At 41.2% G+C, this 57671-nt stretch carries 52 protein-coding genes, 2 tRNA genes and 1 riboswitch (2 of these 55 running past the window's edge); of the genes, 28 read left to right on the top strand and 26 right to left on the bottom strand.

The genetic code is table 11. From position 1 onward, the window contains the following. The 3 genes from tsaE to N6A79_RS01870 all read left to right on the top strand — a co-directional run. Positions 1–1266 carry the 3' portion of a tRNA (adenosine(37)-N6)-threonylcarbamoyltransferase complex ATPase subunit type 1 TsaE gene (gene tsaE / locus N6A79_RS01880; protein ID WP_268546747.1) on the top strand. 222 nt of this gene lie to the left of the window's left edge, so the window shows 1266 of its 1488 coding nt (coding positions 223–1488); the start codon falls outside the window, past its left edge; the stop codon is at positions 1264–1266. A 40-nt stretch (positions 1267–1306) separates the two neighbouring features. Continuing rightward, on the top strand, positions 1307–2197 hold the full coding sequence (locus N6A79_RS01875; protein ID WP_268546746.1) for a dihydrodipicolinate synthase family protein: 891 nt from the start codon (positions 1307–1309) through the stop codon (positions 2195–2197). Positions 2198–2345: 148 nt separating this feature from the next. Further along, positions 2346–2747: a hypothetical protein gene (locus N6A79_RS01870; RefSeq protein ID WP_268546745.1), complete on the top strand. Its 402-nt coding sequence runs from the start codon at positions 2346–2348 to the stop codon at positions 2745–2747. A gap of 98 nt (positions 2748–2845) precedes the next feature. On the opposite strand, the gene N6A79_RS01865 is transcribed toward N6A79_RS01870, so the two are convergent. Beyond that, positions 2846–3787 (bottom strand): hypothetical protein, encoded by a 942-nt coding sequence (locus tag N6A79_RS01865; RefSeq protein WP_268546744.1) that lies wholly within the window; start codon positions 3785–3787, stop codon positions 2846–2848. Positions 3788–4371: 584 nt separating this feature from the next. Between N6A79_RS01865 and N6A79_RS01860 the strand changes: the two genes are divergently transcribed. Further along, entirely contained in the window at positions 4372–5310 is a 939-nt protein-coding gene (locus N6A79_RS01860) for a peptidylprolyl isomerase (RefSeq protein ID WP_262079663.1), read from the top strand. A 545-nt stretch (positions 5311–5855) separates the two neighbouring features. On the opposite strand, the gene N6A79_RS01855 is transcribed toward N6A79_RS01860, so the two are convergent. The 6 genes from N6A79_RS01855 to miaB all read right to left on the bottom strand — a co-directional run bounded on the left by N6A79_RS01855 (position 5856) and on the right by miaB (position 12826). Then, on the bottom strand, positions 5856–6269 hold the full coding sequence (locus tag N6A79_RS01855; protein ID WP_182418641.1) for a helix-turn-helix domain-containing protein: 414 nt from the start codon (positions 6267–6269) through the stop codon (positions 5856–5858). Between the two features lie 137 nt (positions 6270–6406). Continuing rightward, complete coding sequence (lnt, locus tag N6A79_RS01850; RefSeq protein WP_268546743.1) at positions 6407–7984, bottom strand: apolipoprotein N-acyltransferase; 1578 nt, start codon at positions 7982–7984, stop codon at positions 6407–6409. 548 nt (positions 7985–8532) lie between these two features. After that, positions 8533–9489 (bottom strand): transporter associated domain-containing protein, encoded by a 957-nt coding sequence (locus N6A79_RS01845; RefSeq protein WP_268546742.1) that lies wholly within the window; start codon positions 9487–9489, stop codon positions 8533–8535. A gap of 151 nt (positions 9490–9640) precedes the next feature. Next, positions 9641–10141, bottom strand: coding sequence for an rRNA maturation RNase YbeY (gene ybeY / locus N6A79_RS01840; protein ID WP_268546741.1), 501 nt, complete (start codon positions 10139–10141; stop codon positions 9641–9643). A 30-nt stretch (positions 10142–10171) separates the two neighbouring features. Next, positions 10172–11251, bottom strand: coding sequence for a PhoH family protein (locus tag N6A79_RS01835; RefSeq protein ID WP_268546740.1), 1080 nt, complete (start codon positions 11249–11251; stop codon positions 10172–10174). Positions 11252–11422: 171 nt separating this feature from the next. After that, the gene (gene miaB, locus N6A79_RS01830; protein WP_182418638.1) at positions 11423–12826 is read right to left on the bottom strand and encodes a tRNA (N6-isopentenyl adenosine(37)-C2)-methylthiotransferase MiaB; all 1404 of its coding nucleotides are present in this window, start codon (positions 12824–12826) and stop codon (positions 11423–11425) included. Between the two features lie 250 nt (positions 12827–13076). On the opposite strand from miaB, the gene N6A79_RS01825 reads away from it, so the two are divergent. From N6A79_RS01825 to hsdR, 8 genes are all read left to right on the top strand, one after another. Next, positions 13077–13628 (top strand): DUF1190 domain-containing protein, encoded by a 552-nt coding sequence (locus N6A79_RS01825; RefSeq protein ID WP_268546739.1) that lies wholly within the window; start codon positions 13077–13079, stop codon positions 13626–13628. A 26-nt stretch (positions 13629–13654) separates the two neighbouring features. Beyond that, positions 13655–14824: a glutathionylspermidine synthase family protein gene (locus N6A79_RS01820; protein WP_182418636.1), complete on the top strand. Its 1170-nt coding sequence runs from the start codon at positions 13655–13657 to the stop codon at positions 14822–14824. A gap of 131 nt (positions 14825–14955) precedes the next feature. Beyond that, positions 14956–15051, top strand: a tRNA-Sec gene (locus N6A79_RS01815). 136 nt (positions 15052–15187) lie between these two features. Further along, positions 15188–15610, top strand: coding sequence for a large conductance mechanosensitive channel protein MscL (gene mscL, locus N6A79_RS01810; RefSeq protein ID WP_182418635.1), 423 nt, complete (start codon positions 15188–15190; stop codon positions 15608–15610). A gap of 511 nt (positions 15611–16121) precedes the next feature. Further along, a complete protein-coding gene (locus tag N6A79_RS01805; RefSeq protein WP_182418634.1) occupies positions 16122–16793 on the top strand; it encodes a YdcF family protein in 672 nt (223 codons plus the stop codon). A gap of 277 nt (positions 16794–17070) precedes the next feature. Further along, positions 17071–18528 (top strand): class I SAM-dependent DNA methyltransferase, encoded by a 1458-nt coding sequence (locus N6A79_RS01800; protein ID WP_268546738.1) that lies wholly within the window; start codon positions 17071–17073, stop codon positions 18526–18528. Continuing rightward, positions 18525–19712, top strand: coding sequence for a restriction endonuclease subunit S (locus N6A79_RS01795; protein WP_268546737.1), 1188 nt, complete (start codon positions 18525–18527; stop codon positions 19710–19712). The genes N6A79_RS01800 and N6A79_RS01795 overlap by 4 nt, the downstream gene beginning before the upstream one ends. Before the next feature lie 65 nt (positions 19713–19777). Continuing rightward, the gene (gene hsdR / locus N6A79_RS01790; protein WP_268546736.1) at positions 19778–22093 is read left to right on the top strand and encodes an EcoAI/FtnUII family type I restriction enzme subunit R; all 2316 of its coding nucleotides are present in this window, start codon (positions 19778–19780) and stop codon (positions 22091–22093) included. A gap of 388 nt (positions 22094–22481) precedes the next feature. Here hsdR and N6A79_RS01785 read toward each other — a convergent pair whose 3' ends face one another. From N6A79_RS01785 to N6A79_RS01775, 3 genes are all read right to left on the bottom strand, one after another. Then, positions 22482–23366 (bottom strand): LysR family transcriptional regulator, encoded by an 885-nt coding sequence (locus N6A79_RS01785; protein WP_182418633.1) that lies wholly within the window; start codon positions 23364–23366, stop codon positions 22482–22484. Positions 23367–23551: 185 nt separating this feature from the next. Next, positions 23552–24634, bottom strand: coding sequence for an Ldh family oxidoreductase (locus tag N6A79_RS01780; protein ID WP_262079656.1), 1083 nt, complete (start codon positions 24632–24634; stop codon positions 23552–23554). Positions 24635–24636: 2 nt separating this feature from the next. Further along, the gene (locus N6A79_RS01775) at positions 24637–26172 is read right to left on the bottom strand and encodes a DASS family sodium-coupled anion symporter (protein WP_268546735.1); all 1536 of its coding nucleotides are present in this window, start codon (positions 26170–26172) and stop codon (positions 24637–24639) included. A 472-nt stretch (positions 26173–26644) separates the two neighbouring features. Here N6A79_RS01775 and N6A79_RS01770 point away from each other — a divergent pair. Next, positions 26645–26719: transfer RNA gene (locus N6A79_RS01770), tRNA-Glu, on the top strand. Positions 26720–26970: 251 nt separating this feature from the next. Continuing rightward, positions 26971–28305, top strand: coding sequence for a L,D-transpeptidase (locus N6A79_RS01765; protein ID WP_268546734.1), 1335 nt, complete (start codon positions 26971–26973; stop codon positions 28303–28305). A 125-nt stretch (positions 28306–28430) separates the two neighbouring features. Here the strand turns inward: N6A79_RS01765 and mnhG are convergent, their stop codons facing one another. Genes mnhG through N6A79_RS01735 form a run of 6 tightly spaced genes read right to left on the bottom strand, consistent with a single transcriptional unit; the run spans position 28431 to position 34553 of the window. Further along, positions 28431–28883 carry a monovalent cation/H(+) antiporter subunit G gene (mnhG, locus tag N6A79_RS01760; RefSeq protein ID WP_268546733.1) on the bottom strand — a complete coding sequence of 151 codons (453 nt, stop codon included), beginning with the start codon at positions 28881–28883 and terminating at the stop codon, positions 28431–28433. Next, positions 28880–29161: a K+/H+ antiporter subunit F gene (locus tag N6A79_RS01755; protein ID WP_182418628.1), complete on the bottom strand. Its 282-nt coding sequence runs from the start codon at positions 29159–29161 to the stop codon at positions 28880–28882. Before N6A79_RS01755 ends, mnhG begins: the two co-directional genes overlap by 4 nt. Next, on the bottom strand, positions 29158–29661 hold the full coding sequence (locus tag N6A79_RS01750; protein ID WP_246708108.1) for a Na+/H+ antiporter subunit E: 504 nt from the start codon (positions 29659–29661) through the stop codon (positions 29158–29160). Before N6A79_RS01750 ends, N6A79_RS01755 begins: the two co-directional genes overlap by 4 nt. Further along, a complete protein-coding gene (locus tag N6A79_RS01745; RefSeq protein WP_262079651.1) occupies positions 29658–31280 on the bottom strand; it encodes a monovalent cation/H+ antiporter subunit D in 1623 nt (540 codons plus the stop codon). The genes N6A79_RS01750 and N6A79_RS01745 overlap by 4 nt, the downstream gene beginning before the upstream one ends. Further along, positions 31280–31621, bottom strand: a complete 342-nt coding sequence (locus N6A79_RS01740; protein WP_182418626.1) for a Na+/H+ antiporter subunit C — start codon at positions 31619–31621, stop codon at positions 31280–31282. The genes N6A79_RS01745 and N6A79_RS01740 overlap by 1 nt, the downstream gene beginning before the upstream one ends. Position 31622: 1 nt before the next feature. Further along, positions 31623–34553 carry a monovalent cation/H+ antiporter subunit A gene (locus N6A79_RS01735; RefSeq protein WP_268547525.1) on the bottom strand — a complete coding sequence of 977 codons (2931 nt, stop codon included), beginning with the start codon at positions 34551–34553 and terminating at the stop codon, positions 31623–31625. A 497-nt stretch (positions 34554–35050) separates the two neighbouring features. Here N6A79_RS01735 and N6A79_RS01730 point away from each other — a divergent pair, with 497 nt between their 5' ends. The 12 genes from N6A79_RS01730 to N6A79_RS01675 all read left to right on the top strand — a co-directional run bounded on the left by N6A79_RS01730 (position 35051) and on the right by N6A79_RS01675 (position 47075). Continuing rightward, the gene (locus N6A79_RS01730) at positions 35051–35677 is read left to right on the top strand and encodes a TetR/AcrR family transcriptional regulator (protein ID WP_182418625.1); all 627 of its coding nucleotides are present in this window, start codon (positions 35051–35053) and stop codon (positions 35675–35677) included. A 247-nt stretch (positions 35678–35924) separates the two neighbouring features. Further along, a riboswitch (cobalamin riboswitch) is annotated at positions 35925–36182 on the top strand. Positions 36183–36232: 50 nt separating this feature from the next. Further along, positions 36233–36952 carry an energy-coupling factor ABC transporter permease gene (locus N6A79_RS01725; protein WP_268546732.1) on the top strand — a complete coding sequence of 240 codons (720 nt, stop codon included), beginning with the start codon at positions 36233–36235 and terminating at the stop codon, positions 36950–36952. 127 nt (positions 36953–37079) lie between these two features. Next, entirely contained in the window at positions 37080–38162 is a 1083-nt protein-coding gene (locus tag N6A79_RS01720) for an ABC transporter substrate-binding protein (protein WP_268546731.1), read from the top strand. 49 nt (positions 38163–38211) lie between these two features. Then, a complete protein-coding gene (locus N6A79_RS01715) occupies positions 38212–39267 on the top strand; it encodes an ABC transporter substrate-binding protein (protein ID WP_268546730.1) in 1056 nt (351 codons plus the stop codon). A gap of 138 nt (positions 39268–39405) precedes the next feature. Continuing rightward, positions 39406–40443 (top strand): ABC transporter substrate-binding protein, encoded by a 1038-nt coding sequence (locus tag N6A79_RS01710; protein WP_182418621.1) that lies wholly within the window; start codon positions 39406–39408, stop codon positions 40441–40443. A gap of 151 nt (positions 40444–40594) precedes the next feature. Then, positions 40595–41587 (top strand): FecCD family ABC transporter permease, encoded by a 993-nt coding sequence (locus N6A79_RS01705; RefSeq protein WP_262079644.1) that lies wholly within the window; start codon positions 40595–40597, stop codon positions 41585–41587. Beyond that, positions 41587–42408 (top strand): ABC transporter ATP-binding protein, encoded by an 822-nt coding sequence (locus tag N6A79_RS01700; RefSeq protein WP_182419594.1) that lies wholly within the window; start codon positions 41587–41589, stop codon positions 42406–42408. Before N6A79_RS01705 ends, N6A79_RS01700 begins: the two co-directional genes overlap by 1 nt. Further along, positions 42409–42846, top strand: a complete 438-nt coding sequence (locus N6A79_RS01695) for a pseudoazurin (RefSeq protein WP_182418620.1) — start codon at positions 42409–42411, stop codon at positions 42844–42846. Positions 42847–43041: 195 nt separating this feature from the next. Continuing rightward, a complete protein-coding gene (locus N6A79_RS01690; protein ID WP_268546729.1) occupies positions 43042–44160 on the top strand; it encodes a vWA domain-containing protein in 1119 nt (372 codons plus the stop codon). Positions 44161–44446: 286 nt separating this feature from the next. Then, the gene (locus tag N6A79_RS01685; RefSeq protein WP_262079641.1) at positions 44447–45652 is read left to right on the top strand and encodes a pyridoxal phosphate-dependent aminotransferase; all 1206 of its coding nucleotides are present in this window, start codon (positions 44447–44449) and stop codon (positions 45650–45652) included. A 159-nt stretch (positions 45653–45811) separates the two neighbouring features. Then, positions 45812–46717, top strand: a complete 906-nt coding sequence (gene rsmI / locus N6A79_RS01680; protein WP_268546728.1) for a 16S rRNA (cytidine(1402)-2'-O)-methyltransferase — start codon at positions 45812–45814, stop codon at positions 46715–46717. Next, positions 46707–47075 (top strand): YraN family protein, encoded by a 369-nt coding sequence (locus N6A79_RS01675; protein ID WP_268546727.1) that lies wholly within the window; start codon positions 46707–46709, stop codon positions 47073–47075. Before rsmI ends, N6A79_RS01675 begins: the two co-directional genes overlap by 11 nt. Here N6A79_RS01675 and N6A79_RS01670 read toward each other — a convergent pair. Then, a complete protein-coding gene (locus N6A79_RS01670; RefSeq protein ID WP_268546726.1) occupies positions 47072–47839 on the bottom strand; it encodes a ComF family protein in 768 nt (255 codons plus the stop codon). The two genes, N6A79_RS01675 and N6A79_RS01670, sit on opposite strands and share 4 nt — an antisense overlap. A 123-nt stretch (positions 47840–47962) precedes the next feature. Here N6A79_RS01670 and N6A79_RS01665 point away from each other — a divergent pair, with 123 nt between their 5' ends. After that, a complete protein-coding gene (locus N6A79_RS01665; protein WP_268546725.1) occupies positions 47963–48874 on the top strand; it encodes a methyltransferase domain-containing protein in 912 nt (303 codons plus the stop codon). On the opposite strand, the gene cysQ is transcribed toward N6A79_RS01665, so the two are convergent. From cysQ to rpmB, 3 genes are all read right to left on the bottom strand, one after another. Further along, entirely contained in the window at positions 48871–49704 is an 834-nt protein-coding gene (gene cysQ / locus N6A79_RS01660; protein WP_268546724.1) for a 3'(2'),5'-bisphosphate nucleotidase CysQ, read from the bottom strand. The genes N6A79_RS01665 and cysQ overlap by 4 nt on opposite strands. A gap of 92 nt (positions 49705–49796) precedes the next feature. Further along, a complete protein-coding gene (locus N6A79_RS01655) occupies positions 49797–50432 on the bottom strand; it encodes a VUT family protein (protein WP_182418612.1) in 636 nt (211 codons plus the stop codon). 77 nt (positions 50433–50509) lie between these two features. Continuing rightward, on the bottom strand, positions 50510–50803 hold the full coding sequence (gene rpmB, locus N6A79_RS01650; RefSeq protein WP_182418611.1) for a 50S ribosomal protein L28: 294 nt from the start codon (positions 50801–50803) through the stop codon (positions 50510–50512). A gap of 220 nt (positions 50804–51023) precedes the next feature. Here rpmB and N6A79_RS01645 point away from each other — a divergent pair, with 220 nt between their 5' ends. After that, complete coding sequence (locus N6A79_RS01645; protein WP_442784266.1) at positions 51024–51779, top strand: SURF1 family protein; 756 nt, start codon at positions 51024–51026, stop codon at positions 51777–51779. Positions 51780–51930: 151 nt separating this feature from the next. Here N6A79_RS01645 and lldD read toward each other — a convergent pair whose 3' ends face one another. From lldD to cyoB, 6 genes are all read right to left on the bottom strand, one after another. Further along, a complete protein-coding gene (gene lldD / locus N6A79_RS01640; RefSeq protein WP_262079628.1) occupies positions 51931–53070 on the bottom strand; it encodes an FMN-dependent L-lactate dehydrogenase LldD in 1140 nt (379 codons plus the stop codon). Positions 53071–53079: 9 nt separating this feature from the next. Then, positions 53080–53868 (bottom strand): FCD domain-containing protein, encoded by a 789-nt coding sequence (locus N6A79_RS01635; protein WP_268546721.1) that lies wholly within the window; start codon positions 53866–53868, stop codon positions 53080–53082. Beyond that, the gene (gene lldP, locus N6A79_RS01630; protein WP_268546720.1) at positions 53865–55505 is read right to left on the bottom strand and encodes an L-lactate permease; all 1641 of its coding nucleotides are present in this window, start codon (positions 55503–55505) and stop codon (positions 53865–53867) included. The genes N6A79_RS01635 and lldP overlap by 4 nt, the downstream gene beginning before the upstream one ends. Before the next feature lie 372 nt (positions 55506–55877). After that, positions 55878–56330, bottom strand: a complete 453-nt coding sequence (cyoD, locus tag N6A79_RS01625) for a cytochrome o ubiquinol oxidase subunit IV (protein WP_262079625.1) — start codon at positions 56328–56330, stop codon at positions 55878–55880. Next, positions 56330–56944, bottom strand: coding sequence for a cytochrome o ubiquinol oxidase subunit III (cyoC, locus tag N6A79_RS01620; protein WP_182418605.1), 615 nt, complete (start codon positions 56942–56944; stop codon positions 56330–56332). Before cyoC ends, cyoD begins: the two co-directional genes overlap by 1 nt. Continuing rightward, a protein-coding gene (gene cyoB / locus N6A79_RS01615) for a cytochrome o ubiquinol oxidase subunit I (RefSeq protein WP_268546719.1) crosses the window boundary here: on the bottom strand, positions 56941–57671 show its 3' end. The gene runs 1300 nt beyond the window's last position; the window shows 731 of its 2031 coding nt (coding positions 1301–2031); the start codon falls outside the window, past its right edge; it ends in the stop codon at positions 56941–56943. The genes cyoC and cyoB overlap by 4 nt, the downstream gene beginning before the upstream one ends.

Genomic DNA, 57671 nt, shown 5'->3' with positions numbered 1-57671 from the left:
CTACCTGTTGCCCATGCCGATCTTTACCGTATTGGCAGCCCCGAAGAAATCTATGAGCTTGGTCTTGAGCAAGCACTTGATAATGGTGTGCTGATTGTTGAGTGGCCAGATAAGGCAGAAGGACTTTTACCAAGACCTACATTTTCATTACGGATTTTTGAAGAAAATGATGGGCGCGGCGTTATCATTGCCGTTGATGAAGAAGCATCTTTGCGTTTACGGCGCACTGCAATTATCCGAGACTTTTTAATTCGCTATAATCGGGGCGAAGCCAAAAGGCATTTTTTGGCCGGCGATGCTTCAGCGCGCGCTTATGAGCTTATCACCTATGGCGAGGATAAATGCGAAGTGTTGATGGATGCTCCACAACTCGAAATGCCTGAAACAACTGGGGCAAGCTATGCAAAGACAGCGAACCTTGCACAAAGCATCGACCAATTTGTTGGTATTGACCGTATTATCCGCGAAAATAATTTTAACGCCCCAGAAATTTATGCTGGCGACCTTGATAGTGGTCTATTGCTGCTTGAATATTTAGGGCAAGATGGCATTATCGATGAACGCCGCTTACCGATCACCGAACGCTATCTTGCAGCAACGGCATTTTTAGCAGATTTTCATGAGGTTGATTGGCCAAAACATGCGGTTTGGGAAGATTTAAGTATTGAAATTCCCAATTATGACCGTGATGCACTTCATATTGAAACCAATTTGCTCTTGGACTGGTATTTGCCATTTATTTCACAAGTCGAGCCAATCGACCAAATGCGCGAATATTATTATCAAATCTGGGATGTTTTGTTCGATGAACTAGAAACAGCGCCTAAAAGCTTGGTCATGCGCGATTATCATTCCCCCAATATACTTTGGTGCAGCGAACGTGAAGGCAATGACCGCATTGGTCTTATCGACTTTCAAGATGCGCAAATGGGACCTACCGCTTATGATGTGGTGTCTCTTGCCCAAGATGCGCGCATTACCATTGCAGCACCAACTGAAGAAGCACTTATTCGCCATTATTGCTCAAAACGTGCTTTGCTTGATAAGCAGTTTAATGAAAAACAGTTTCGCCAATCCTATGCAATTTTAGGGGCACAGCGCGCTTGTAAATTACTCGGCCTATTTATTCGTCTTGATAAGCGTGATGGCAAACCACAATATTTAAAACATTTACCACGCATGACTGATTATCTCTTGCGCAATCTCAAGCACCCAGCTTTATCACCGCTTAAAGATTTTCTACGCATGGTGAATATTATTCGCTAAAAATTAAAAGCTCAAAATATTTAGGCTGTATGGGGAAATTATGTTTTCTGGTCTTAGTGCATTTCCACTTACTCCCATGAATGAAAATGGTGTTCAAGAACACCATTTCATCAAACTCATCGATAATTTGTCAAAGCACGACATAGCATCAATTGGGCTTTTAGGTTCCACTGGTTGCTATGCATATTTAAACAGAGCCGAGCGATTACATCTCACCCAAATAGGACTAGAACATGCAGGCGATAAGCCTGTTATGGTTTCCATCGGCGCGTTACGCAGCCGTGATGTTTGCCATTTAGCCGATGACGCACAAAAGGCCGGCGTAAAAGCACTTTTGCTTGCGCCACTATCTTATCAACCATTGAGTGATGCAGAAGTATTTGGGCTTTATCAAAATGTTTGCCATAATATTTCCCTGCCACTTTGCGTTTATGATAATCCACAAACCACCAAATTTGTTTTCAATAACGAATTATACGGCAGAATTTGCAATCTACCCAATATTGCAGCAATTAAAATTGGCCCAATACCAAAGGATTTAAACCAAGCAAAAACCTTTATAAAGCAATTGCGCCAAGACATACCAAGCCATGTTAAAATTGGCATTAGCGGAGATGCACAAGCTGCCCGTGGGCTTAGTGCTGGTTGTGATTGCTGGTTTTCAGTATTGGGCGGACTATTCCCCAAGCTTGCATTAGATTTACAGATCGAAGCTGAAAACAAGCTAAATGGTGCTGAAAATCTTGTTTCAACTGCACTATTACCACTTTGGCGCCTTTTTGAAAAATATGGTTCCTTGCGTGTTATTGCAACAGCTGCTGAAATCTTAAAGAAAACCGACCATCCCTCATTGCCTTTGCCACTGCAAAGCTTAAGCGATGAGGAACATTATAACCTTAGCCAATTATTAAATTTTCATAATTTTGCTTAAAACTTCGCTTCTCAGCAGATATTAATCGTTTAATACTTTAATTGTTTGACGATTGGGCAACCAAAACATCAGCCATTGACCACCAAAGTGAAATAATTATCATTGGAGTAACAACCAATAAAACGGTTAAAAAATTTGGAGTTAATAAGTGATTACACGTGATTACATTGATAAAATAAATAGGTTTTATTATGACAACAAGATAGAGACACGTGATATTGATATTATAAGTTACTATGGTGATATTTTAAAAATTGGATTGTGTTGGGATATAACAGATCCTTATGATGAAACAATTATTTTAGAAAATGTTGATCTAATCAGCTGTCCAACTCATTGGATTTCTGATGTTAATAGAAATTTTATATCTCTTGTAGAAGAAGATAGTGATGAATTTTCTTTAATAACTAAGCGGTATAGTACTAAATATGAAGCAGGTTATGACCTTTTGAGAATTGAAGAAAGCTGGGGAGAAGTTTTTTATTTTTCTGCAAAAAACATAAGATTTATAAATAGAAAATTATCAATTCAAGAAATTCTTAATTACTAAAAACCTTATTAGTCAAACTTTTATTTTTCATAGTACCAAGCTTATGCGATGATGATACCGACTATCTATTACAGTTAAAAAAATTGTGCTTTAGCATATCACCCTTGGTGCTCTTTCAATTGATTAACGATTGAGGTGACAGTAAATGTCAACCATTGATCGCCACAAATATAGTGTAACTGGTCATCTCGCCCACCAATTGCTTCCAAAGGCTGTGCACTATCCATATGGGCTAAATAATGCTTGGCAGCATCATTCTTTGCTATAATTTCTATAAGGTTAGGATCATCATAACTGCAAGCCACTACCAAATGATCTTGGTTGAAAGCTAACATTTTACCGCCCTTTATATCTGCTTGCCAATGTGCAGTAATACCTTGCGGGCTTAATGCTATAATTATATAATCGCTATCATAATAAGCATAGGCTTCGTTGCTACCAATATTTAATGCGTAACAATCAACAATATAAAGGCTGTCCATATCCTCATCAACCGACCATAAAGGCTTGCCATTGCCATCACAGCAGATAATCGGTGCAAGAGCAAAATTTTCGCGCGCACCACTTGCATCCCAGCCACGATTAGACATTGTACCTTCATCAAAAAAGCCAATATATATTTCATCATCCTTAGTGATTTGAACATGCTCAATTGCATCGCCTAAATTAAATTGGCTCATAATTGCGCCTGTTGGCGCAATGCGCATAGCATTTTTATCCCCCCTATTATAACAGCGTGGATTTACCACCAACCAGTCACCATTGGAAAATTGATCTATTAAAGGATATATTGGATCACGCATCGCAAATGATGCTTTGGCTTTAAATGTTTCGCCATCAAATACCGCAATGAGATAGTTTATTTTTTCGGGTAATTTTGCACTTTTTTGATCATTGCGCCACCAAGCAATTAAATCAAAATCAGTTGAGAGAATGGCAAGATCACCATTAATAAGTACTTTATAGCTAAGATGATAATAACCATCAGCTAACATTGGCAAATCAACTGACCGATCAGCTTTTATCAAACGCGTTTTCATATTCAGCTTCCCCTTATCTTTGCCGATGTTTTATAACAGCAAATATGCAAAATATTTTATATTCACTAAATTATAGATCAACCAACGAATAATCGCCTAAGCGGTAAATACTTACCCTTTGCGCTAAGACTAGATATAATCGATATAAAAAATATATATCTTCACATTAAAAATATATAATTAAACGTGATCGCCAAGGAAAAGCAATTAAATAGCAGCAACGAAATGGCTAACCCATTCACTTTAAATAATTATATCTTTTATTAATCATATTTAATATTTACGTGAAATTATAAAATTTGCACCATAATGCTTTTCAAATCAAAATTTTGCCGTTATCCTGACTAGAGTCGCTAAAAGGTATTTATGAAGAATTGCTATTAAGCTTAAACTTTCTAAACTTGTTAAATTTACGGACAAGATTAAAGCTATTGCTAAAAAAATGGAAAAATAAAATTAAAGATTATTAATGAAATTATCTTTATCAACTATTTTACTTATCCATTTAAAATTGCAACTTTTCCATGATAAGCCATATTTATTCAAAGGGGGCAAGACGCCCTCTTCCTGCTAAGGAGTTTTACATGAAGTCGAAATTGAAAGCCATTCTGGTGGCTTCTACCTTTATTTTAGGAAGCAGTTTGGTTGCTCAAGCGCAGGAAACAGAAAGCCCTGCAATGCCGCAGCCAGAAGCGGCTGAGGTTAGCAAGGCAGAAACAAAAACTTTTGGCCCTGATCAAGTTATTGCCGTAATTGATGGCAAGAACATGACAACCAAGGATCTTGATGCTTGGGCTAATATTATTGCTCCTGGCACACCTGAAACCTTAGCGCAACGCCGTTTGCGCGCGTTAGAAGTTTATGTTTCGTTAAAAGCATTTTCGACTGCAGCACTTAAAGAAAAACTCGACCAAGATCCGACTTTCAAAATGCGCGCTGAATTGGTTCGCGAAAGTAACTTGCAGCAGGCTTACCTTGCCGAAAAGCTAAAGCAATCGGTAAAAGAAGAAGACGTTAAGGCTTTTTATGACAAAGAAATAGCTAGCATGCCGAAAGAAGTTGAAGTGCATGCCCGCCATATCCTTGTTGACAGTGAAGCTGACGCTAAAAAGGTTATTGAGCGTTTAGAAGCAGGCGAAGATTTTGAAAAAATTGCTAAAGAATCTTCAACCGATGGATCTAGCGCTAATGGCGGAGATCTTGGCTATTTCATCAAAGGACAAATGGTAAAGCCTTTTGAAGATGCGGCCTTTGCCCTTAAAGCTGGCGAATACACCAAAACACCGGTTAAATCACAATTTGGTTGGCATGTTATTAAGGTTGAAGATATCCGCGATAAGCAACCACCAGAATATGCTGATGTAAAGCCACAGATTGAAAATATGTTGATGCAACAAAATTACAATGAATTGGTGAAGAAAACCATTAGCGATTTTGCTGTTACCTATCCTGATAAGGATGTTGCAGAGTACATGAAAGAGGCAGTTGATAAAATTGCCGTTGAAGGCGGCGAAGAAGAATAGGCCGGTTTTAACCTATTGAAATAAAATGGCGTATTTGGCTTTTAAAAAGCTAAATACGCTTTTTTTTATCATGATGGGACTTAAAAACATACAATCAATGATAGAGGCTTTGCTCTTAGGATTTCACCTATAAAAAGCTGCATATGATGACAGCATGAGCGCACTTAAACTTGTTAATTCAAATTTTTTTGAAAGATGGGGCTCTAAACCATTATGCATAACTTGAGGCAATAATCCTTGATCAAAATTATGCCGTCAACAATGATAAGGCAATGAAATATAATAATATTTTTTTTGAAAAAAGCATTAAGCGAAGCTTGTAAAGCCAATATTAACTGACATAACATCAGTCTTTTTAAATCATATTAAAACTTCAAAATTCAATTTTTCACCTAATACATATTACTATGAATTTTATTAATTATAAAATAATACAATAATATAAAAGCTACTATTCGGGCACTGTATTAACGAAGTAAATATAAAATTAAGCATAAAGTTAAAAGCAATAAAACGTCTTGTTTCCCGCTATATCATTGTCAAAACTATCTATCCTCAAGGTGATCGTCTTGCGATAAAGCCTTGGCAAGATCAATAATTTTGCGTCTGACTTTAGGGTCTTTGATATTGGTGAAAGCACGAATTAACTGTAATCCTTCGCCACTTGAAACCATTTCCAAAGGATTGGCTTCGGCTTCGGCAAATCCCTCATCAAGTTCACTATTGGACACATCTTCAAAAAAGAAGGATACCGGCACTTCCAAGGTTTCTGCAATTGCTTGCAGACGACTTGCACCTACCCTATTTGTACCCTTCTCGTATTTTTGCACTTGCTGAAAAGTAATTCCAAGTTGTTCGCCTAGTTTTTCTTGACTAAGCCCTATAGAATTACGACGCAAACGAATGCGGCTTCCCACATATACATCAATTGGATCTGGTTGTTTTTTCTTTACTGTCATTATGTTTTTCGCTTATCAGCGCTTTTCCCGGCCATTTTACAATAATAAGATTAGATATCCCTATCAGATGATAATTTTACAAAAACATCTGTCGCAATGCTTGCATAACATAATAATAATGCCCCAATGTCAATTGATCAGCGGCGGCTGTAGCGCCTTAAAAACCCACTAAAGATTGATAAAATTAGAATTATAGATAAAATTTCTTTACCATTTGAAATCTTATGCCAATTTGGTGCGTTATAGCTTGGAATTGGCGCATCAAGATAAGCAACACGATTCTGTTCAATTTGCCCGATGATTCTTCCATAAGGATCAACCACGGCGGTAATACCATTATTGGTCGCCCTAATCAGCGGCATATTTTGCTCAACCGCCCGCAAGCGTGCCTGCTGAAAATGCTGCCACGGTCCGGGGGTTTGGCCAAACCATGCATCATTAGTAAGATTAACCAAAACATTAGGTCTATCGCCGCTATAATCCATTTCATTTGGAAAAATAGCTTCATAACAGATAAGTGGTAAAATCGTCAGTCGTTCAGAAAGCGTCAGCGTTTTATGATCGCTCGCAGCACTATAACCACCAACGGTTTCTGCTATAGCCGAAAGGCCAAACTGCTTAAAAAATTCACTGAAGGGCATATATTCACCAAATGGCACAAGGTGCACCTTATCGGCATAAGCAATAACATCCCCGTTTTTATCGACAATTTGCATGGAGTTATAAAAGCTTTGTTTACCATCCTCATCATAAGAAAGTCTAACACTGCCTGTCATGAGCAGTTGTTTATCTTGCAATAGGCTTGCTATGTTTTCCTTTAATTCTGGGGTATAATCAAGATAATAGGGCAAAGCCGTTTCCGGCCAAATAATAATATCGGGCCTTCTTGAACTTTCTGGATTTTCTTCAATCGATAATGATACCAATTCATCATAATTTTGCCGTGCCAAAACTGCATCTTGCTTTTGGCTTTGATCAATAGATGGTTGCACCAAACGCACCATAATCTCATCCCCATTGGCGTAATTATTAGGCGCAAAGGAAAGTCGATAGGCACCAAAACCGACATCGAAGACGATAAGTAACCCTGCAAGCGAAAATGCGATTTTGCGCTCTTTTCCATCAGCAAGAATAGCAGGTGTTGCATAAACCAAAACCGCAAGAAAATTTACCCCTAAAACGCCAATCAACGAGGCTATCTGCATTGATGCTACATTGGGCATAGCTGTGTAGCCAATGCTATTCCACGGAAAGCCGGTAAAGGCTACACCGCGCAACCATTCTGCAAGGCCAAATGTCAAGCTTAAAGTAACAATCCGCCCATAGGAATTCCAATTTAAGATGGCGGCAACCACAGCAGCTAAACCATAGTAAAGCGCAAGAAATGCCGGTAAGCCAAAAATTGCAAACGGAATTGCCCAATAATAGCTAGCAAAATCTACAAACATTGCGCTCGACAGCCACCAAAGCCCAAAAACAAAATAGCCAAAACCAAAACTCCATCCAGTTAAAGCTATTAAGCTATATTTTTTTAACCCATTTACGCGCTCATTTATGCCATCAATCAACCAGACAAGGACAGGAAAGCTAATGAAACAAAGAAAAAACAGATGAAAAGGTGCAAGTGCAAACGCCATAAGCGCGCCAAATATGAAACTTATCAATTGCCGTTTGATGCCTGTTAAATGCTTAAATCCGTCAATCAATCGCAGCATTTTAGGATCCTTTCGCATAAATGCGTTTTAGATAATTTGAAATCTATCAAAATGAGTTTATCGCTGGTTCTATTAATGCTTTATCTTTTAATAAAAACCTTAAAGCAAATGCGGTATCAGAGCGCAGATAAAAACGAATATATTGAATGGCTATATTAAGAATATAAATAGCTTAACATGAGAAGACCCCAATAATAAGTTTTCTATTTTAAATTTGAACAATGCATATTGACCTTTGGAAGCCAAGCGCAAAGAACTAAAATAAAAATTAAGCAAAATTTAACAATGCAGTAACGAAAAATCTAACTGCCTATTAATTTATGTGGTTCAAATAATAATTATACATCAATTGTGCGCCAAATATCAACGTATTTCAACTTTAATATTAACCCCTTATAAGCGACAATAATATTTTAGCAAATATTTTATATAATTGAGCGTTTTAAGGCTTAAAAATATCCGATTTTAAGGATAAAGGTAACTTACATAAATAAAAAACCGCTTGATGTTTCATCAAACGGTTTTTTTAAAATTATATTTTAGATCGATTAATTATCTGGCGATAAACGCTTAATCTTAATACGCCGTATGCGGCGGCGATCAGCCTCTAATATTTGGAAGCTGAAACCTATAACTGCTTCAATCGTTTCACCGCGCAGTGGTATGCGATCAAGCACGGTAACAATAAACCCGCCAATCGTATCAACCTCATCAACCAAATCACCAAAATGCATATCTTCACCGATAATTTCGGTAAGTTCTTCAAGATCAGCGCGGGCATCAACAATCCAGCTATCGCCCTCTTCCTTGACAATCATGACATCATCATCGTCATGCTCGTCTTCAATGTCACCAACCACCATTTCAAAGACATCTTCCATAGAGGCAAGACCATCGGTTCCGCCATGCTCGTCAATAACCAAAGCCATTTGCGTGCGGGTTGTTTGCATGCGGCTTAAAAGCTGGCTTGCAAGCATTGAATCGGGCACAAATAAAACTTCCCGAATGACCCCAATTTCACCAATCGTCTTAGTTAAATCAACTTGCCCAAGATCCAGCGGTCCATCTTCAACGGTTGACTGAGCGTTGCGGGTAATAAAATTTAAAATATCGCGAATATGAATCATACCGCGTGGATCATCAAGAGTTTCAGCATAGACCGGCATACGTGAATGGCCAGATTTATCAAAACACTTCAATGTATCAGCAAGGCTAGTATCAATATCAATAGCTTCAATTTCAGAACGTGGAATCATAACATCAGCAACGCGTGCTTCATGCAATTCCATTAGATTTTCAAGCATTAATCGTTGCTGCGGCGTTAACAAGCTTTCATCAATGATTTTTTCACTGTCACTGCTTTCAGCATTTCGCGAACGCAAAAAATTGAAAAACTTACCCATAAGGGATGGCTTTACAAGCTTTTGCACTTGCCCAGAACTGGGCTCTTCACTTTCACTACCAGTGTCATGATGTGAGCTAGATGTTGTCGATTTTTCGGCCATTGCGTTGTTCTTGGTTGCCTTTTTTGGTTATTCTTTTATTAATTGACCATCAATGAATAAAAGAAATATTTAAATAAAATAGAATAACTATTTTTACATTGCTAAATATAATAAAGCGATTTTACACTATTTGTAAAGTGCAATAGCAGTACTATTCTTGCCTATAGGGGTCAGGGATTTGAAGTTTTGCTAAAATTGCTCGTTCCAAAGCTTCCATTATTTCTGCATCATCGTCATTTTCATGGTCATAACCGAGTAGATGCAACAGGCCATGAACAAAAAGATGGGTAAGATGATGATCAAAAGGCTTATTTTCTTCCCTCGCCTCACCTTCCACCGTTTCACGCGCGATAATAATATCACCAAGCATGACATCTGGTTCTTCATTTGGTGCAATATCAAAGGCAGGAAAAGATAAGACATTGGTAGCCTTATCCTTGTTACGCCACTGCGCATTTATCGCCCGTATGGCTTCATCATTGGTGAAGACAAGGCTTAACTCGCTTTCAACGTCATCAAATCCCAAATGCAACATAGTTTCATAGGTTGCCTTTTGTGCTAACGCCAATAATTGCGGCTCACTTTCCCAAGCATCATCTTCAATAACAAGGTCAATGTCTATTTTTAACATATCGCCATCAACTGCTGACATGTGCACTCCAGCATCCATAATTGACACCATTTAAGAGTTACCGCTCATTTTATCGCCAAATTTTTGATCTTGTCTTGCTTTATTTTCACGAAAATCACGATCATAGGCTGATACAATTGCAGCAACGAGCGGATGGCGCACAACATCTTTTTCGGTAAATGTTACAGTTACAATATTATCGACATTATTTAAGATGCGCAATGCCTCCACAAGGCCAGATTTTTGCCCCATGGGCAAATCCACCTGACTTGGATCACCAGTAATAATCATCCGCCCACCCTCGCCAAGGCGGGTCAAAAACATTTTCATTTGCATTGCGGTGGTATTTTGCGCCTCATCAAGAATAATGGCAGAATGCGCCAAAGTGCGCCCACGCATAAAGGCAAGTGGCGCAATTTCAATAACACCAGCAGTTATGGCCCGCTCTACTTTATCAACAGGCATCATATCATAAAGCGCATCATAAAGCGGCCGCAAATAGGGATCGACCTTTTCTTTCATATCGCCGGGTAAAAAACCTAGTCTTTCGCCTGCTTCAACGGCCGGGCGTGATAAAATGATGCGGTCAACCACACCGCGCTCTAATAATTGCGCCGCATGGGCAACTGCAAGATAGGTTTTACCCGTACCTGCAGGACCTACCCCAAAAACAAGCTCAGCACGATCCATTGCACGCATATAGGCATCTTGCGTTGGTGTACGCGCATAAATGGTTTTTCTGCGGGTCGAAATATGAGCAATTCTTTGCTTGGCACTATGTTCCATAGTTGGCAATTCAAGCTGCGGCTCAGGAGCCATTGCAATAGCAATTGCACCATCCGTATCAGATAAATTCGGATTATTGCCTTGTTTTACCAATTGATAAAGATGATCCAAAGCGCGGCGTGCTTGTGCGGTTGCCATTGGCTCACCGCGTAAAGTCACCTCATTGCCATGCGCTCTAATATCAATACCAAGCTTTTGCTCAATGCGGGCAAGATTTTCATCAAAATGCCCAAAAACCGCAAGAGATTCGCGATTACTGTCAAAGGTTAAAACAATATGGGCCAAATCTGATGCACCACCTGTTACGGATACTTCACTTGTCTCTATCTCACTTTTTTCGCTCAAGCGTATTTTCCCCTAAAATGTGAGCTGATATCAATATAAGCAGTATAAATTAGATTCAAAAACCTGCATAAAATTTTACGACGGCAAAGTTTCATAAATATTTTATCATCATAGCTTTTGTTGATAAATAAGAAAAATATCTCATTTATCAACAATTAAAATCAATAATCATTAAGCTGATAATAAGGTTGCAGGCTCATCAAGCGGATAGCCAACCAAACTATTTGGCCCAGCCTCACCAATTTTCACAGTAATCATTTCACCAGTCGGTGCGTCTGTCGTTACCGCAATAGGTAACAGCCAAGGCGATCGTCCAATCATCTGCCCATCATGGCGACCTTTACGCTCCACCAAAACATCTGTGGTAACGCCAATTTTAGAGCGTAGAAATTCGCGCTGCTGTTTGCCTAGCAAGGCTTGTAACTCCTGCAAGCGCTCGTCCTTAATTGCTTCATCAACTTGGTTTTTCATATCTGCACCGGGCGTACCGATACGCGGTGAATATTTAAATGAATAGGCAGAAGCATAAAAGACTTCTTCAACCAAACGCATAGTTGCCTTAAAATCTTCATCGGTTTCGCCAGGGAAGCCAACGATAAAATCACCCGACATAGCAATATCTGGGCGCGCTTCACGCATCCGCTCAATCAAGCGCAAATAATCATCGACAGTGTGATGACGATTCATAGCTTTTAAAATAGAATTAGAGCCTGCCTGTACGGGCAAATGTAAATAAGGCATCAATACATCAAGATCACGATGCGCAGCAATTAGCCCATCATCCATATCATTGGGATGACTTGTCATATAACGCAAACGCTTGACACCATCTATCTCAGCAAGCTTATAAAGCAACTCACCTAAACGCCAAGATTTGCCATCTTCACCCACGCCATGCCAACCATTAACATTTTGGCCAAGCAAAGTTATTTCACGCACGCCCGAATCAACAAGACGTTGCGCTTCACGAATAATTTGCGCAACGGGACGCGAACTTTCAGCCCCGCGCGTATAAGGAACAACGCAAAAAGTACAAAATTTATCGCACCCTTCTTGCACAGTTAAAAACGCACTCACGCCGCGGCTTGCTACCGCTTCACGCTTTGGCAAAGGCAAATGCTTAAATTTATCTTCAACCGCATATTCGGTTTCAACAACCTTTTTGCCACTTTCCACATCGCGCAATATTTGCGGCAAACGATGATAGGTTTGCGGGCCAACAACAAGATCAACCCCTGGGGCGCGGCGAATAATTTCCTCGCCCTCAGCCTGGGCAACACAGCCGGTCACACCAATCGTGATCGGGCGATCCTGTTCAGAACGCAACACACGCAAGCGACCAAGATCAGAATAAAGCTTCTCAGCTGCTTTTTCACGAATATGACAAGTATTTACCAAAATCAAATCGGCATCTTCAGCCGTTTCGGTCGCAACATAGCCTTCAGCACTTAAGCTATCGCTCATGCGCTGGCTATCATAAACATTCATCTGGCAACCATAGGTTTTAATAAAAACCTTGCGGCTATTGGGACGATTAATTGCCTGTGTGGGTGTATTCAAAGTGTCTTTGGTCATAAGATGAGCTTTTACTCTTTTTTCCTGTCTTTTAAAAGACCAAAAAACAATCTTATGTTACAATTCAAGACAATATTATTAAAATAAAGCCAAACTATCCACATCCTATCCTCACTACCAACAGCTTATCGATAATTTGGCGTAATATTTTATTAAAGCGCAAGCAATTATAGCTAAAGTCTTGTATTTGCCACAAAACTATATATTGATAAATTTTACGTGAAAACCAAAAACGCAAAGAGGAAGATACATGAAACGTTGTCTGGCTGTAACGCTCGTATTAATGGGTGGGGTTGCTGTTACCGCATGCGGAGATAGTCAAATTGATACTGCTGTTTTTCAAGATGTTGATGATTGTATTGCAAGTGGCACATTCCCTGCCGACAAATGTCGGCAAGACTTTAAAGAAGCAACTGCAACCCACGTAGCAACTGCACCTGCCTATACCAATAAGGAAGATTGCGAAGCTGAGTTTGGTGTTGGCAAATGTGAACAAACTCCTGCAGCCGCAACCGGCTCAACGACAACAGTCCATTCAAGCACAGGCAGCTTTTTCTTGCCAATGATGATGGGTTATATGATGGGGTCAATGTTCAATAATGGACAAAGAATGGCACCACAATCACTTTATCAACGCCCAGGTAGCAGTTCATACGTAAATAGTAATGGTGCAACTGTTGCAAATCAACGTGGTGCAACTCGTTTCTCATCTTCTTCTGCTGCTGCCCGTGCACCTGAAACACGGACAAGAACAATGGCACGCGGTGGCTTTGGCAGCCGTGCAAGCGCTATTTCATCATAAAATAACAGCGGATTAGCAAAAGCATTATGGAACGTATCGTACTTAATGAACGGGCGGATTGGCGTGAAGACGCCGCCGCCAGCGGTTTTGAATTTCATACCATTGATGGCGAACGCTATTGGGATGAACGCCACGCTTACCGCTTTACTCTTGCAGAGATTGAAGAAGGCATTGAAGACCCAACCGCCGAATTAATGGGCATGTGTTACGAAGCTGTGGATCACATCCTTGCCGATGACCAGCTTATGCGCCGTATGGCAATTCCTGAAGAATTTTTCAAAGCTGTACGCCAGTCATGGGAACGCAAAGACCGTGATCTTTATGGTCGTTTCGATTTTTCCTTTAATGGTGAAGAGCCAGCAAAACTGTTGGAATTTAATGCTGATACGCCAACCAGCCTATTTGAAACAGCGGTATTTCAATGGCGCTGGCTTGAAGATATGAAAAAGCGTGGTGAATTGCCGGCTGAAGCCGACCAATTCAACCTTTTACATGAAAAACTTATTGAAGCACTTAAAGCAATTGGCTCGCCCAATGGCGTTATGCATTTTGCTAGCGTTAGTGATAGCCCTGAAGATTATGGCACTGTTGCTTATCTTGCTGACTGCGCTAGTCAAGCAGGCCTTGTGCCAGTTATGATTGACATTGCCCATATTGGCGTTGATGCTGATCATTGGTTTACCGATACTTATGAAGAACGCATCAACACGCTTTTCAAGCTTTATCCGCTTGAAGATATGGTGCGTGAAGATTTTGGCAAATATCTTATTGATACACCTACCCACATTATTGAGCCTTTATGGAAACTTGTTCTTTCTAACAAAGGACTTATGCCAGTTCTTTGGCAAATGTTTCCAGATCATCCCAATCTTCTTGCGTCTTATTTTGAAGATGATTCAAGAAAAAGCCTACTTGCCAACCATTACGTGCGTAAACCGCTTTTATCGCGTGAAGGCGCTAATGTTACCATTATTGATAATGGCATAAAAACCAGCACAATTAAAGTGGATGGCCCTTATGGTGCCGAGGGTTATATTCGCCAAGCCATTCAATATTTGCCCCAATTTGGCGATGACTGGACGGTCATTGGCTCGTGGATTGTAGCCGGGCAACCTGCAGGTATTGGTATTAGAGAAGATGCAACGCCGATTACGCGTAATACATCGCGCTTTGTACCTCATTTTATTCTTGATTAAGCAAAGTTTGCTTTAAACAAAAAAAATGAAAATAAATATACTGCATTTTTTGAATATTAATGATAAATGCAGTATATGCTTTAATATTGGCTAACAAGTAAAATACTAAGCTTGGCTGCTACAAGCATAATGGAAGGGAAGTTCATCCGGTGGTGGATGCGGCCTTCAAAGCCGTAAGGGGCTGCGAGACAGTCTTTGGTGGGTTCGACACCCACTCCCTTCCGCCAATTTATAAAAAATATTGCATATAACTATTGCCCTTTAGCTTCTTTAGCATACATAACTCCAATAGACATTCATGAAAGATCATATTTATTATTAGTGTTTTCATGAAAATAGATATTTTCAAAATAGGGTATTAAAATGTTAAAAGAATTTCGACAATTTGCCATTAAGGGCAATATGGTTGATTTAGCCATTGGTGTTATTATTGGTGCGGCATTTAGCGGATTGGTCAATTCGGTTGTCAATGATATTTTAATGCCCATCATCGGTCTTCTTACTGGCGGCATTGATTTTTCCAACATGTTTATTCAGCTTGCAGGTGAGCCACAAACCACACTAGCTGCCGCCCGTGCCGCAGGGGCAACTATCGCTTATGGTAATTTCATTACTCTTGCTATCAATTTTATAATTGTTGCTTGGGTGTTGTTCCTTGTGGTTAAAGGTATGAATAAGCTGCGCACTAAGGATGAAGTCAAGGTTGAAGCCAAGCCAGAGCCAACTAAGGAAGAAGTCCTTCTTACAGAAATCCGCGATTTACTTGCCACCAAAACAAGCAATTAGAGCGTTTTTTGAAAAGTGTGAAGCGGTTTTTGGACAAAAAACGCGATGTAAACAATAGATTAGAGCACCGATCTGATCCAATCAGATCGAAATGCGCTCTAAAATTATCTTAGCATCTTCCAATTTATTTGGGTTGGAAGATGCTTCTGCCAATATTTTCATGCTTAGGGTCAGATCCGCAATCAATTTATAGGCTAATTTATATGTTCATTGCCCAAAGACCATAGACACATTCGGTCATCAATAATTTCTTAAAGAAATTCAGCTCTCGCATCAATAATTTTACTAAAAATTTTTATTTTTAAGGCAAATATTGCAAATAGAGAAACATAAATTAAAATTTTTGCGCCAATAAAAGACAGTGATCCTTATTTTGCCTTACTGATAGCGATATTTAGGTTAAGCAACCCGCTACAACGAGGCATATTTAACTGATCTCGTCATTTTTATAAGGTCTGATTTAATTTATGCTATAAAATAGTAATTATTCCTATTGCGTGAAGAGATATTGATGAAGCCGCGTGACATTTCGGGAAACCAGCAAATACCGCCCGAACAAGGCGACCAAAGCCCGCGCTTAAGATACAAGCGCAATTGGCGCAAGCGGTTTTTTAAGCATATTCCACCAATTTCAATTTTTGTTTTTATTGTATTTGCTATTTTTACCACCGGTTTTGTTTATTTTGGCGAAAAAGTTGATCGCTTAATGGCGCCCAATCCCCTGCCGCAAGCTGATGGCATTATTGTGCTAACGGGTGGACGTGCGCGTATTGAAAGCGGCATTTTTTTGCTTAACCAAAAAAAAGCACATCATTTGTTAATAAGCGGTGTTAATCCCGCAGCGGATAGTGGCACGCTCGCGCGAGCCAATCACACCGACCCCAAACTATTTGAATGTTGTATTGAGCTTGGACATGAAGCATTAAACACAAAGGGCAATGGTAGCGAAAGCGCCGAATGGGTAAAAAAACATAATTATAAAAAAATCTATGTAGTCACCAATGATTATCACATGCCGCGCAGCCTCTATATTATGCAACAGGCCATGCCCGATGTTGAACTCATCCCCTACCCTATCCGCGTTGAAAACCAAAGTGATGACTGGCTAAGCATTATTAATCATTTGCGAGTGCTCGGTATTGAATATTTAAAATATATTGGCACACGATTTTTAAATCTTTAATGATCACCAGGGATATTGAACCCGAAAGCCTATTGCCGGCGGCCCTATATTTTGACTAAGAATGCAAGCAATAGGTTAGAGCGTTTTCCGAAAAGTGTGAAGCGTTTTTTTGGACAAAAAAACGTTGTGTAAACAATGGTTTAGTACCCCCCTATTTAAAGCCAAGAATATTTGGCAGCATTGCCAAAAGCTGCATGGTCTAGCCTGCAATTGAAGCTTATGATAGATACAATTGATAAGAATCAGCTCTATTAAAGATCAGCATCGGAATATCCAAGTGGCCATTTACGACAACGCGTTTAATCAAATTGAAAAAAAGCTTCGCACCGAAGAAGGGGTATCTGGCGAACTTGATTATATTGAGCAAACGTCATGGATTATGTTTCTTAAATATTTAAATGATTTTGAAATAGAACGGGCTGACCGAGCTGCTTTAGACGGCAAGGATTATAAACCATTACTCCCGGATGAGTTTGAGTGGACAAGCTGGGCAGCGCCTAAAAATGAAAAAGATGAAATTGATTATGATAAAGCTTTAACCGGTGATGTACTCATCGAGTTTGTCAATAATAAATTATTTCCCGCTCTTGGAAAATTACGCGAAAAGGCAGCCGGGCCCGATACAACTGAATATAAGATTGGTGAAATCTTCGGTGAATTGCGCAACAAATTCCGGTCTGGCTATGTCCTGCGTGACATTGTTGAAGCGATAGACAAATTATCATTTAAATCGCAAAGCGACCGCCATGAGCTTTCTGCCCTTTATGAAACGCGCATCCGCCGCATGGGCAATGCTGGTCGTAATGGCGGCGAGTATTATACACCGCGCCCATTGATCCGCGCCATGATTAATGTTGTAAAACCAAAAATTGGCGAAACCATTTATGATGGCGCTGTCGGCTCAGCAGGCTTTTTGTGCGAGGCTTATGACTATCTATATGGGCAATTAAACGGCGCAAGCGACTACGACACTTTGCAAAAAAAAACATTTTATGGGCAAGAAAAAAAAGGCCTAGCTTATATCATTGGTTTGATGAATATGATGCTACATGGTGTTGAGTCACCCAATATTGTCCACACCAACACATTAAATGAAAATGTTATGGATTATCAAGAAAAAGATAAGCATGACATTGTATTGGCAAATCCGCCCTTTGGTGGTGGAGAACGCGTAGAGGTCCAACAAAACTTCCCCATAAAATCAAGTGAAACCGCTTATTTGTTTTTGCAGCACTTTATGCGCAAGCTCAAAGCTGGCGGCCGTGCAGCGGTGGTGATTAAAAATACTTTTTTGAGCAATAGCGACAATGCCAGCATTGCTTTACGCAAAGAGCTTCTTGAAACATGCAATTTGCACACGATTTTAGATTGTCCGCAAGGCACGTTTCAGGGCGCAGGGGTCAAAACTGTGGTGCTTTTCTTCGAAAAAGGCGAAAGTACTCGCCAAACCTGGTTTTATGAACTTAATCCTGGCCGTAGCCTTGGTAAAACCAACCCTTTAAATGATGCTGATCTTGCAGATTTTATTGAACTACAAAACACTTTTGCCACGGGTGAAAAAAGTTGGATTATTAGATATGCCGACCTTGATGAAACAAATTTTGACCTTTCAGTAGCAAATCCTAACGCTCCCCAAGCTGCCCCTTTGCGCAATCCGCAAGAAATTATTGACGACATGCTTAGTCGTGAAGCTGAAACAGCAGAAATCTTGCGCACTATTCGGGGCTTACTATGAAACAGGGTTGGCAAAGGAAAAAACTTGGCGAAGTTTGTGACATTATAGGTGGAGGTACACCATCCAAGAATAAGCCCAAATTTTACAATGGAGATATTTTGTGGGCAACGGTGAGAGATATGAACAATGATGTTCTCACGCAAACTCAGCACAAAATTACAAGGGAAGGTCTGAAGTCATCATCATCAAATATCATTCCAGCAGGTGAAATAGTAGTAGCATCACGAGTAGGTTTGGGGAAAGTGTGTATTCTTCAATATGATACCGCTATCAATCAAGACTTGCGTGGAATTATTCCGAAAAAAAGTGACGCAGTGGATAGAAAATATCTTTTTTACTGGCTAAAGAGTCAATCAAAGAAGCTTCTCGAAGCTGGTCGCGGAGCAACAGTTAAAGGTATATCTTTACCGTTCATTAAAAATCTTTTATTTCCTTACATAGATATACATGAACAGCAACAAATTGTATCGCTTTTAGATGAGGCATTTGCAAATTTGGATCGCGCCCAAGCGCATATTGAAGCTAATCTTAAAAATGCAGCCGAATTATTTGAAAACACATTATCCAGCATATTTAAAAACGTAAATCAGGACTCACCAAGGCTAAAACTATCTGATGCATCAGTTCACTTCGGACGCGGGCGTTCACGTCATCGCCCTAGAAATGCTCCATTTTTATACGGGGGAACTTATCCATTTGTTCAAACTGGGGATATAAGGAACTGTAGAGGTGCTGTTACTGAATTTAAACAGACCTACAGCGAGTTGGGTTTGGCTCAAAGTAAACTTTGGTCTAAAGGAACAGTGTGCATAACCATAGCTGCTAATATTGCCGAAACAGGTATTCTGCAATTTGATGCATGTTTTCCAGACAGCATTATCGGTATGGTTGTTGACACAGATATTGCCCGGCCAGATTATGTCGAATACATGTTACGTTTTTTTTCAACTGATTTAAAAGAAAAGGGAAAAGGTAGCGCTCAGGATAATATCAATTTAGGAACTTTTGAAAAAGAAACCTTTCCATTTCCTAGTATTCAGTATCAAAGTCATATAGTTCAAATTTTACAAGCTTTGGATATTCAATGCGTAAAATTAACTACATCATTCAATCTAGATCTACAAAATATTGCAGAACTCCGGCAATCCTTATTGCAACAGGCCTTCGCAGGTGCTTTAACTTAAAATGCTTCTTAACTGAAATGTGGTATGATTAAAAATTTACGGTAGATAAACAAACGGGGTGGGAAATGGCTTATAACGAAACTGAAGCGGATACTTGTTCAAAGCGTATAAATCCAGCTCTTACCTCTGCCGGTTGGGGTGTTGTTGAGCACTCGAATTTTCATCAAGAATTTATTTGTCCGGGCCGTATTTTGTCAGGCTCATCGCGTGGAAAGCCGCTCCGATGCGATTATGTTTTAACTTACAAAGACCAAAAACTTGCCGTTTTGGAAGCCAAAAAGGTCAGTATCAGCCATCGTGAAGGGGTGGCGCAGGCTAAAGACTATGCCACCCGCCTTGGTACGCGATTTGCCTATGCTTCCAATGGGGTAAATTGGTATGAAATTGATATGGAGACAGGCAAGGAGCAAGACATTGCTTTGCCTTTTCCATCACCCGATGAGTTATGGGCGCGCGCGTTTAGCGATGTCAATATTTGGCGCGAGCTTTTTGGAGCGGTTGAATTTGAAACTGCGGGTGGGCGCTGGTTTCCCCGTTACTATCAACACCGCGCCATTACCGCGGTTTTAGAAGCGATTGCCAACAACAAAAAACGCATATTACTGACGCTTGCTACCGGCACCGGCAAAACCTCGATTGCATTTCAAATTGCTTGGAAGCTATTTAAATCGAAATGGAACCTTTCAGGAACTCCAACGCGTGAGCCACGCATTCTTTTTCTAGCTGACCGCAATTTTTTAGCCAATCAAGCGATAAATTCTTTTTCTGCTTTTTCGGCAGATGCAATAACGCGTATCGACCCCAAGTCTTTGGATAAGTTTAACGGCAAAGTGCCTAAAAATGCTAGCTTATTTTTTACCATTTTCCAAACCTTTATGACGGGCGAAATCCAACCAGTTTATCAGCAATATGATCCTGATTTTTTTGACTTTATCATTATTGATGAATGCCACCGCGGCGGCGCCAATGATCAAAGTGAGTGGCGTGCGATTTTGGAGTATTTTTCACCTGCCGTTCAATTGGGTTTAACCGCAACACCAAAACGTAATAATAATGGCGACACCTATGCCTATTTTGGCGAACCGGTTTATAGCTATGCTTTAAAACAAGGTATCGAAGATGGCTATTTGACACCGTTTAAGGTGAGGCAGATGGCATCGACAATTGATGATTATGTTTTTGATGGCACTGATGAAATCCTTGAAGGCGAGGTAAAAATTGGTACCAAATTTGAGGAAAGTGATTTTAATCGGGATATAGTCATTCGCGAGCGTGAGCTTTCGCGTGTGCGCGAATTTATGAGCGAGATAGACCAACGCCAAAAAACTATTGTTTTTTGTGCCCGCCAAGACCACGCCGCTTTGGTGCGCGATCTTATCAATCAAATCAAAACAAACCCCAATCCATACTATTGTTGCCGTGTTACCGCCGATGACGGTGCAATTGGTGAGCAGCACATGGTGCATTTTCAAGACAATGAAAAAACCATTCCAACCATTCTTACCACATCTCAAAAGCTTTCAACCGGTTTAGATGCTTTAAATGTGCGCAATATCGTTTTGATGCGACCTGTAAAAAATATAATCGAGTTTAAACAAATTATCGGCCGTGGTACGCGGGTTTTTGAAGGAAAAGGCTATTTCACCATTTGGGATTTTGTTAAAGCTTATGAAAATTTCAACGACCCAGAATGGGATGGTGAACCCTTAGCACCAGAGCCAACAACGCCAAAACCTGATGGAACAGTGTTTGATCCTGTAAATGATACACCCGATAGTCCACCGACTGAAGATGAAAATAAAAAACAAATTGAAATCAAACTATCTGATGGTAAAGAACGCTCCATTCAATATATTGCGACAACTAGTTATTTCAGCCGTGATGGAAAAATTATCTCGGCGCAGGAGTTTATGCAGCAAATTTTTGGTGACTTGACTGAGCTCCTGCCAGAAGAAGATGATTTACGGAAACTTTGGTCAGATCCGTCCAGTCGAGAAAAATTTTTACAGCAATTGGACGATATAGGGTATCATCACGAACAATTGGAAGAAATTCGGCGTTTGGTTGATGCTAGAGATTCAGACCTTTATGATGTTTTAGCTTATATTCGCTTTAATAGTGTACGCCTTACCCGTGCCCAACGAGCCAATGCCACTGCGGCGGAAGGAATGAAAGAGTTTGAAGGCGAAATGCGTAATTTGGTAACGGCCATTTTACGGTCCTATGTGTCGCATGGTGAAAGTGAATTAGCCCAAACCAAGTTAAAGGATTTCTTGTCTGCACGTTATGGCACAATAAATGAAGCTAAAACAAAGTTGGGTGGGCTCGACAAAATCAGCAGTGCCTATATCACACTTCAAAAACAACTCTATTCCCATTAGCTTTCAATTCTTTTACAAACAAAATGTTAAATCATCTAATATTGAAGCGGCTCTGCAAGTCGTAGCGGCTACACATAAAGTGATTAACATTTTGTAGAAGATTATAGCGGCGGCAATTACAAGTGATTAAGCCGATAAGTAAACGGCAAAAACACTGTAAAACTACTCTGCTTTTTTAGCCCCGAACCTGCGTAAGAAAAGCATGCTACATTGATGGTGGCAATAAACGCCACTCAGACCAAAAAAGTCTTGGAACTTAAACCACCGACAGCTGAATATACAAGGTGTTACTTATGCAATATGACCTGCATCTATAATAGGATTGAAATCCTATCAATGGCTTTTTTCATCAATATATTGCCGATGTTCAAAAATTTAAGCTATAAATTTATGCAGCTTTTAATTTACAAGCGCCAATTTCCATTCCACTTAATTTATCAATAAAAGCCTTAACTAAGCTCAATTCACACGCATCCTTATTATAAAATAGCCATGTATCACGTTCACAATATTTGCCGTTTTTATAAGTTAGCGGTTCATGATAAATTTCTGGTGCCATACCCATCACCGTTGATGGTAAAAACCCATAACCCAATCCATTCCTCACCATTTCAAGGCAGGTATCCAAACGGTCGACATTCATTGAAATACGCGGAGGAATTGAATAATTTTCCACCCACCAGCGATTAATTAATAATTGATTAAGTGGGTCATTTTGATAATCAATCAAATAAAGCTTGTCTAATTCAGAAGCGGAAACTTTGTCCTTATTTGCAAAACACATAACATCCTTATACAGCAAAAGCCGTTCGCCGGAAAAATGATATTCGCCGCGCACAAAGCCCATATGGACGTTATTGCTAACAACAAGCTGCAAAATATCACGGCTCCAGCCCGAAAACACCTGATAGCGTACTTCCGGATATTCTTTTTTAAAACTTTGCAAAATCGGTGGAAGTATAAATTTACTCATGAAATGCGAGGCACCTATGCGCACAGTACCTGATATTGTGCCTTTCATGGTTAGGATATGCTCTTTCACATTGGTCATCTCATTGAGCATGAATGAGGCTTTTTTGGCTAAATATTCACCTTCTGCGGTAAATTGAATGCCCCGCTTATTTCTAATAACCAGCGTGGTGTTAAAATAAGATTCCATATTTCGAAGTCGGATAGAAAGAGCCGGCTGGGTCATAAAGAGCCTATCTGCAGCACGCGTAATAGACTTAATTTCATATAGAACTTTTAGCAGTTCCCAATCACGTTCATTCATAATATCATTCCAACGAATTATCCGTATTTTTGCTGTAAACTAGCATCTTTGGCTTATTTCATATCTCTATTTTAAATAGAAATTTAAATTTAATTATAAAGCCTAAATTAAAAATACTTCTTTGAGTGAAAGAAGACCCTGTCGGCCGATGGGAGGATTACCGACAGGGTAGCAATTGTTTAAAGTCAAACAATTGCGTTTTGTTCATTTTCCTGCTGTATTGCGGGTAATGATATTCCTAAGTTACCGGCTAATTCGGCTAATATTTGCCAAGATTTTTCTTCAACAGGAATAGTATTGCTGAATTTTAGGCGGGTTTTTGCTTCAACTTCACCAGGATATAAAACGACACTATGAGCATCTTGAGTTGGGCAATCTTTCAAATAAGCAAAAAATGCCTCGGTTTCATGCTCTGCCCAGTCATTTGGAACGAATTTGCCAATATTGATAATAAGAGCAAAGACATTATTGACCGCCATGCCATTTCCATAATGTTCTTTTTCGATGGTGCCACCGCCTGAAAGAATACCGGCGAAAAGCTCCACAGCCAATCCAAGCCCATAACCTTTATGACCACCAAAGGTTAAAAGGTTTCCGGGAGGATTTTGAAACAAGACCCGTGGGTCGTTTGTTGGCTTACCGGTTGCATCAATCATACTACCGGCAGGCGCTTCGCAGCCCTTTTCAGCAAGAACACGTGCTTTATTCAAAGCAATCGCGCCCGTTGCCAAATCAAGCACAAATGGTGGTTTCCCATTTGGCAAAGGCCAAGCATAACACATAGGATTGGTTGTAAGCTTCGCTTTAATACCACCAAAAGGTGCAACTGTAGGCGTGCGTTTAACAATATTACAAAAGGCCAACATCGCCATGCCTGCTTCGCAAGCCATTTCGCCATAATAACCGATACGACCGATATGGTGTCCGTGGCGTAATGTTAAGGCACAGATGCCTTGTTCATGAGCAACATCAATAGCATCCGAAAATGCTATTTTTGCTGCGTGTTGACCAAAACCGAGGTGAGCATCATAACCAAGCAATACACCAGATTTACGATAACAATTAAGCTCACCATCGACTTTAAGTGTTCCTTGATCCAACGCTTTTATATAATTGGGTAAAATCGTTAGACCATGGCTTGCATATCCTACTTGATCGGATGCAATGAGGTGATCGGCAACATTTAAAGCAACCTGATCATTTACACCTTTTGCAAGCAAGATTTCAGATACTAAATTTTTGGCATCAGCTACACCGATGTTAATCATAATTATAACCACCCTAATAGAGGCCAGTAGAACAGAGCCATTAAAAGCATAAGCAGATAGCCAATGATTGTAACGACAATACCCATTTTAGAAAATTCGGTTGGCGTAAATGTTTCTGTTGCCATACACACCATGTTTTGTGGTGCGTTAACAGGAAGGATAAAGCCATAACTCACCACAAAGCCAAGCAACATGCTAAGACCTAATTGGATATCTGGAGTTAAGCTTAAATTGGTGGTTCCGATTGTATGGAACATCACAATCATAATTGGCATGAACAATGATGTTAAGGCTGTCGCACTTGCAAAACCTAAGTGAATAACAATAAGGAATGCCGATAATACGGTAAAGATCATGAAAGGACTTAAAGACGCAAGACCTGCACTTTCAACCACCCAATCACCAAGCCACTTGCCGGCACCAGTATTGAGCAAAGCACTACCTAAGGAAATACCAACACCAAAGACAAGGATAGTACCCCAAGGTGTACGTTTTTGTACTTCTTTCCAACTAATAACGCCAATTCCAGGTAACATCATGATCACAAGACCAACAGTGGTTGATGTTGTTGTATCAATTCTATGCAAGGTACCGCCGCCAGTTGCCCAGAAGAATAAAAGTATGCAAGTAATAGTTAAAAGACGAATTTGAGGACCAGGAATACGACCAAGATCTTTCAACTCTTTTGCAACAGCTTCCTTACCACCAGGAATATTATCAGCTTCAGGTGGCATCATCTTTAAAACGACGAAATAAAGCACAAAAGACATAAGAACTGACCATGGTCCGCCAGCAATAAGCCATTGTCCCCAAGAAACTTGTTGTCCAATGCTTGTTTGCATAAAGCCGACAGTCAAAAGATTTTGAGCTGCAGATGTTTGAATACCTACGTTCCAAACACTTGTTGCCTGCGCAATCAAAATCATAATACCAACGGCAATGCGTGAGCGCTTTTCAACACCATAAGCTGCAATAATACCAGACATAATTGGTACAATACATGCAACACGCGCTGTAGCACTTGGCACAAATAAGCTAAGAATAATGGTAACAACAATAACACCAATAAGAATGCGTTTTGTACTTGTACCAATGACATTTAAAGTAATAAGTGCAATGCGCCGATCTAACCCAGTATAGGTCATAGCTGCAGCAAGGAAAGTTGCACCTGCAACCAGTGCCCAAGCACCATTGGCAAAGCCCGATAAGGCCATACCCATGCCTTTAGATGTTCCAAGCCACTTGGCTGGATCTTCGCTTATAAATTCTTTTGCCGCATCTAGCGTGACTGTGGGCGCTAACCCAACGAGCAAAGCTATTAACGCAACAATTGCGAGGGAACTAACTTCATAGGAAACGGCTTCAGTTAGCCAAACAATTACGGCAAAAGTTAAAATTGCCAACATGCGGTGGCCAGAAGTTGAAAGACCTTCAGGCGTTGGCAGCATCATAATTGCAAATAAAACAAGCAGCCCCGCGAAAAGACCCCAAGGGATTGTAATTTTTTTAGGTTGCGAAACAGCGTCTGCTGTGCCCATGACGCATACTCCTTAATATGATATGCAAATTTTGGGTGCACGACGTCGAACACAAACGAAAAGACGCATGTGCACCAGTGAAGAAAGATCTGAGCGCTGGATCATGGTCTATTGGCAAATGAAGAAATAAAAAATATAAGCTTAATATCTCCAAATGCATAGTATAAAATATACCATGCATTGGAAGTATATTTAACATATACTATCAATGAATCTTGATATGCTTTTTAAACCATTTTAGCTATAAAACATTTTCTTTAAATAAGATAATTTAATTTTATTATGATTAAATATAAAATTAATTTATGGGTGTCTTTGATTTCAATCAAATTATAATTAAATTATATGCTAATATACAAAATTATTTATCGTGTTAAGGACATTGTTCTCATTACCTGATAAAAAGTCATTTTAAAACAAGAAATACGCATTGCCTTTTTAATAAAACAAGCCTATACAGCAAAAATACCGTGCGCCTATCGTCTAGCGGTCAGGACGCCGCCCTCTCACGGCGGTAACAGGGGTTCGATTCCCCTTAGGCGTACCACTTACTCCATTGACAGAAAACCATTGTAAAAACCTTAAAAGCTAAATTTTCAATTGCTAAAGTATGTAAATTGAATTTTTATTAAAATCTGTCTTAATATTTTTTCCCCACGCGACAAATTATTAACCATAATTGCTTATAATAAAGTTTAAGCCGAGGTAGTTTTAGGCGGAACTCCGCCACCTAACTGCTGGAATAGAGATTAATGAATATCTACTGCAGATATTCAAAATGAAGTATGGTTGAAAAATATGACCAAAAAACCTTTAAAGCGACAAAATGAAACGGGATTTTTAGTCCTTAGCGCTAATAAAAGTCGTGCTCTCCTCGTGTCGCTTATTGGATTAAGCGCAATAGCACAAAGCCAATTTGCAACTGCGCAGAACTATTATCCCCCTGCGCCCCAGCCCTATGGCAACCAATATCAACAGCCCGCGCAAGGCTATAATAATGGTTATTATCCGCCTGAGGAAGACCCTTATTATCAACCGCCTGCACAGCAGCAATATCCACAGCAATACCAAAATGTGCCGCGCCCACAATATCGGCCGCAGCCAACGCCGCGCCCTGCTATCGATCCCAATACCACCGCTTCCATAGATGGCCCATCAAATTATCGTCCATCAAATTATCCAAATGGTAGTAGTGAACAAACCTATACCCCGCATAATGTGCCACAAAGTGTTTATGGCGGCTTGCCAGATGCTGATACCCCAGCAATTGAAATGCCCAAAGGCGCGCAAGGTAAAAGACAGATTGCATCATTGCAAGTATTGATGAGTCGCATTGGCGCGTCATCAGGGGTTATCGATGGCGCACCTGGTAGCAATTTTGATAAAGCCGCAGCAGCAGCCAGCCAATTGACCGGGAAATTTATTGACCCCAATAATGGTCATGCAATTGAAGCAGCTTTGCAGGCTACGGGCGGCGCAGCTTTTACAACTTATACAATTACCAATGAGGATGTTGGGCAATTCTATGTTGCATCAATCCCTAATGATTATGCTTTAAAAGCACAACTGCCTTCTATGGCTTACACATCTGTGCTTGAAATGTTGTCTGAACGCTTTCATATTGATGAGCGTTATTTGCAAGAACTTAATCCTGGGGTAAACTTCCGACAACCCGGTGTCGTCATCAATGTCCCTAATTTGCTTTTGCCAAAGCGCAAAGCAGTTTCCTTTATCATTGCCGATAAAGCACGCAAGCAAGTTCGAGGCTATGATGAGGCTGGTAAATTAGTGGTTGCCTATCCATCAACCATCGGGTCATCGGATAATCCATCACCATCAGGCACGGTGGAGGTAAAGCGCATTGCACTTAACCCCAATTACACCTATAACCCGAAAATCAATTTCAAACAGGGTGAAAATAACAAAGTATTGACTATTCCACCCGGCCCTAATGGTCCAGTTGGCACGGTTTGGATTGCACTTTCAAAGCCAACCTATGGTATTCATGGTACGCCTGATCCATCACGCATTGGCAAAACCTCTAGCCATGGCTGTATTCGTTTAACCAATTGGGATGCACAAGAACTTGCAAAATTAATTAAACCAGGTGTTGTTGTCCAATTCGTCGACTAACAGAACAGTGAAATGAAACCAATAAGGGTGCAAATGAATAATCGTTTTGCACCCTTATTTTATAGCAAAATGTTTTGTTTATAGGTCAATTAAAACCTCAAACCGATAATTGATTAAAAGCGATATCAAGAGCTATGATATTCAGGAAATTGCGGACGCTCATCTGCTTTTTCTTCAGCAATGGGTGTAATCTCTGCCGCTTCTTCCTTTGGCGCACGATAAAGATCAAATAATTCGGGCGGCAAATCACGCCAATCATTACTGCGATCGCGGTGAAGAGCGCCGCGTGAAAGCATCATCAAGGTTACCGGCGTAGTAACCACAATAAAAACGGTGATCAGCAATTCATGAATAACCAAGCGACCGCTGGTCATGGTAAAAAACAATATTGACGCAATAATAATGCCACCGACACCCCAAGTGGTACCCAGTGTTGGCATATGCAAGCGATCATAAAAATTTTTAAATCGTATAAGACCAACACAACCGAGCAATGTTAGGCTGCTGCCCAAAACCATAAAAAAGGCAATGAGAAGAGCTGCCCCAATAGGTAAATCTTTTACAAGTTCTTCGCTCATTCTATCACCTCGCCGCGCATCAAAAACTTCGCTAAAGCGATGCTAGAAACAAAACCAAGCATGCCAATAACCAGTGCCGACTCAAAATAAATAGACGTTCCAGTGCGGATACCAAAAAGCAACAACATAATCATGACTGTGACATAAAGCGTGTCTAACCCCATAATACGATCTTGCGCGCGTGGCCCAAATATAAGGCGATATGTTGCTAGTAAAATTGCAAGCCCCACCATGGCTTGGGAAACAAGGAGAGCCCAAAATAAAATATTATAGCTCATATAGTTTCTCCTTGATCAAATATTTTAAGAAGTAGGCTTTCATAACGACTCTTAATAAGGTCGCGCCAATGATCCTCGCTACTAAGATCAAGGACATGCAATAAAAGCTCATTAGAGCGAGTGTCATAAGCGACCCATGCCGTACCCGGCGTTGCCGTTAATACGCACCCCAATACTGCTAATGCGGTACGATCCTTTAATTCAAGTGGTATAATCATAAAACCAGAATTGGCCTTTTTACGTCCACCGGTTAAAATAATCCATGCAACAGCTATGTTAGATTGGGTAATATCTAAAAAAGTTTTCCAAATTAAAAGCGGTACAAAACGCCAGCCTTTTATTTTAATTGGATCTGGTTCCAAACGTGCCATAGCGTGATTGCCAATAAAGGCAACAAAAAGCGATATAATAAACTGCCCCGGGGTAAAACCAGCAAGCGCCATCCACATTAATATCATAGAAACTGCTAGGACAGGAAAAGGGAAAATACGTTTTATCATAATCCACCTGCTCCACTCAATTCATTGACACCGCCAAGCACACTACCAATGTAATTATAGCTATTAAATAAGCTTTCCCCCATAACATCCATATAACGCATCGTTGGGCCAGCAATAATAGTAAGCAGCAGGCAAATTAACAAAAGTCCTGCAATCGGCGCAATTTCAATTACCATCACCCTTGGTACACTGCCCTCTAATGACGCCCAAAATGTTCGAATACCAGCGCGTGTCATGGCGATAAGTGCTGCAACACCCGACAAAATAATAGCCGCAACATAAAGCCAATCACTAAGTCCAACAAAATGTTTGGCTGTTGGCGCTTCTGCGGCATTGAGCTGACCTGAAATCAGCATGATCTTGGCAAGAAATCCTGAAAAAGGTGGCATACCAATAATCAAAATGGCACAAACAGCAAAGCAAGATCCTAGAATAGCAACTGTTGCGGGCAAATAAAGCCCAACCTCGTCTTCTTCTTCCTCTTCCTCATCACCATAAACTTCCATGGTAACGGCAAGAACGTTAGCCGCACTATCTTGTCCACGTTCAATCAACTCAACCAAAAGGAAAAACGCACCAAGTGCAAGTGTTGAGGTGATAAGATAAAAAACCGCAGGACCAATCAAGGCTTCATTACCAGTACCAATGGTGGCAATTAAAGTACCTGAAGAAACTAAAATGCAATAAGATGCAAGCCGAGATAAAGCCTGACTAGCCAATACGCCGAAAATACCAAAAACAATAGTGACAAGACCACCATAAAATAGCACATTATGACCAAAACCATAAACGCTAGAGGCACTTGCGCCAAAAATCAAAATTGATAAACGCAATATAACATAAATGCCAACTTTACTTAAAATAGCAAAGACTGCTGCAACTGGTGCAGGAGCGGCACTATAGGTTGCCGGCAGCCAGAAACTTAATGGCCACATGCCAGCCTTTACCAAAAAGGCTACACCCAAAATAGCAGCGCCTGCTTCAAAAAGCATAAGATCATTCGCGGGAATTGCGGATACTTTGGCAGCAATATCTGCCATATTCAAAGTGCCTGTCACACCATAAATGAGCGCCGCACCTATCAAAAACAAAGACGATGCAAGTAGATTAATGACAATATAATGCAGCCCTGCACGTACACGCCGACTGCCTGAACCATGCAAAGCCAATGCATAAGAAGCGGTTAGCATCACTTCAAAAAATACAAAAAGATTAAAAAGATCGCCAGTTAAAAATGCACCATTGACCCCAGCTAATAAAAACAACATGAGCGAGGGGAAATGCGGCCCTGCTTTATTCCAATGAGTGTAGGAATAAACAAGCGAACCAAGCATAAGGCATGAAGAAAGCAAAAGCAAAACTGCCGAAAGACGATCAAGCACCAAAACAATACCGAAAGGTGCAGCCCAATTGCCAAGCAAATAAACATCAGCACTAGGAGTTATATCCTTAGCCCGCGCAATAAGCGCAATAGCCACCAGTACCAGTAAGCCACTAGTAATAATTGCCGAAAGCAATTTTAACGTATGGCGACGCTCATCAAAAAACAACAGCACTGCCGCGACAGCCAAAGGCAAAATAATTGGTATAATAATGAGGTGATAAAGGGCGTTTCCCATTAATTTGGCTCCCTTCCGTCAACATGGTCAGAGCCGGTCAGCCCACGAGCAACAAGCAATACCACAAGAAAAAGAGCTGTGGTGGCAAAACCAATAACAATCGCGGTTAAAACAAGCGCTTGCGGCACAGGATCCGTAAATTGTGTAGGATCAATGCTACCGGTATTTGATGTGATCGGTGCGGCATTCATCTTTAACCGCCCCATCGAAAAAATAAATATATTTACCGCATAAGACAGAAGTGAAAGACCAATAATCACCTGAAACGTACGTGGACGCAATAAAAGCCAAATGCCAGAACCGCCAAGAATACCAATAGCAAGAGCGAGAATTATCTCCATATTAATTGTCCTCTTTCACAATGGTTTCTTCTTTACGCACGCGGTAGCGGCGTATGGATTGGTGGGCAAGCGCAATCAGCATTAAAACTGTTGCTCCAACAACCAAGGCAAAAACCCCCATATCAAACAATAAAGCAGAAGCAGTTGGCATTTTACCAATAAAGGGAATTTCAAGGTAATTAAAATAGGTGGTCAGGAATGGATAACCGAAAAACCACGAAGCGCCGCCCGTTGCAAGGGCAACACATATACCAAAGCCCATCCAACGTACTGGCAAAATAGTTAAATGATCCTCAACCCAGCGTGTACCAGACGCAAGATATTGCAAGATAAAGCCAATCGCCATGGTAACACCGGCGGCAAAACCACCGCCCGGCAAATCATGGCCGCGCATAAAGATGTAAATGGCGAGACCGATAATCGCAGGAAATAGCCAATGCATGGTTATTTGCGGAATGGTCAAATAATCCTGTAAGGTATCGCCCTCTTCACGCTCTGGTTGGTTGATATCGAACGCGGTTTGAATACGTTGTTGCGAGGGCGATTCAATACTTTCAGAAGCTGGTCGAAACCGGCGTAGAAGTGCAAAAACCGTCAGCGCCACAATACCAAGGACGCATATTTCACCCATTGTATCAAAACCACGGAAATCAACTAGAAGCACATTAACAACATTGGTTCCGCCGCCACCAACATAGGCGTTTTTCAAGAAAAACTCGGCAATAGTATCACCGCCGGCATCTAAAGCGCCCCTTGTCATAATCGCATAGGAAAGCCAAGCCAAACCGCAACCACCAATAATAGCAATTAACAAATCTCGCAAACGGCGAAAGCGTGCCGATAGTCCGGCAGGCATTGGATCTGGATCTTGCCAGCGTTTTGGCAACCAACGTAAGCCCAAAAGCAAAAGAACGGTTGTTACGACTTCCACCAATAATTGGGTTAGTGCTAAATCCGGCGCGGAAAGCCACAAGAAAGTAACGCATGTCATAAGCCCGGCACCACCAACCAACATCAAAGATGCTAAACGGTGAAACTTTGCTTGCCAAGCAGCACAAAGGGCGCATGTACCACCAATAATCCAAAAGATCGCAAAAACAGGATCAATCGTGGTTAGCGGCAAATCACCTGGCATAATACCAATAATGGCAATGGCGGCAAAAACAGCCGCAATCGGCACAAGTATCACCCATCGCACCTGCGTTTGCAAACGGCGTGTACCAAAAAACTGTTCGGCCCAACGCGCCCATTTCCATGAAATGGTAACCAAAACCCGCTCAAATATTCGCTGACCTTTGATATGGCGGAAAAAAGGTGGCCCATCTTCGCAAGAAAGGAAATAACGACGCCCAACAATATAAAGCAATATACCGCCTACAAGGGCAATTAAGCTCATGATAAGCGGCGTATTAAAACCATGCCAAAGAGCAAGACTATAATGAGGTGTCGCACTACCAAGCACAGATTTTACCGCACCTGAAAGGGCTGGCCCAATACTCCAATTAGGTAAAATGCCAACAAGCAGACAAAGCCCTACCAATAACTCTATTGGCAAGCGCATAAAATGGGGTGGCTCATGCGGTTTTTTGGGTAGATCTTGTGGTTTAGGCCCAAAAAATACCCCATGAATAAACCGGACAGAATAGGTAACTGAAAATAGGCTAGCAACGGTCGCAATATAAGGCGTTGCCAGATCAAGCCACGATTCAACATGGGTTTCAATAGCTTCGGCAAAGAACATTTCCTTGGAAAGAAAACCATTTAACAACGGCACGCCTGCCATTGCGGCACTCGCAATAATCGCAAGTGCCGCAGTTATTGGCATATAGCGTGCAAGCCCAGTGAGCTTGCGCATATCACGCGTGCCAGTTTCATGGTCTATAATACCTGCCGCCATAAACAAAGATGCTTTAAAAGTCGCATGATTAGCCATATGGAAAATCGCAGCAACACAAGCAAGCGGACTGCCAAGGCTTAATAATGTAGTGATAAGTCCTAAGTGACTAATGGTTGAATAAGCAAGAAGCCCTTTAAGGTCCTGCTGAAACATAGCAAAATAAGCGCCAAGAAATAAAGTGGTGAGCCCAGATAGACCAACAATCCAAAACCATGCGTCAGTGCCGGCAAGCACTGGCCACAGCCGCACCAATAAGAAAACCCCTGCCTTGACCATGGTTGCCGAATGCAAATAGGCTGATACGGGGGTTGGCGCGGCCATAGCATTTGGCAACCAAAAATGAAATGGAAATTGCGCACTTTTGGTAAGCGCACCCAAAAGAATAAGGATAAGGGCTGGCAAATAAAGTGGACTTGAGCGAATAATATCACCAGACTTTAGCACCACATCAAGATCATAACTACCAACAATATGCCCCAATAAAAGCATACCAACCAAAAGGGCAAAACCGCCAAGGCCAGTAACCGTTAAGGCCATACGCGCGCCATCACGGGCGCTAGCATTATGATACCAATACCCAATCAGCAAAAACGAGAAAATACTGGTTAATTCCCAAAAAATCACCAGCATGATGATATTGCCAGATAAAACAATACCGGTCATTGCCCCCATAAAGGCAAGGAAAAAAGAAAAGAAGCGTGGTACTGGATCAGCAGGATCCATATAATAACGCGCATAAATTACAACCAATAGACCAATACCATTGATCATCAGCAAGAACAGCCAAGCAAGACCATCCATCCGCAAAATAATATTGATTCCCCATTGTGGCAACCAATCTATTTGTAAGCGTACCGCGTCACCATTCATAATCGAGGGATAAAGCATGATAGTGAGCAACAGACCAAAAAGCGCAACAGAGCCTGCAAACCACGCTTCATTATTCTTAGCGGTGGAGCGAAAAAAGCCAATTATTGCACTGCCTATGAAGGGGAGCAGGATTAGTAAAACCAGCATCGCTTCCCTTGTTGTCACCATTATATCAACCCCATTACTACAAGCGACAAAGCGCTATCCCATCATGTAAACCCTAATTGCTGCCATTTGGCATCAGCATGCTATACCAGAAGAAAGTTATGATTTTTTTAAAAACAAAATTTTCAAAATTATTTCACACTTACGTAAATTGGCAAAAAAATTAACAAATAAAACCCTATAGCTTAAGTGCGAATCTAAAATTTTGCAATTCACGATAATAAATCTGGTTTTACAAAACCTATTCTAAACAAAAAATACAGCCGATTGGTGAATATTTTAAGGAAAAAGCGATATATTTTTTGCCTGTGGATAAAATAGTTCTAAAAACATGATAGTGTCATGACAAAGGTGATACATTAGACCATATGCATTAAATTTAGTTACCAAACCAACTGAGCTCCATCATGAAGCATTTCGTTGAAACACAACAAATTTATCGCAATACACTCTTCCCAACTTGCAATTGATGCTTAATTATGATATGAACCTCGTTCATGGCTAAAGAAAAAATTGCTAAAACGACATTAAAAAGAGAACAGCAACGCATCGCCCTTATTGACGCGGCGGAGCGAGCTATTGCCGCTAAGGGATTGAACGGTTTTAAAGCGCGTGAGCTTGCCGATGAAATCGGCGTTGGTCTTGGACAAATCTATAATCTAGTTACTGATCTTGATGAGCTATTATTACGCGTTAGCTCAAAAACATTGGTGCGGCTTGAAACCGCAATAGAGGCTGAATTTAATGATGAACAGCCGCAAACGGCTGAAGATATGCTGATTGTAACGGCGCGCGCCTACCATCATTTTGCCCGTGATAATTATAACTTATGGCGCACATTATTTGACCATCAATTACCGCAAGATAAGCCTGTTCCTGATTGGGTTTCTCATGAAAGATTAAGGCCTTTTCAAGTGGTTGATAAGCCGCTTGGTGAATTGATGAAGGGCGCAGATAGTGAAGAAGTGAAGCTCTTTTCACAAACCATATTTTCCGGCATTCACGGCCTTGTATCCATTAGTCTTGACAGCAGAGATGTTGGCGTTCCCCCTGCCTTACTAGATAAGCAGATTGGTAAATTTATTAAAATCATCTGCCGTGGTTTAAAAAAGAAAAGCAAATAAACAACTTGTTCAATAATGCACCGATCATTGCCATTGATCATTCACAGCAATGATCGGTGCCATTTTAAATTGATATGTTAGCCTCTAACAACCAATACACCAATTACAAAATCTGACTTTTTACAGCTAAACTTTTGATCGCAATTTATCGGCAAGAAATATTCATAAAAATTTTTCTTTACAACAGTTATGTTATACCATAACAATAGCGTTACATCTTTTTGATTGACGTTATTATACGAAATAGTTAACCTAGCTGAGACGGTTCCCCGAATGATGGACTTCATAGGGGACTAATAGGGAACATGGGACGGGTTAACTTTATAAAGGACCCAAGCCATGGCTGCCCCCGCAACTGTAAGCGGTAGATAACAAATATGATGCAGTAAAAACTGCAAACCACTGTTTAGGATTAGCTTTAAATTAAGCCAATCCAATGAATGGGAAGGTTGTTTGTTATCGCCATTCCGCAAGCCAGGAGACCTGCCGTCAATCATCAGGCGTTTCGCCTTTTGCTCAATTATTTTTGCACGGTGGGTGCAGGAAGGCATAAAAATGCATATTGAACCGGGCGTCGTTTCCGGCGCTAAAATTATTTTGAGCTATGCAACAGCATTTGCAGCTCTTGGTATTACAGCCAAATTGGCATTAAAGACAATTTTTCCTCAAAAAACCTCTGATAGCTTTCATCAAAAAAGCAAAGATGGCGGTATCATATCTCTTTTGGCGCGCAGCCTCATTACCACTGCCCTTGTTTTTACTTTTTTTGAAATCTTCCCCCATCATCCAGTGGGCGTTTCAGAAGTTCATCTTATCCTTGGATCAACATTGTTTTTAATTTTTGGCGTCGCTCCAACAGCGATAGGACTAACTTTAGGTCTCCTCTTACAAGGGTTATTTTTTGCACCCTTTGATCTCCCCCAATATGGTATGAATGTCACAACGCTGCTCATGCCGCTTTTTGCTATGGCGTGGCTTGCCAATAAAATCATTCCACAAAATACCGCCTACAAAGATGTAAGTTATAAACAAGCCTTAGCTTTATCGACCAGTTATCAAGGTGGTATTGTTGCTTGGGTGGCGTTTTGGGCATTTTACGGCGAAGGCTTTAGTAGCGAGACAGCAGTTAATATTGGCAGTTTTGCCATTGCTTATATGAGCGTTGTCTTGGTGGAACCACTCATTGATCTTGGGGTATTATTCATCGCTAAAAGCCTGCATAAATTATCAAATTCCCCCTTTATTCAGCAACGGCTTTACCAAGCAATCAATTAAAAGCCCAAAACTTTTCCAATTAGCCGGAGTGTAAATCGCCTTGATTTACCTCCCTTTTAAAATTGCGGCGTTTCACTGCGGTTTTATATGCGGCTATTTCTTCATTTTAAAATCTTACGGAAAACCTATGCTAATCCCGACATCTTCTTTTTTTCAAAAAGTTTTAACATTGTCTTCGCTGGTTATTTTACCGCTTATCGTATTAAATAACACGGCAGAGGCTGCCTCTACTCAATATCCACTAAAACTTAATAATTGCGGCCGAGTTATAGAATTTAAAAAGAAGCCGCAAAATGTGGTTTCGGTTGGTCAAACCAGCACAGAAATTCTCTACCTTTTAGGCCTTAGTGACAAGGTTAAAGGCACGGCCTTATGGTTTGAGCCTGTCATGCCTGAATTTAAAGATATTGATGCACAAATTAAACGTCTTGCTGATAATGAACCAAGCTTTGAATCTGTAGTTGCCCAAAAGCCAGATATGATTGCCAATCAATATGAATGGACAATTGGCCCAGTTGGTGCAACTGCAACCTATAGCCAATTTGATGATCTAACCATTCCTGTTTACACATCGCCCGCAGATTGCGAGGGGAAGGATAATCTTGCCGGCAATGATGGTTTACGCACTACCCCCTTTGACATGGACATTATCTATAAAGAAATCCATGAATTATCCCAAATTTTTGACGTGGAAGAGCGTGGTGATAAAGTCATTGAAACATTAAAGGCACGAGAAAAAGTCGCAATTGAAAAGGCAAAATCCCTTAATATCAAAGATATTTCTGGAATTATGTGGTTTTCAAGTTCCACACTGCAAGCAGATCCCTTCATTGGTGGACGTCTTGGCGCACCTGCCTATATATTTAAAACTCTTAATATAAAAAATATTGCTCAATCGGATTTCGATTGGCCAACCATGGGTTGGGAAACAATTGCCAAGGATAATCCAACAGTTTTGGTAATTGCCGATATGCAGCGCAAACGCTTTCCCGCCGATCATGCCGATGTAAAAATTAACTTCTTACAAGGTGATCCAGTTACCAAGCTGATGAGTGCGGTTAAAGACCAGCGCATCATAACCATAAACGCTCAAGCAATGAATGGTTCAATCCATACCATTGACGGTATTGAACAGCTCGCTGACGCACTTATCAAGATACAAGAAAATCAAATGAGCGGGGCAAAGATAGCGCCCAATAACCTCCATTAAAAATGTAAACCAATTTTAATATTGTCTTTCTCGACAAGGAAAATATCCTATGTTAGCAACTTTAAAAGACTATTTACCCAAAGCTACTTTTGCCGCCATCTCACTATTAGGCTTAAGCCTTACATCAGCGCAAAGTGCTGAACAAAGCGCTTATCCTTTAAAAATTAATAATTGCGGCCGCGTCTTGGAATTTCAAAAACCACCAGAAAGTGTTGTTTCTGTTGGTCAAAATAGCACCGAAATCCTTTATCTCTTAGGTCTTGGTGACAAGATAAAAGGCACAGCTCTTTGGTTTCAACCAGTCATGACAGAATTTAAGGAGCAAAATGATAAGGTTGAGCGCCTTTCAAATGATGTGCCAAGTTATGAAGCGATCATCAGTAAAAAGCCCGACCTTATTGCCAACCAATTTGAGTGGGTGATTGGGCCGGTTGGTGCAGCCGCCGGTTACGACCAATTTGAAGAAATAAATATTCCAGTTTACACCTCGCCTGCGGATTGCGAAAGCAAGGATAATTTAGCCGGTAGCGATGGCTTGCGCAGTAAGCCCTTTAATATGACGATGATCTATCAAGAAATTGATGATTTAGCACGTATTTTTAATGTTGAACCACGCGGCCAAAAACTGATTGCTGAATTAAAGGATCGTGAACAAGCGGCAATTAGCCGCAAAAAGGCTTTACCATCGCAAAAATTATCCGGTTTCATGTGGTATTCAAGTCCAGCAATGGAAATGGAACCCTATGTTGCAGGACAATTGGGGGCACCTGGTTATATGTTTAAAACCCTTGGTATTGATAATATCATCAAGTCCGATTTTGACTGGCCAAATGTTGGTTGGGAAACCATTGTAAAAGCAGACCCATCAATTATCGTCATTGCCAAAATGCAGCGCCGCCGTTTTCCTGCCGATGATATCAAGGTCAAGGAAGAATTTTTACAAAATGATCCAGTCGCAAGCCTCATGTCTGCAGCAAAGCAACATCATATCATCGAACTTGATGTGCAAGCGATGAATGGTACTATTCATACAATTAAGGGCATTGAAGCTTTAGCGGATGCCATTAGTAAAATGAATATAACTGCAAGCAATTTAAAAGAGTAATATTGATGAATTATGTATCCCGTAACATTGTCACAAGAAAATTAGAAGAATTATAAGCTAGATATTCTTCATTGACAGCCAATTTGAAACGTGAGTAATAAGTTCACATTATTGTGAAAACCCATTCAGGATTATATCATGTTCAATTTAAAGTTCGGAAATTTGGTTAAGGCAAGCACTGCAATTGCTGCCTGCCTTTTTGCAACAGTTTCGTTTGCGCAAGCTGAAAAAACCCAATACCCGTTAACAATTAACAATTGCGGACGGGTTCTTACCTTTGATAAAGCACCGCAAAGTGTCGTTTCTGCAGGTCAAAACAGCACAGAGATTTTATATCTTCTTGGTCTTTCTGATAAGGTGAAGGCAACCGCACTTTGGTTTAACCCAGTTTTGCCTGAATTTACCGAAGTAAACAGCAAGATTGAGCGTCTTGCTGACAATGTTCCAAGCTTTGAATCAGTTGTTAATAAAAAGCCTGACCTTGTTGCTAGCCAATATGAGTGGCTTGTTGGCCCTGTTGGTACCATTGGCACTTATGAGCAATTTAACGAGGTGAAGATTCCTGTTTACAATTCACCTGCTGATTGCGATGGCAAGGATAACTCAGCCGGTAGTGATGGTCTTCGTAGCACACCGTTTGAAATGGCTTTGATCTATAAAGAAATCGACGAATTATCAAAAATTTTCGACGTGCAAGATCGCGGACAAGAAGTAATCAATAGCTTAAAAGCTCGCGAAAAAGCAGCAATTGAAAAAGTAAAAGGCCTACCAAAAGATAAAATTTCTGGTTTTATGTGGTATTCAAGCATGGAATTAGAAATGGATCCTTATGTTGCAGGTACAAAGGGCGCACCAAACTATATGTTTGAAGTTTTTGGCATTAAAAACATTATTGCTTCAGAACATGAATGGCCAATGGTTGGTTGGGAAACAATCGTTAAATCTAACCCAACAATTATCGTTGCTGCAACCATGGAACGCCGCCGTTTTCCTGCCGATGATATCAAGGTCAAGGAAGAGTTTTTACAAAAAGATCCTGTTGCAAGCTTGATGGATGCTGCTAAAAACAAACATATCATTGAGCTTGATGTGCAAGCTATGAATGGTTCAATCCATACAATTGAAGGCATTGAAATCATTGCTGACGCTTTGGAAAAATTCAACCTTGATAAATAATAAAACTAGCACATTTGCCTTTAAAGCAAATGAAATAATTTAACAAATATAATCTCTTATATACTCCGCACTGTATAATTAAAGCAATTGCGGAGTATATAGTAATGGGCTGGTCGAAATAATGTCATATAACTTCCGATTGAAACCGCTTATGTTTACTTTTATTGCAATTATACTCATTAGCTTGGCTCTTATGATGGGGGCAGCAATCGGCGAAACGACCATTCCCTTTCAAACGGTTTATGAGACTATTGCTTTAAAACTATTTAATGCGAAAGTGGATATAAGCGCTATTGATGCAGGTATAATCTGGCATTATCGTTTGAGCCGCGCGGTGGTTGGCGCCTGTTGCGGTGCAAGCCTTGCGCTATGTGGCGTGGTGTTACAATCCATATTGAGAAATCCACTTGCTGATCCTTATTTGTTGGGTATTTCTGCAGGCGCCTCAACTGGTGCTGTTTGCGTTATGATTATGGGAACAGGCTTGGGGGTAATTTCCATGTCAGGCGGCGCCTTTATTGGCGCTTTGGTTGCTTTTGTCTGTGTTGCCCTTCTTGCCTTTCGCATTGGCCGCAGTGCAGCAGCGGTTATTCTTGCCGGTATTGCCGGTGCCCAATTTTTTAACGCTCTCACCGCTTTTATCGTTACACGCGGCGCCGATGCTGAACAGGCACGCGGCATTATGTTCTGGTTGATGGGTAATCTATCCACTGTACGTTGGGTAGATGTGTCAATCGCCTTTCCAGTAACGATTATCGGTTTTGTTATCTGCCTATTTTTTGCACGCGCGCTTGATGCCTTTGCCTTTGGCACCGATTCCGCCGCATCGCTTGGTATCCCAGTGCGCTGGGTATGCGGCATTTTAATCACTTGCTGCGCTTTAATGACCGCAGTCATGGTAAGCCTTGTTGGTGCTATCGGCTTTGTTGGCCTTGTTATTCCCCATGCAGCACGTGCACTTGTTGGTACACGCCACCAAAGGCTTATTCCCGTATCAGCCGTTATAGGCGCAATATTTTTAATTGCTGCTGACATTGTTTCACGTATCATTGTACCGGGGCAAGTTCTACCAATCGGCGTTATAACTGCCTTGGTCGGCGCGCCAATATTTGCGTTTATTCTCGTTACCAAGAAAGAGATGTAATCATGTTAAGAGCTGAAAATCTTTTTTGGAGTGTTGGTGACAAAACAATTATCAACAATGTTTCGCTACAGGCAAAGCCTGGCCATTTTTTAGGGATTATTGGTCCCAATGGTTCGGGGAAAAGTTCGCTCATGTCGCTGCTGACGGGGATTAGAAAGCCTTCTCAAGGCAGCGTTTTCCTTAACAATAAGCCATTAAATTCTTTAAAACGCATCGAAATTGCCCGATGCCTTGCTTTTATTGAACAACATGCCGATACAGGCGAGCGTATCAGTGTGCGCCAAGCTGCTGAACTTGGTCGCACACCTTATCTATCAGTATTATCACCTTTTTCCCAAAAAGATCATGACATTGTTAATGAAGCGCTTACCAAAACAGATATGCTCAAAATGGCGGATCGTATTTGGCAAACTTTGTCGGGGGGTGAAAAACAACGCGTGCATTTTTCACGCGCACTTGCTCAACAGCCTGAAATATTGCTTCTTGATGAACCAACTAACCATCTTGACATTCATCACCAAATGGCACTTTTAAGCCTTGTCCGTAATCAAGGTTTAACAATCATTGCCGCCCTTCATGACCTTAATCATGCAGCGATGTTTTGTGACGAAATTGCTGTGCTTGATCAAGGAAAAATATTTGCACAAGGCAGCCCGAAAGAAGTAATGACAGAGGAAACTATTCGTCAAATATTCAAGGTTGAAGTTGAAATCATGACGCGCAAATGCGGCAATTTGAACATTAGCTATATTGCACCACAAAAAATCAAGAAAATGCCTTTAGAAACAGGCGCATCACAAACAATAAGGAATTGTGCTTAAATGTTACGTGTTTTATTGGCCATTATCGGCCTTATGTTCCTTTCAGCTCCGGTTATGGCTGAAACTTTTGAGGTAAAAATGCTTAATCGTGGCGATAAGGGGCCAATGGTTTTTGAGCCAGATTATCTTAAAATTAAGCCTGGTGACAAGGTTATCTTCAAGGCAACCCATCGCTCGCATAATGCCGCGTCAATTAAAGAAATGATGCCAGAAGGCGCAACACCTTTTATGGGCAAAATTGATGAAGAACGCGAAATTACTTTTGACGTACCTGGTTTTTACGGCATTAAATGTACACCGCATTATGCCATGGGCATGATCATGATGATTAAGGTAGGCGAAGCTACCATGCCAGATGCTTACCGCGAAGTAAAACAACCAGGCGTTGCACGCAAGCGTTTCGATGAAATATTTGAGCGTATTGACGCTGGCGAATAAGTTTTAATTTAGGGCATTTTACATAACTAGTAAAATGCCCTATTTTTTGTAAATATTATCATTATATATTTATTTACCAATCAAACAAAAAAATACAACAATACATATCAATAACTCATTTATTCTAAATTCAAACAATATTAAGCCGCATTTATTTTCCATCATTAAAATATCAACAATAAAATGGAAATAGATATGCTAAAACCTATTAATTTATTTGTAAAAACTATTTTTATAACTGCTATAACTTCAACTTTTGCTTTTCACGCAAGTGCTGAACAAAGCAATAACAAACAAAAGGTTGAAGTTGCATTTGTGCTTGACACGACTGGCTCTATGGCGGGTTTGATTGATGGTGCAAAGCAAAAAATTTGGTCAATCGCCAATACCATTATTGATGTTAATCCCGATGCTGAAATTCGTATGGCACTTATTGCTTACCGCGATCGGGGTGATGAATATATCATTAAAACCTATGATATGAGCAGCGATGTACAAGGCTTATATGGTAAATTAACCAAGCTTGAAGCTGACGGTGGCGGTGATAATCCAGAATCGGTAAATGAAGCCCTCGATGAAGCTGTACGCAAGCTTGAATGGACCAAAGGCGATGATACAAAACGCATTATTTTCCTTGTTGGTGATGCGCCGCCCCATATGGATTACCCCAATGCACCGCTTTACCCCAACGTGTTAAAACGCGCTGTTGCTGATGGTATCATTGTTAATACTATACAAGCGGGAGATGATAGGGAAACCAAAAAGATTTGGCGCGAAATAGCTCAACTTGGCCATGGTCGTTATATGCCAATACCGCAAGATGGTGGCAAAATTACTGTGATTAACACACCTTATGATGACCAAATCATTGTTATCCAACGAAAAATTGATAAAACTGTTTTGCCTTATGGCAATCATGACGAACGTGAAGCACTCACTAATAAAATGGAAGAGAAGGCAGAAGCGCCAGCACCAGTTCAAATCGATAATTCACGTTTTTATTCTAAGAAAAGCGGTAGCAAAGAAGTGGTAACCGGTGGCAATGATTTAATTACCGATGTAAAAAATGGCACGCAAAAAATTGAGGAGGTGCAAGAAACATCGTTACCCGATGAGCTGCGCGGTAAATCTAGCGAAGAAAAAAATGCAATCGTTGAAAAAACATCGCAAGAGCGCAGCAAATTAGAAGCCGAAATGTCTGCCCTCATTGAAAAGCGCGATGCCTATATTGCCGAGCAAAAATTAAATCCCGATAAGGACAATAATTCGTTTGATAGCGTTGTAAAAGAAACTTTACACGATCAATTAAAATAACAAAATTTCAAGATATTTTTCTACCCGTATGATCGGGTAGAAATTTCTATTTTTAAAATATATTTTGTCCTATAATGATAAATTAAAACTGTTCTTAATAGATTTATTGTTGCGTTAATAATAAATTGAATAAAACCTTTATATGCCATTTTTTTTGGTAAAATTGCTGTGCGATCATTGCACTTTTTTTCATATCAGCGCATAGAATAAGACTTGCGTTTTTTTAACGCCATTTACCAGAGATATTTCTCTTTGTTTCGCCATATCAATTTCAGGAGATACTATTATGGCATTCCTTGCTGACGCTCTTTCTCGTGTTAAGCCATCTGCGACTATTGCCGTTGCCCAAAAGGCTCGTGAACTCAAAGCCCAAGGTAAAGATGTTATTTCGCTTAGCGCTGGCGAGCCAGATTTTGACACTCCAGACAATGTAAAGAATGCCGCTATTGAAGCGATTCGTCGCGGCGAAACCAAATATACACCTGTCTCCGGTATTCCTGAACTAAGACAGGCTATTGCTGCCAAGTTTAAACGCGAAAACGGCTTAGACTACAAGCCAGAGCAAACAATTGTTGGCACCGGCGGCAAGCAAATTCTTTTTAATGCTTTTATGGCAACCTTAAACCCAGGTGACGAAGTAGTTATAGCTGCGCCTTATTGGGTAAGCTATCCTGAAATGGTACTGCTCACCGGCGGTACACCCGTTTTTGTTAACACACGCCATGAAGACAATTTTAAATTGCGCCCAGAAGCCTTAGAAGCTGCAATTACACCAAAGACCAAATGGTTTGTTTTCAACTCCCCTTCAAATCCATCAGGTGCGGCTTACACCCATGATGAATTAAAGGCTTTGACCGATGTGCTTATGCGCCATCCTCATGTCTATATCCTAACTGATGACATGTATGAGCATTTAACCTATGGTGATTTTGTTTACACCACCCCTGCGCAGGTTGAACCCGGTCTTTATGACCGCACCTTAACAATGAATGGTGTTTCAAAAGCCTATGCGATGACTGGTTGGCGTATTGGTTATGCGGCCGGTCCTTTAGCCTTGATTAAAGCGATGGATATGGTGCAAGGCCAACAAACATCCGGTGCTTGTTCAATTGCGCAATGGGCGTCAGTAGAAGCGCTAAATGGCCCACAAGATTTCATCCAGAAGAACAAAGCAATTTTTCAGGCTCGCCGCGATCTTATTGTGTCGATGCTTAATCAAGCAACGGGCATTGAATGCCCAGTTCCTGAAGGTGCATTTTATGTTTATCCATCTTGCGCAGCACTCATTGGTAAAAAGACCGAGGATGGCAAGGTAATTGCAACCGATGAGGATTTTGTAACCGCATTGCTAGAAGCTGAAGGTGTTGCGGTTGTTCATGGCTCAGCCTTTGGTCTTGGACCAAATTTCCGCATTTCCTATGCAGCATCGGAAGAAATGCTGGAAGAAGCTGGCAAGCGGATCCAACGTTTCTGCGCAAGCCTTCGCTCATAAAAATTGCGACTTGAGCTTATATTCTATTGTGTTTGTGCCATGCTTCTTGTCAACAAGAACGTGGCACAAATTTTATAAAATACATAGTCAACACACAATCATTAGCGTTGGCAACACACTGGCAAAAACGCACCAAAGCCGATAAGTTAAGAGAAAAACATGACCCAGAATGAAGATAGTAAGCGCTACATTATCGGTGCTCATAATTATCAAGCCCCAGTAATTGAAAACGCGCTTTATCTTGTTTCAACGCCGATTGGCAATCTTGGCGATATCACCATTCGCGCGCTTGAAGTTTTGGCGGCTTGTGATGTCTTAGCTTGTGAAGATACGCGCACAACACGGGTTTTGCTTGACCGTTATGCCATTCACAAAAAAGCCGTTAGCTATCATGAGCATAACGCACAAACAAGTGGCCCAATGCTGATTGAATCCTTGCTTTCAGGTAAATCTGTGGCTCTTGTTTCTGATGCCGGCACGCCTTTGATCTCTGATCCTGGTTTTCGCCTTGTTACGCAAGCGCGTGAAGCCGGAATAAAAGTTGTCCCCATTCCCGGTGCATCAGCGCTGTTAACCGCGCTTGTTGCCACTGGCTTACCTACCGATAGTTTTTTCTTCAATGGTTTTTTGCCAACCAAAAAGGGGGCGCGTATCAAGCAATTGCAAGATTTAAGCCACATGGATACAACGCTGATCTTTTATGAATCGCCCCACCGTGCAGCTGAAACCCTTGCCGATATGGCGGAAGTTTTCGGGGCTGATCGCCCCGCAGCTTTAACCCGTGAACTTACAAAAACCTTTGAGACTTTCGATTGCGATAATTTAGGCAATTTGGCGCAAAAATATGCAGAGGTTGATCGTATTCGCGGCGAGATTGTTTTAGTGGTTGGTCGGCCGCTTGCTAAGGAAAAGTCTTTTGATGCAAATGATATTGACGCCTTGCTGCTTGATTTAGCAAAATCTATGCCAGCCCCAAAAGCTGCCCAAGAAGCTGCATCAATTACCGGGCAAAAACGCCAAGAGCTTTATTTACGTCTGATGGCTTTACGAAGCAATGACACGTAAACAGCCAAAGAAAACAACTTATAAAAAGGGCTTGCGCGCCGAGAATTTCGCCGCCCTATATTTATTGTTAAAAGGTTATTGGATTGTTGCGCGCCGTTTTAAAACCAAAAGCGGGGAAATTGATTTAATTGCAAGGCGTGGTAAAACCATACTGATTATTGAAGTAAAAGCACGAAAAGATCTTATGTCTGGTCATGATGCAGTTGATTTTATGAGTCAAAAGCGCATCATGGCGGCAGCAGATATTTGGCTTGCCCAACAAAAAGACGCTGCATCTTTATCGCTGCGGTTTGATGTTATCATTATGCGACCTTGGCGGCTTCCCACTCACATTAAAAATTTTGCTTCTTTTAATTAAAGCAAGAAATCAAGGCGATGCGAAAAAGTTAAAACATCTACCTTTGCCGCGCCGCCATCCTTTAAAGCTTTGGCTGCTGCACGCAAGGTTGAACCGGTGGTTAACACATCATCAACCAGTAAAATACGTTTATTTTTAAGCTTATCGCGATATTTATCTGGCACTTCAAAGGCATTGGCGACGTTTTTTTGCCGCTCTATTTTAGTTAAACCAACTTGCGGCGGTGTATTTTTATGCCGCAGTAAAGCTTGCGGGTAAAATACAATTTTTTTTTGCTGGGCAATATTGCGCCCAAGCTCTGCTGCTTGATTATAACCACGCTTAAAAAAACGGATATGATGCAGCGGTACCGGTATTATAAAATCTTTTTCGATTAAGAGTTCGCGCCCTGCTACCACCATCCATTTTGCCATCCATGGCGCAAGTTCGGTGCGATCACCAAATTTTAAACGGCTTACCAATGTTCGCGCTAGACCATCATGGACAAGCACCGCACGCGCGCGGTCAAAAGGCGGTGGGTCATTTAATGCTTGCACTGATAATAGCTCACCTTCCAAACTAAATTTATGTGGCGTACCCATGACGGGACAAAAGGGCGGCGTTATAAACTGCAACTTTGCCCAACATTGCGGACAAATAGTACCGGTTTGCGCAACCAAAACACCACACCCAACACAAATAGGTGGAAAGAGCACATTTCCTGAGAAAATACCAATTTCTTTGAACAAGCGTAAAATATTTTGCCGCCAAGATAGTTCTTGCATGATAAAGCCCCCGCTTCTTTGCGGAAGTGTAAAACAATCTTTCAAAAAACAAAACTGCTATTTATAAACTCAAATCAAAGAGCTTTAAATTTGCTGTAAAAAATGCTTTAAGCATCTTGATAAATGCCCCTTTTTTGCAATGAGATTATTTTGAGCCAAAACCCACAAATCTTCGACCTTGATTTAATTGAATCTTATCGTCACCGCGCCTTAAAACATAAGGATAGCGGCGTTGATTTTTTATTAAAACGCATGGCTGTAGATTTGGAAGAAAGACTGCAACCGGTTGAGCGTATATTTGAAAATGCGTTAGACCTGCATGGCTTTAACGGTGTTGTGGCCGATAGCATGGGACGGAGCCAAAAAGTAAAAAACATTACTCGCATTGAAACAGATAAACACTTTGTTGATGACACTTATAGCGCCTTAATTCGCAGCCGCGAGTTTTTGGATTTACCTGCAGAATCAGCTGATCTTATCGTTTCACTGCTTTCGCTTCACCTGACCAATGACACACCAGGTGTCTTTATTCAAATTCGCCAAGCACTGCGCCCCGATGGATTGTTTTTAGCCTGTCTTGCAGGGGCTGGCACTTTGGGTGAATTGCGCGAAAGTCTTTTACAAGCTGAAAACGAAATTTATGGCGGCGTAAGTCCGCGTATTTACCCATTTATTGATGTGCGCGATGCCGGTGCTTTACTACAAAGGGCAGGCTTTGCCATGCCGGTAAGCGATATTGAAAGTGTCACCGTGCGCTATGACAATGCTTTTGATCTGATGCGCGATTTACGGCAAATGGGCATGCAAAATGCTTTATTTGACCGCTCGCGCCGTCCTGTTTCAAAACGCTTCTTTATGCGAGTAGCAGAAATCTATGCTTCACGTTTTGCCGATAGCGATGGGCGTATTCGCGCAACCTTTAATTTTGTTTGGCTTTCTGGTTGGGCCCCTCACCCAGATCAGCAAAAACCATCAAAACGTGGGTCTGCCAAAGTTTCGCTGGCAGATGTCCTAATGCCACCAAAATCGAACTAATTGTGAGAGGTGCTTAGTTTTTTAAACCCCGCTTCATCACCAACTGCAAAAAAGATACCTTGTTTATGGCAAGGATCAGCACTTACATCGCATGCGCCATAGCGAATGGGATTTCCCGCTTCATCAACCATTGTGCCGCCAGCAGCTCTTAAAATGGCATCACCCGCCGCAACATCCCATGTCATACATGGTTCAAAGCGCGGATAAATATCGGCTTTACCTTCGGCAACAAGGCAAAACTTTAGCGATGATCCAACCGCCAAACGATGCTCAACCTGATGATACTTGAGCCAATCATCAGTTATCGTGCAGCGGTGCGAGCGACTCATCACCGCAATTGGATTGCTTGGCATTTGCCGTGTGCTTAGTCTTACCCCATCATCTTTTTTGCCATGGGTAACATGATATAAAAATGCCCCATTGGGACTACCGACATAAAGCTTATTTTGAGCCGGTATAAATATCACCCCTAATAAAGGACAATAATTATCAATCAAAGCAATATTGACGGTAAATTCTCCATTTTGGGCAATAAATTCACGCGTACCATCTAATGGATCAACGAGGAAAAACCGTGATGCCAAGTTTGTTTTAACGCCGCTTGCCACCTCTTCCTCGGCGATAATTGGAATATCAGCGAAAGCTTTGCGTAAAGTGGCTAAAATAATCGCTTCCGCCCCTTGGTCAGCGATCGTCACTGGAGAATGATCACTTTTTTCTTCAATTAATATCGGTTGTTGATAATGCGCCATAATATAGTTGCCGGCCTTTACACTGGCAGCACACATAATTTCCAAAATTGCATCGTAACTTATAGATGAATGAGGCATTTTACCCAAATTGCATTAGCATGGATCAACTGTCTAATATAAACTTAATAAGGCAAAAAGCTCTGAATTTATCAGAGCTTTTTAAAAATTGATTATTTACTTACTTTGCTTTTGTTGTAAGTCGCAGGGGAAAACAGGGCGAGAAATGTACCATAGGGCAGCAGCATAAATATTGCCATCGCCACCTTCACCCAAAAATCACCAATCGCAAGCGATAACCAGATGGCAATATTTCCACCCCAAAATGCGGTTGTGCCGGCAATTGACTGATCTGGCAAACCCGTTGCAGTATCAATAAACCCAAATACTGGTGCAAAGGCAAGCCCAAAGAAAATCAACGTATCAAGCACAGAGCCGGCAAGCGCTGCCGCAAGCGGTGCCTGCCACCATGTACGTTGGCGCAATGGGCCAAAAACAGCAATATCTAATAATTGGGCAAAAAGGAAAGCAGAGCCTGATGCAATGGCAAGGCGCGGTGTTGCTAATATCCATGACACGCCAAGCCCAGCTATAAAGCCAGCATAAACAACATAGCGAGCAATTTGGGGCCCAAAACGCCGATTGGTCAAATCATTGATAAGAAAAGCAAAAGGATAGATAAAAGCGCCATAGGTGAGCACATGCTCAAGCCCAAACCACGAAAAGGGGTATTGCACCAAAATATTGGAGGCAGTAACCGCCACACACATGGCAAAAATGGCAAGAATGACAGATTCGGTCTGTTTCATTTTTTTAACCTGGGTAATGGAACCAGAAAAAAGGCTGGCGAAAGCCAGCCCGATGATTCTTTTCGCTGGTTAGCGACTTAAGCAGCTTGTTCAGCTTGCTTTTTAACGATTTGACGCTTTAAAAGACGTGCACGTTGAGACAATTCAACATCTGCAGCCTTTACGAGGAAAGCATCAAGACCACCACGATGTTCTACCGAGCGCAATGCATGGGCAGATACACGTAAACGGTAGCTCTGACCGAGAGTATCGGAAATAAGAGTTACATTGCAAAGATTAGGCAAAAAGCGGCGACGCGTCCTGTTATTGGCGTGGCTCACATTATTGCCGTACTGTACTGACTTACCGGTCAATTCACAAGCGCGGGACATGATATCACCTTCTAAATGGTTTGTAATCTGATAAAAAACTGTATTGAATAGATCTAAAAGTTAAATCATAATCGCACAATTGCCATCAGGAATTTTTCAAAAGTTGGGTTTCTATAGGGGTAGATGGGCAAAAGGTCAAGTCTTTTTCGATCTATACAACTAAACTGCGCCAATATTGACACTTTTATTATTAAATTTGCATGGTAAAAGAGAAACTATGATGACAAAAACAAATAATTCGACCTCAGAACAAAAAGGCTTTGGCTTTTGGACCATTATGTTTCTTGGTCTATGTACAGTGCTTTTTTGCTTATTTATGGCGCTTGGCATTTGGCAAGTGGAACGCCGTGCGTGGAAGCTTGATCTTATTGCCAAAGTAGAACAGCGTATCCACCAACCTGCGGTTGATGCGCCCAACAAAGACAAATGGCCAGATGTAACAAAGGATAATGACGAATATCTACCTGTTAAAGTTCATGGCCATTTTTTAAATGACAAAGAGATTCTCATTACCGCCGTTGCCGATGCGGGTGCAGGCTATTGGTTAGTGGTACCTTTTGAAAAAGATGATGGCACCATTGTCTTTATCAATCGCGGTTTTGTGCCTATGGATCGTTCGGATCGCGGCTCACGCAAGGGGGGCGAAATTGATGGCGAAACCACAATTCAAGGCTTGCTTCGCATGGGCGAAGGTGAAGGCTATCTCATGCGCAAGAATAATCCGCAAGAGAATCGCTGGTTCACCCGCAATATTCCTGCTATGGCGCAAAAATTAGGGCTTAGTGGCGGCAACGTTGCGCCCTATTTTATTGATGCTGATAAAACACCCAATATTGGTAAAGTGCCAATTGGCGGCCTTACCGTTGTGGAATTTAGAAACAACCATTTAGGCTATTTTTTAACCTGGTTTACCTTAGCAGCTGGCATGGTTTTAGCGGCTGGCTACATTATTTATACCAATAGACGCAAAACATAAACTTATCCGCTAAAGGCTTTTAATCCCTACACCATTGGTTTATTGGCTAGATAGGCATTAAAAAATCCCCATATTGACGTTAATCAATATGGGGATTTTTATAAAAACCATTAAAAGCTATTTTGCATTTAAATTTATTTTTCTTTTAAACTTATTTTTCTGGCACAAGCGAACGGGAATCAATTTCAGATATGCTTTTCGCTCCCGTTAGTGCCATAGCAACGCGCATTTCCTTGGCAAGAATATCAAGCATATTGCAAACCCCTGCTTCACCCTCTGCAGCCAAGGCATAGGCAAAGGCACGCCCCACCATAGTAAAATCAGCGCCGAGTGCCAACATACGCACAACATCAAGCCCGGAGCGAATACCGCTATCTGCCACTACTTTTAAATCGCCCTTAACGGCATTAGCAATATCTGGCAAAGCGCGACAAGATGATAAAACACCATCAAGCTGACGACCACCATGGTTTGAAACAATAACACCATCGGCACCAAAACGCACAGCATCACGCGCATCATCAACGTCCAATATGCCCTTGATAAGCATTGGACCTTTCCAAAATTCGCGAATCCACTCAAGATCTTTCCAACTAATCGATGGATCAAAATTTGCACCAAGCCAACCAATATAATCTTCCAAATTAGTGGGCTGGCCACGATAGGTAGAAATATTGCCAAGATCATGTGGCTTACCTTTAATGCCAACATCCCAAGCCCAAGCAGGGTGGGTTGCACCTTGGAAAACTTGTTTTAATTTGGCATGAGGGCCTGACATGCCCGAATGTCTATCGCGATACCGTGCACCTGGCACCGGCATATCTACGGTAAACACCAAGGTTGTGATGCCAGCTGCTTGTGCGCGCTCCAAAACATCACGCATAAAGCCGCGATCTTTAAGCACATAAAGCTGAAACCAGATTGGCTTTGGCGATTGGCTTTGCACTTCAGCAATCGGGCAAACTGAAACGGTTGATAAGGTAAAAGGCACATTGCGAGAAGCTGCAGCTTTTGCCGCCTGCACTTCACCACGGCGTGCATACATGCCAGTCAAACCAACTGGTGACAAACCGACAGGCATGGCAAATTTTTCACCAAATATTTCTGTTTCCAAACTTAACTCGGCAACATCTTTTAATATACGTTGACGCAGAGCAATATCGGATAAGTCAGAAACATTTCTTTTCAGCGTATGCTCAGCATAAGCACCGCCATCAATATAATGATAGAGAAAGGGTGGTAATTTGCGCCTTGCGGCTTCACGATAATCGGAAATAGAAGATATAATCATAATATTTACTCACATATTTTTAGCGGTGCGGCTTTGCTTGGCGCTTTGCGCTCGCAATTTGCGTGCCGTATCATCGTCTATTTGCTTAATTGTTGTTACAACGAAATCAAGATGAGTATTGGAGGCGTTACGCGCGCCTTCACAATCATTACGCTCGATTGCTTTATAAATAGCCTGATGCTGTTCAAAAATCATATCAAAATTACGTGGCACATTATAAAGCTTTTTATGACTTTGCGAAATATTAAGCTGCAAGAGCCCAAATAGGCTAGACATAACTTGCTGCAAAATAATATTGTCGGAAGCCTCGGCAATTGCCATATGAAAAGCCGCATCGAGCCGCGCCTCTTCATTGGCATCAACCTGCCCATGGCCATTTTGTATAGCATTAAGGCATTGCAAAATGCGGCCCTTTGCCAGCCTATCGGCGCGCATCGCCGCATAATAGCAGGTTGCGCCTTCTAGCGCTTCTCTGGTTTCCATGACATCATGATGATAGCCATTTTTCTCAGTCAGAAGCGGAGTAAGCGGAGTAATAATAGTTTTATCCGCCCAAACCTCTGGCATAGGTTCACCAACCACCATACCAGATTTACGCACTTCAATAACACCGCGTACAGAGAGTTTGCTAACAGCTTCGCGGATTGTTGCCCGCGAAGCATTGAGTAAGCCAACCAAAGCGCGTTCTGAAGGCAAACGATCGCCTGCTTTCAAACTTTGCTTTTTGATAAAAGCCTCAATTTCATTTTCAATGCGTAAAGAAACACTATGAGGCTCTATTGACTTTAAAGATGTCATGCAGGGATCATCCACGGCAAGACATAGGCCTGAATGGTGGTAATAATACCAACAAAAGCACATAATGCGAGTGAGTGTTTAACTGTGAAGCGGAAAAGATCTGACTCCTTACCGACAAGTCCAACAGCCGCACAGGCGATCGCAATTGATTGCGGTGAAATCATTTTACCGGTTACGCCACCGGTTGTATTAACTGCAACCAATAGAACATCTGAAACGCCAATTTGGTGAGCTGTTGTTGCTTGTAACGCGGCAAACAAGGCATTTGACGAAGTATCGGAACCGGTTACAAACACCCCTAACCAACCAAGGAAAGGCGAGAAAAACGTAAATGCCGATCCAGTATGCGACAAAGCAAGTGCAAGCGTTGTTGAAAGCCCTGAAAAGTTGGCGAGAAACGCAAAAGCCAATACCATACCGATAGAATAAATCGGCACAGCCAAATCTTTTAAGGTTGTGCCAAATGTTGCGATGGCTTTTGCCGGCTTCATGCCAAGGACAATAATCGTCAAGATTGCCGCCAACAAGATTGAAGTACCCGTTGCCGAAAACCAATCAAACTTATAAATTGCTGCTAAAGGAGCATTGGGATCGACAATGGGTTGGGTTTTATGCACCAGATTATGCAAATAAGGCACTTGTAGCTGCGAAACCCAACTTTCTAACGTACCACCTGATTTGAATAGATTTTTAAATGGCACAATACTCCAAAGGCTAACAAATACAGTCAATATGATAAAAGGTGACCACGCTTTGACAATTTGTCCCACCGTAAAATGGTGCGTTTCATTTTCAGTCGCTGCATCATCGAAACGGAAGATGCGCTTTGGCTGCCAAAAACGTAAAAATACCGGCAAGATGATCAGTGTGGCAATGGCTGCTGTAATATCAGGTAATTCTGGCCCAATAAAATTGGCAGTGAGATATTGCACCACGGCAAAAGAACCACCGGCAACTAAAATAGCTGGCCATGTTTCACGCACACCGCGCCAACCATCCATAATCAAAATGAGCCAAAAAGGTACCAAAATGGACAAAAGCGGCAATTGGCGACCGGCCATTTGACCAATTAAAAATGGATCAATATTGGAAACCTGCCCAGCAACGATAATCGGAATACCCATAGCGCCAAAAGCAACCGGCGCTGTATTAGCAATAAGACAAAGTCCTGCTGCATAAAGCGGACGGAAGCCAAGGCCAACAAGCAAAGCGGCAGTAATAGCAACAGGCGCACCAAAACCTGCAGCGCCTTCCAAAAATGCGCCAAAAGCAAAGCCAACTAGCAATAATTGAATACGTTGATCGGGAGTAATACCTAAAATCGAATTGCGGATAATATCAAATTGCCCTGTAGCGACTGATATCTTGTAAAGAAATACTGCACCAACAATAATCCAAGCAATTGGCCATAGCCCATAAAAAAAGCCGTAAACACCTGATGCCAAGGCGGCGCTTATCGGCATTTTATAGACAATAATTGCGATAAGAAAAGTTAGCAACACGGTAATAGTACCGGCAAGATAACCTTTCATTCGTAACATTGTTAGTGCAATAAAAAAGAATAAAATAGGAATTGCCGCGATAATGCTGGAAACCCATAAATTACCGACGGGCATATAATTCTGTACCCACTCCATCTGCATCCTCCTCCAAGGTTGGTCAGACCAAAATATGTATATATATTTATAAACATCAATATATATGGGAGTCAACGGTAAAAAAGTAAGCAATAAATTTCAATTGGTCAGACCAAAATGCTATTTTTGAGTATTGATATAAAAATAAAAATATTATGCAATTATTTTCACTTCTTGAATGCAGCTATATTCAATTTTGATATAATTTATAATTAGATTTATTTTAAAAAGAGCAACTTATGTTTACTCCCTAAAACAACAGCTAACCTATAAAAAATTATTCGCAGCAGGTACTTAACGGCATAAAAAAGCTCGCTTAGCAACAACTAAGCGGGCTTTTAATTATTTTAACAGATCAATAAATCACTTAAATTATTGAGCTGGTGCTTCACTTTGCGAAGCAGCAGGCGCTTCATTTGGCGCTGCTGGCGCAATTGCTGCAGGTGCAGCAGATGTCGCAGGATAGATAACATCGGTCTGGATCACACGACCAGAGCCACCCATCATATTATAGTTAAGATGGAACATGGTCCACCATGTACCAAATATAATGACAAGCACGCCTACAACGGTGATCCACATGGAAGTAATATTCCACTTGGAATCAGGTCCATCGCTCAAGTGCAAGAAGAAAACGATCTGCACGGCCATTTGAATAAATGCAAGACCAAGCAAATAGATAACTTTCGCACTAATTGACCATTCAGCGAGCCAACCGGCCATGATTGGAGCAAAAGAAGCAATTGTCAAAACAACCGATATGATAAAACCGGTTATATATTTAGATGTGCTGTTGTCGTGGTTTTCTTGTGTATGTGCGCTCATTATAAAGCCCCCAACAAATAGACAACGGTAAATACGCCAACCCAAACGATATCTAGGAAGTGCCAAAATAACGAAAGGCAGGTAAGGCGTGTTTTATTTTGTGATGAAAGACCTGTGCGAGCAAGATGCACGAACATGACAGCCATCCAGATAAGACCAGCAGTAACGTGCAAACCGTGCGTACCCACAAGGGTAAAGAACGATGCCCAGTAAGCTGATGTCCAAGGTTGTGCACCTTCATGGAACAAATGAGCGAACTCATAAAGTTCCATAGCAATAAATGCGATACCAAAAACAAAGGTAATGCCGAGCCATAGGCGTACACCTGAAATATTATTGCGATGCAATTGGATCATTGCAAAGCCATAAGTGATAGAAGAAAGCAAAAGAAATGCGGTTTCAACTGCCACAAAGTTCAGATCAATCACACTTTTACCGACGATCCCTTCAGCATAAGCTGAAGAGAAAACGGCAAAGTTTGCGAAAAGTGTTGCAAACAAGATCAAATCTTGAAGAATATAAACGAAAAAACCAAAGGTTTTTACAGAATCTACTTCTTCATGGCCATGGCCGTGATCGTCTGCATGGTTATTATTTAGAGCTGTTGCACTCATGCTCTTGCTCCTTTGCCTTCAAGAACAGCAGTAAAATGATCCTCGGTCTTTTGTACCTCTTCAGCAGAGATATAATAGCCATTATGATCAGCTGTGAATGAATGGACGATTACGCTTGCAATTGTAAAGATAAATGTAAGAGCAACCAACCACCAAATGTGCCAGACAAGTCCAAAGCCAAGTGCAAGCATAGCAATACCGATAACAAAACCAGCTGCAGTATTTGCAGGCATGTGGATCTTTGTAAAGCCAGTTGTTGGGCGTTTTTCGCCACGCACCTTCATATCCCAATAAGCATCTTCTGCTTGAACCTGTGGTACAGTTGCGAAGTTATAGGCAGGAGGAGGTGAGGAAATTGACCATTCAAGCGTACGAGCATCGCCCCAAGGATCGTTTTGGGTAATTGGCAAATTGCCTTTGTGTTTGATGCCATACCAGATGGCAAGCAAGACTTGGCCAACGAAGCACAAAATACCAAGAGCAATGATTAAAGCACCAATTGCCGCAATGATAAAATATATTTGCCAAGATTGATCGACATAGTGTTGCAAGCGGCGGGTTGCGCCGAGCAAACCAACAACATAGATCGGGAAGAAGGCAACATAGAAGCCAACAAACCAGCACCAGAATGACGCAATACCAAGAGCGCGATTTGGCTTGATACCAAATACTTTCGGGAACCAGAAAGCAAGACCACCAAGGTAAGAGAATACAACACCACCAATAA

This window comes from Bartonella sp. HY761, from assembly GCF_026743145.1.
In the GTDB taxonomy this organism is placed as follows: Bacteria; Pseudomonadota; Alphaproteobacteria; order Rhizobiales; family Rhizobiaceae; genus HY038.
This window is presented reverse-complemented; position numbering and strand designations above follow the sequence as displayed.

Coding starts and splice junctions, on each gene's coding strand:
- N6A79_RS01875 (WP_268546746.1), top strand. CDS start 1,307: ATGTTTTCTGGTCTTAGTGCATTTCCACTTACTCCCATGAATGAAAAT.
- N6A79_RS01865 (WP_268546744.1), bottom strand. CDS start 3,787: ATGAAAACGCGTTTGATAAAAGCTGATCGGTCAGTTGATTTGCCAATG.
- N6A79_RS01860 (WP_262079663.1), top strand. CDS start 4,372: ATGAAGTCGAAATTGAAAGCCATTCTGGTGGCTTCTACCTTTATTTTA.
- N6A79_RS01855 (WP_182418641.1), bottom strand. CDS start 6,269: ATGACAGTAAAGAAAAAACAACCAGATCCAATTGATGTATATGTGGGA.
- lnt (WP_268546743.1), bottom strand. CDS start 7,984: ATGCTGCGATTGATTGACGGATTTAAGCATTTAACAGGCATCAAACGG.
- N6A79_RS01845 (WP_268546742.1), bottom strand. CDS start 9,489: ATGGCCGAAAAATCGACAACATCTAGCTCACATCATGACACTGGTAGT.
- ybeY (WP_268546741.1), bottom strand. CDS start 10,141: ATGTCAGCAGTTGATGGCGATATGTTAAAAATAGACATTGACCTTGTT.
- miaB (WP_182418638.1), bottom strand. CDS start 12,826: ATGACCAAAGACACTTTGAATACACCCACACAGGCAATTAATCGTCCC.
- N6A79_RS01825 (WP_268546739.1), top strand. CDS start 13,077: ATGAAACGTTGTCTGGCTGTAACGCTCGTATTAATGGGTGGGGTTGCT.
- N6A79_RS01820 (WP_182418636.1), top strand. CDS start 13,655: ATGGAACGTATCGTACTTAATGAACGGGCGGATTGGCGTGAAGACGCC.
- mscL (WP_182418635.1), top strand. CDS start 15,188: ATGTTAAAAGAATTTCGACAATTTGCCATTAAGGGCAATATGGTTGAT.
- N6A79_RS01805 (WP_182418634.1), top strand. CDS start 16,122: ATGAAGCCGCGTGACATTTCGGGAAACCAGCAAATACCGCCCGAACAA.
- N6A79_RS01795 (WP_268546737.1), top strand. CDS start 18,525: ATGAAACAGGGTTGGCAAAGGAAAAAACTTGGCGAAGTTTGTGACATT.
- hsdR (WP_268546736.1), top strand. CDS start 19,778: ATGGCTTATAACGAAACTGAAGCGGATACTTGTTCAAAGCGTATAAAT.
- N6A79_RS01785 (WP_182418633.1), bottom strand. CDS start 23,366: ATGAATGAACGTGATTGGGAACTGCTAAAAGTTCTATATGAAATTAAG.
- N6A79_RS01780 (WP_262079656.1), bottom strand. CDS start 24,634: ATGATTAACATCGGTGTAGCTGATGCCAAAAATTTAGTATCTGAAATC.
- N6A79_RS01775 (WP_268546735.1), bottom strand. CDS start 26,172: ATGGGCACAGCAGACGCTGTTTCGCAACCTAAAAAAATTACAATCCCT.
- N6A79_RS01765 (WP_268546734.1), top strand. CDS start 26,971: ATGACCAAAAAACCTTTAAAGCGACAAAATGAAACGGGATTTTTAGTC.
- mnhG (WP_268546733.1), bottom strand. CDS start 28,883: ATGAGCGAAGAACTTGTAAAAGATTTACCTATTGGGGCAGCTCTTCTC.
- N6A79_RS01755 (WP_182418628.1), bottom strand. CDS start 29,161: ATGAGCTATAATATTTTATTTTGGGCTCTCCTTGTTTCCCAAGCCATG.
- N6A79_RS01750 (WP_246708108.1), bottom strand. CDS start 29,661: ATGATAAAACGTATTTTCCCTTTTCCTGTCCTAGCAGTTTCTATGATA.
- N6A79_RS01745 (WP_262079651.1), bottom strand. CDS start 31,280: ATGGGAAACGCCCTTTATCACCTCATTATTATACCAATTATTTTGCCT.
- N6A79_RS01740 (WP_182418626.1), bottom strand. CDS start 31,621: ATGGAGATAATTCTCGCTCTTGCTATTGGTATTCTTGGCGGTTCTGGC.
- N6A79_RS01730 (WP_182418625.1), top strand. CDS start 35,051: ATGGCTAAAGAAAAAATTGCTAAAACGACATTAAAAAGAGAACAGCAA.
- N6A79_RS01725 (WP_268546732.1), top strand. CDS start 36,233: ATGCATATTGAACCGGGCGTCGTTTCCGGCGCTAAAATTATTTTGAGC.
- N6A79_RS01720 (WP_268546731.1), top strand. CDS start 37,080: ATGCTAATCCCGACATCTTCTTTTTTTCAAAAAGTTTTAACATTGTCT.
- N6A79_RS01715 (WP_268546730.1), top strand. CDS start 38,212: ATGTTAGCAACTTTAAAAGACTATTTACCCAAAGCTACTTTTGCCGCC.
- N6A79_RS01710 (WP_182418621.1), top strand. CDS start 39,406: ATGTTCAATTTAAAGTTCGGAAATTTGGTTAAGGCAAGCACTGCAATT.
- N6A79_RS01705 (WP_262079644.1), top strand. CDS start 40,595: ATGTTTACTTTTATTGCAATTATACTCATTAGCTTGGCTCTTATGATG.
- N6A79_RS01695 (WP_182418620.1), top strand. CDS start 42,409: ATGTTACGTGTTTTATTGGCCATTATCGGCCTTATGTTCCTTTCAGCT.
- N6A79_RS01690 (WP_268546729.1), top strand. CDS start 43,042: ATGCTAAAACCTATTAATTTATTTGTAAAAACTATTTTTATAACTGCT.
- N6A79_RS01685 (WP_262079641.1), top strand. CDS start 44,447: ATGGCATTCCTTGCTGACGCTCTTTCTCGTGTTAAGCCATCTGCGACT.
- rsmI (WP_268546728.1), top strand. CDS start 45,812: ATGACCCAGAATGAAGATAGTAAGCGCTACATTATCGGTGCTCATAAT.
- N6A79_RS01675 (WP_268546727.1), top strand. CDS start 46,707: ATGACACGTAAACAGCCAAAGAAAACAACTTATAAAAAGGGCTTGCGC.
- N6A79_RS01670 (WP_268546726.1), bottom strand. CDS start 47,839: ATGCAAGAACTATCTTGGCGGCAAAATATTTTACGCTTGTTCAAAGAA.
- N6A79_RS01665 (WP_268546725.1), top strand. CDS start 47,963: ATGCCCCTTTTTTGCAATGAGATTATTTTGAGCCAAAACCCACAAATC.
- cysQ (WP_268546724.1), bottom strand. CDS start 49,704: ATGCCTCATTCATCTATAAGTTACGATGCAATTTTGGAAATTATGTGT.
- N6A79_RS01655 (WP_182418612.1), bottom strand. CDS start 50,432: ATGAAACAGACCGAATCTGTCATTCTTGCCATTTTTGCCATGTGTGTG.
- rpmB (WP_182418611.1), bottom strand. CDS start 50,803: ATGTCCCGCGCTTGTGAATTGACCGGTAAGTCAGTACAGTACGGCAAT.
- N6A79_RS01645 (WP_442784266.1), top strand. CDS start 51,024: ATGACAAAAACAAATAATTCGACCTCAGAACAAAAAGGCTTTGGCTTT.
- lldD (WP_262079628.1), bottom strand. CDS start 53,070: ATGATTATATCTTCTATTTCCGATTATCGTGAAGCCGCAAGGCGCAAA.
- N6A79_RS01635 (WP_268546721.1), bottom strand. CDS start 53,868: ATGACATCTTTAAAGTCAATAGAGCCTCATAGTGTTTCTTTACGCATT.
- lldP (WP_268546720.1), bottom strand. CDS start 55,505: ATGGAGTGGGTACAGAATTATATGCCCGTCGGTAATTTATGGGTTTCC.
- cyoD (WP_262079625.1), bottom strand. CDS start 56,330: ATGAGCGCACATACACAAGAAAACCACGACAACAGCACATCTAAATAT.
- cyoC (WP_182418605.1), bottom strand. CDS start 56,944: ATGAGTGCAACAGCTCTAAATAATAACCATGCAGACGATCACGGCCAT.